We start from the raw sequence: 54,749 nt of genomic DNA on the forward strand, positions 1-54,749 counted from the left end.
ACCCTGTACACCTCGGCGTGGCTGGACCTGAAGAAGGAGCCGATCGTGCTCCATGTGCCGGACACCAAGGGCCGGTACTTCATGATGCCCATGCTCAGCGCCTGGACCGATGTCTTCGCCTCCCCGGGAACCCGCACCACCGGCAGCTCGGCCGGCGACTTCGCCATCACCGGCCCCGGCTGGCACGGCCGACTGCCCGCCGGAGTCAAGCAGATCAAGTCGCCGACCCAGACCGCGTGGATCATCGGCCGGACGCAGTTCGACGGCCCCTCCGACCTGCCCGCGGCCAAGGACCTGGTGCGCCACTACACCCTCGAACCGCTCCGCGACTACGGCCACCACCACACCCCGCCGCCAGGCCACGTCGACCCGGACGTCCCCGCCACATCGCCGGCCGCCCGCGTCGCCGGCATGGACGCGCAGACCTTCTTCTCCCAGCTCGCGTCGGCCATGGCCACCAATCCGCCCGGGAAGAAGGACGCTCGCATGGTGGCGACCCTGGCCCGCCTGGGCATCGTCCCCGGCCGGCCGTTCGACATCAATGCCAAGGGCCCTGCCACGGCACACGCACTGCACCGGTCCGTACCCGCGGCCCAGAAGCGGATCCAGGCCGCGCTCGCCACGTCCGGGAACGAGGTGAACGGCTGGCGTGTCTCGCTCAACCTGGGCGACTACGGCACCGATTACATGCTGCGCGCGACCACCGCCTGGCAAGGGCTCGGCGCCAACCTCCCCCAGGACGCCGTCTACCCGATCGTCCGCACCGACAGCCGCGGCAAGCCGCTCACCGGAGCCAAACGGTACGTCCTCCACTTCCCCCCGGGGCAGACCCCGCCGGTGAAAGCCTTCTGGTCCCTCACGATGTACGACCCCTCCGGCTTCCTGGTTCCCAACCCGATCCACCGCTACGAGGTCGGAGACGCCGTCAAGCCGACCCGCAACCCCGACGGTTCCACCGACATCTACATCCAGCACGACGCCCCGGCGGGAAAGCGGTCCAACTGGCTGCCCGCACCGAGCGGCCGGTTCTCCATGATCCTGCGCATGTACCGGCCCGAGCCGGCGTCCTCGACGGCAGCTGGTCCCCGCCCGCGGTCACCATGACCAACTGACGCAAGCCCCCCAGCGGCACACACACCTCCGTCATGCTGGAGACGTAGCACAACGGTCCGGCCCGGCCGGCCCGCCGCAGCCGACCGGCGGAGACTGCGACACCGGGCCTCCTGCTCAGCGTTCGGACTTCAGCAACCCCGAACCGGGCAGGAGGCCCCACCCCGGCCCATGGTCTACGGCGCACTGGCCGGCCGGTTCCCTTGCCGCCACCCGCCGTCAGCCCGGCACGACCCTGAGCGGCGCGATGTCCGGGATGGGGTGAGGCGCGGATCACACGCGGGTTGTCCCGGTCCGGGGGCGTTCCCGCGCGGCTTCTGTTTCGCTAGTGGCCTCGACGGTCATAGGGGGTCCACACGCATGGCGCTCACACACTGGGGATTCATCTACACGGCGGCCGGCAGCGCCACGGGCGGCGATGTCAACGTCGTGGACACCGGCACGTGCCGCACTGTCCTCGTAGGGGTGGAGAAGCCCGACCAGGGCCTTGAAGCCGCGCGTCGTCTGGTGAGCGAGGGCGTGCAGCTGATCGAACTGTGCGGAGGATTCGGTCCCGTTTGGGCCGGGCGCATCATCGAGGCGATCGACGGTGCGGTCCCCGTGGGCACGGTTGGCTACGGTCCGGAAGCGGTCGACCAGGTGCACGCAATCTTCTCCTGATCACTGGTGAAGGGGAGACCGCGTCGGCAGGTTCCGCACGACGGCCGCGCGACTCCCGGCCCGCACGAGCGCCTCGACCGGAGCCGTGCTCTTCCACTGGCCCCGAGGGCTCAAGCCGCCGGGGCCACCGTTGACCAGGCCGCGCCTCGACGGTGCGCGCCCGGGCCACGCACGTGCTCAGCGCCGGATTACCGGACTACTGACCGCGGCCGGTGACGTAGTCACGTACCCGGTCCACGAGCCCCACGCCTGGTGCGAGCAGCTTGTTGACCGGTGGCGTGGTCGGCGTATGCGGATGCGGGCGGGTGGGAGCGCTCTTCTTCGCGTGACGGATCTTTTTGCCCAGCTCCTCCAGGATGTACGGGTGGACACCGCTGCGGAGCCGGTCGAAGAGGTTGTTCTCCTCGTCGTCGACATGCGCCCGCACCTCGGTGCGCAGCTTCACCATCAGCCGGTCGAAGTCCTGGTCCGTGGCTTCACGGTGCTGGAGATCGTGGAGCAACTGCTCGACACGGGCGTGATCTGCGAGTTCCTTGTCGGCCAGTGCATCCCCCTCCTCCAGGTGCTCACGCACGGCTGGATACAGGTGCTCCTCCTCTGCCACGGAATGGCGTACCAGCTCGATCGTCAGTGCGTCCGCCAGCCGCTTGCGGTCCTCGCTCCCCGGAGGAGCGTCCTCGAACTGCTCGAAGAGGTCCTCGACCTCACGGTGATCGGTGGTCAGCTCGGCAATCACATCGCCGCCATGTCCCACGGCACGCCGCCTCTCAGTCGGAGCAGCCGGCTGCTCCGGCTGTCTGTCGCACCGAGGGGTTCCCGCACACGACGGGTGCCATGACACCGTGGTGGAGGGATTGCTCCGTGTGCCTGAGAAATGGGCGCGGCACCCACACACCGGGCCGGAATCCGGGACGATCACCACGGGCGCGGTGCGTGCTGCGCCCATCGTCCCGGCCACCCCTCACCGGCCGGGGCCCTGTGCCCGCCCCCGTTCCAGGGACGCCCGGCCGGGCACAGGGCCGACGACACCCCTTGAGCGCCGGCAGCGAAGCGTGACGACCACGATCAGTCGTGTTCACCGGCAACGAGGACGGAGCCCACCGTGACATCAGAGGGACATCCGGGGCCTGGCCGGGTTCACGGTCCCCGACCCGTTCCGGACGTACCGGCGGCGGGGGCCCGGGCCCGGGGCGGCGAGGGGTATGAGCCATGTCGGCAATGCACTTGATCACTTTCGGTCACAGCACTGCGGGGAGTGCAGAACTTCTCGCTCTCCTTCACAGGGCGGAGGTTGTGTCCGTCGTCGACGTTCGCATCGGACCGGGAAGCCGACGCAACCCGGACGTGTTCCGGGACCGCCTGGCGCAGTGGATGCCGCAGGCCGGTATCGCCTACCGGTGGGAGCCTGCGCTGGGGGGCCACCGGAAAGTCCCGGCCGAATCCCCGGACGTCGTCTGGCGCAATGCCTCGTTCAGAGGCTACGCGGCCCATACCCGTGCGCCGGAATTCGTCACAGCGATGGACAAGTTGCTCGACGACGCGGCCGCTGTTCGGACGGCGGTCATGTGCAGCGAGGCTGTGTGGTGGCGGTGTCATCGGCGCCTGATCGCGGACTTCTCCGTCGTCGCACGAAGCGTCCCGGTCCTGCACCTGATGCACGACGGGCGGCTCGTCTCCCACTCGCCAACACCCGGGTTGCGCCTGCGCTCTGACGGCCTCCTCGTCTATGACGACACCGGGCAGGGCTCGCACGGACAGCGGAGAGCAGCGGGTAGCTCGCCTTGACTCTCCGTGTGGGCCGGTCCACTGTCCGTGGCCCTGAAGGCGGCCCTGCCGATCCAGCGGGCCGTTCGAGGCTCCGGGTCCTAACCTGGTCATTCGGGGCGGCTTTGTGTCGTGGGCACAGGGAGGTTCCATGGCTGTGCGGCATCGGCTGGTCGAGAGGCCTCCCGGCGATGTGTGGGCGGCCCTGTCAGACCCCTCGCGCTACGGCGAGTGGGTGGTCGGCCCGTCGGAGTCCGCCGAGAGGTCCGGTCGCTGGCCGGAGTGCGGCGCCAGCCTCGAATACACCATTCGGCTGGGACCGTGGGCGGTGGCCGGGGAGACGATCGTCCGTCACCACGAACCGCCACGGCATCTTGAACTCGAAGTGGACAGCGGATGGCTCGGAACCGCCAGAATCGCCATCGAAGTCCGCCCCTGGGGGGAGGACACCTTGGTGATCTTCGATGAGCATCCGCTGCGAGGCCCCGGCGGTTTCCTGCACAACCCTGCCGTCGACACCGTGCTGCACCTGCGCAATCGCCGCATGCTCGGTCGTCTTGCCGACGTGGTCGAGAGCGAAACGAGGGCCGACGGCAGCTCTGGTGAGCCGGGAGGGCAGCAGCGCACCGGGTAGCGGCCCGGAGGCGGAGCGGAGGGAAGATGCCGGATGCGGTAGTGATCGGTGCGGGGCCCAACGGGCTGGTCGCGGCGAATCTTCTCGTCGACGCCGGCTGGTCGGTGGAAGTGCTCGAAGCGCAGGACGAACCCGGGGGAGCGGTCCGCAGCGACCGCGCCGTCCACCCCGACTACGTCAACGACCTCGGCAGCTCCTTCTACCCGCTCGCCGCCGCCTCGCCGGTCCTTGCCCGCCTCGATCTGCACGAGGAGGGGCTGCGGTGGAGCCATGCCCCACGCGTACTGGCGCACCCCTTGGCGGACGGCCGGTGCGCGGTGCTGGACCGTGACCGGGCGAAGACTGCCGCCGGCCTGGACTCCTTCGCGTACGGGGACGGAGCGGCCTGGCAGAACCTCTGCACGGTCTGGGAACGGGTCGGGCCCGACCTGCTGGGCGCGCTCTTCACGCCGTTCCCGCCGGTGCGGTACGCCGCGCGGCTTGCCGCCCGCTTGCGTGGCGCGGGCGGTCTGCGCCTCGCCCGTACGCTGCTGCTGCCGGTGCGGCGCCTGGGCGAGGAGGAATTCCGTGGCGAGGGAGGCAAACTCCTGCTTGCGGGCAACGCCCTGCACGCCGATCTCGCGCCGGAAGCCGCCGGCAGCGGGGGCTTCGGCTGGCTGATGACCATGCTCGGCCAGACCTACGGCTTTCCGGTGCCCGTGGGCGGGTCCGGGGCCCTGACGGCGGCGCTCGTCAGCAGGCTGCGGCGCCGCGGCGGGATGCTCCGGTGCCGTGCGCGCGTCGTGGAGGTCGTCGTCCGCGGGGGCCGGGCGGTGGCGGTACGCACCGCGGACGGTGAGAGTGTGGCAGCCGACCGCGCCGTAGTCGCGGACGTCTCGGTCCCCGCCCTGTACGGCGAGCTGGTGAACGACCGTCACCTGCCCGGCCACCTCGGGCAGGATCTGCGCCGCTTCCAGTGGGACTTCGCGACCTTCAAGGTCGACTGGGCCCTGGAGCGTCCTGTGCCCTGGGCCGCGGAGGCGGCATCGTCGGCAGGGACCGTGCATCTGGCGGACGGCGTCGACGCCCTCACCCGCTTTGCAGCACAGCTCGCCGTGGGAGACATACCCGACCGCCCCTTCGCCCTCTTCGGGCAAATGACCACCGCCGATCCCTCCCGCTCCCCGACGGGGACCGAATCGGCGTGGGCCTATACCCACGTGCCACAGGAGGTGCGAGGTGACGCAGGCACCGACGGCCTCACGGGTACGTGGGACCGTAAGGAACGGGAAGCCATGGCCGAGCGGCTGGAGCGACAGGTGGAACGCTTCGCACCCGGCTTCCGCACGCGCATCCTGGCGCGCCGCATCCTTGCCCCGCCCACACTCCAGGCCCTCGACGCAAACCTGTACCAGGGCGCGATCAACGGCGGCACCACAGCCCTGCACCAGCAGTTGGTGTTCCGTCCCGTGCCGGGTACGGGACGCCCGGAGACACCGGTGAAGGGCCTCTACCTGGCGTCGGCCGGGGCACACCCGGGTGGTGGTGTCCACGGCGCACCCGGCGCCAATGCCGCGCGGGCGGCGCTTCGCCGTTCCGCTTCGCCGACTGTCCTGTCGCTGGCCCAGCGGGCGTTGACTTCCCGAAAGGGACCGGCCGATCCGCGCCAGGGCCGTCACTAGGGTCGCCCGGGGCCCCCGGACTGCGCCATTTGCCCTCCGCAGCGCGCAGCGGGCCGGAACCCGTGACGTCATGGGTGGACGAGTCCGGCCGGAGCATGATCACGCAGCATCGAGGAGAACACATGGCAGCCTGCGACGTCTGCGGCAACGACTACGCGATGGCCTTCGAGGTCCACGTAGCCGGCGCCACCCACACCTTCGACAGCCTCGAATGCGCAGCGCACAAACTCGCGCCCATCTGCGACCACTGCGGTTGCCGCATCCTGGGCCACGGCCATCAAACCGACGGAAAGTTCTTCTGCTGCGCCCACTGCGCCCGCGCCAAGGGTCACACCGGCCTCACCGACAACGCCTGAGCGAGCACGGCACCCTTTCCAGCGCATGCCGGGCGCTCAGGCGCGGGATGCGTCGCTCTGAACCGTCTGGACCCACGAGCGCGAGCAGCGCGGCATCCGCGCCCGTCGGGTACCGCAGCCATGCGGCGACCGTTGCCGCCTGGTGCGCCTGGGCCTGGGTCAGGGCTGCGTCGAGGGCGCCGCCTGTTGTGGGGTAGGAGCGCAGTAGCCACTGTGTGGTGGAGCGATCACGGGGGAGAGGCCGGCGGACATCGGCACGGGGCGTGGCCTTTCTCGGCGTGGCCTGGGACTGCGGAGCGGGGCCGGGGAGGTGTCGCGGAGTGAAGAGCTTGGAGGAGCCTAGGTCCAGGACATTTCCGGCGAAATGATCCAGGTCACGTGGAGGGATGTCCCGGGGTGCCCCCCCGATTGCCGGGTGGGCGACCCGGGGCACCGTCGGACGCGCCGATGGGGTAGATGTGGCGAAACACGCCTTTAGGGCGTGAAGTGGTATATGCACCGCTGCGGCCTGTGGACTCCCGGGCCGCGAAGGTCAGAGACCCGGCAACCACTGTTGACGAGGAGCTGCATCATGCCGGCAGGTTCGAGCAAGAAACGTGAGCGGCAGTACGAGCACATCAAGGAACAGGCCGAGGAGCGCGGCACCTCGGAGAGGCGCGCGAAGGAGATCGCCGCGCGCACGGTGAACAAGGAACGCGCCCGATCCGGTGAAGCCAAGTCCGCCGGCAAGGTTTCCACCCGCGATCCAAAATCCGCCTCTCAGCGCGGCGGCGAGCGATCCCACAGCGGACCTCAGGGGCCCACTCGCGACCAGCTCTATGAAGAGGCCAAGAAAAAGAACATCGACGGCCGCTCCCACATGAACAAGGAACAGCTGCGCAAAGCCGTCGGCCGCTGACAGTGCGCCGGTCACCCGGCTCGCGGACGGTGACGCGGGCCGGACACTGCCGGTACGCAACCCCGCGTCGGCATTGAGATCGCGAGGTCGGCGCGCTGGTCGTAGACATGAGGTGTGAGCAATCAGGGATTGCACAGGCCGTGGGGCCCGGTGCTCTCCTGATCGGGCCCGCTCCGCGCATCGCTTGACCCGGTCGGAGCAATCCTCTCGGCGGGCGTGGGCGGCGGAACGGAACGCGTCAGGCAGGCCCGAGCACCGGCTTGCCATCTGTCATCAGAGAAGGGCACTGGCATGGGACACGGCGGAGACGTCATCGCGGGGGCTCCGGGCCTCGGGCTGGTCGACCGGGCCCGGGACTACGTCAGCGGCCGCCCGTAGGGGCCGGTGGGGCATCCTGCCCCTGCGCTCCGCACCCCTTGACGGTCTCCATCACGAACGGCGACCCCCGCTCCGCCGGTACCCGGGCACTCTTCCGCTGGCGCCAAGGGGCTCAAGAGAGTGCACCGGCGGGTGCAGGAGGTGACATCGATGGGCGCAGGTGCAGCTCCGGAAGCGGCAACCGACTACGACGCCACGCCCTTTCTGCCGCGCCGTGGTGGTCTCTCGGCGTATCGGCGTGCCGCGGCGCGCTGTCAGGGCTGTCCGCTCTTCGAGGACGCGTCCGGGACGGTCTTCGGGGCGGGCGAATCCGATGCACGGATCATGTTCGTCGGCGAACAGCCGGGAGACCAGGAGGACCGGGCGGGAGAGCCGTTCGTGGGACCTGCCGGCCGCCTGCTCCGGAAGGCGCTGGGTGAAGTGGGAATCGCCGAGGAGCATGCGTACTTCACCAATGCGGTCAAGCATTTCAAGTTCGGGACGGCGGGCCGGGGGAAGCGCCGGATTCACAAGCCGCCAAGTCTGCGGGAGATGCGGGCCTGTCGTCCTTGGCTGACTGCCGAACTGCGGCTCGTGCAACCTGAGGTCGTGGTGGCACTCGGCGCAACCGCGGGAAAGGCCCTGCTCGGCCCCTCGTTCCGCGTCACGAAGGACCGGGGCGCGCCCCTCCCGCTGCCCCCGGAGGAACCACGCACGGCCGACGACGGTACCGGGCAGGCACCCGGGCTGGTCGTCGCCACAGTTCATCCTTCGGCGGTCCTCCGGTCCCGCGAGCGAGAAATGGTCTACGCGGGGCTGGTGTCAGACCTCCGGGTGGCGGCCGGCGCATTGGGCTGAGGAGGGGGCGAGCCGCCCACTGCCAGGAGCGAAGGGCGAGGTGCGTCAGGAGGGAGGGTGCGTCAGAGGGCGAGGACTGTCAGCTTGGCGAGATCCGCCGGTGCGTGGAGCCGGACACACGGGTAGTCGGACACCAGGGGGCACACAGCTTGTCGGCGTAATCGATCAGAAGAGGAGCAGCCTCGATGAACAACGCCACCGCAACAATGGGCCCCGTGCTGGCGGGCGTCGAACAGGGCAGCCACCAGCAGGATGTCGTCCGGCACGCGGCACAACAAGCACAGCTGCACCACAGCCGCTTGCACATACTCCACGTCCGCCAGGCCCCAGGGGGTGGCGAAGACGGTGCAGACGACGAAAGCGGAGGCAGCCAGGAGGCCAGTGGCACATCCGTCGTGGAACCGCTCGCGGTCTTGGTGCGACGGGAATACCCCGATGTGGCGGTCACGGCGGAGACCGTCTCCGGCCGGCCTTCCGAAGTACTTTTGGAGCGTTCTTCCAAGGCGACCTGCCTCGTGCTCGGTCACCGCGGCAGTGGCGGCTTCCCGCGTCTGCCGCTGGGTTCGGTCAGCTGGCAGGTGGCCACCCACGCCGACTGCCCGGTCCTCGTCATCCGTCCCCACGAAGCCTCACTCGCCCCGGAACGGCGGGTAGCGGTCGGTGTGGACATCGCTGACATTTCTGAAGAAGCCTTGGACCAGGCATACGCCGAAGCCTCCGCGCGCGGAGCACGGCTGGTACTTCTCCATGCCAACTTCCACCTCAGCGAGATGCCCACCGGCCCGGGACTGGTCGCACCCGACTTCAAGGCCCTCGACGAGGCGGCACACCGTCTTCTGGAGGTGGCAGCGGCCCAACGGCGCGCACTCTTTCCCGAGGTCCGGACGGATATCCATGTCGAGCGGGTACGTCCCTCCACCCTCCTTTCGGAGGCCGCACAGCGCGCCGCTCTACTGGTGGTCGGCTCTCACGGCCGCACCGGCCTGCGCAGACTGATGCTCGGCTCGGTCAGCGCCGAAGCCCTGCACACCGCGGGTTGCCCCGTTCTGGTCGTCCCGTCAGCGAACCGCGCGTGACGGGTGCTTCGGACGGCCCAGAGGTACTCGACGCGGGCCGTCTTGACCGCGTAGCCAAGTCGCCGGAGGGCATCCAGGATCTCCCGAACCTGAACTCTCTCCGCCACGCCGACCAGGGTTCGCCGAACGCGCCGACCGGAAACGGGTGCCGATCGGCGCGTCGCGGACCGCAGGCGGCGTATCAGGCGAGGTGCCGGGAGAAGAACCTCAGCGTGCTGTCCAGCTCGAACGCCGGGATGTCCCCGTGTTTGCCGGGATTGGCGTGCAGCGTCTTCTCGGCTGAGGCCAAGGCGTCGAACAGCGCCAGGCTCTGGTCGCGCGGCACCCGCTCATCGTCCCACTGCACCAGGAATTCCACCGGAACGGTGATCCGCGCGGCGTCCTCGGCCGAGGCCAAGGCTCCTCCCAGGCCCAGCACCGCCGCGCGGATCCGGGGGTCGGCGGCAACAAACGGAACGCCGAGGCCGCACCCCAGCGAGACCCCCCAGTAGCCCACCGGACCGGCACCCACATGTTCCAGCTGCTGGACCGCGTCCAGAACTGCCTGCCATTCCGGGACGGTTCGGCGGGCAACGAGCGCCTGGAAAGCGGCGATCAGCGGAGCCAACTCTTCCCCGGTCTCCACGCGAGCCTGATTCTCGGTCGCGATCCGGTGGTACTCCGCTTCCTTCGGCCGGTCGCCGTGGCCGGGCACGTCGACCGCCACCACAGCGAAATCGCACTCGGCCACGAAACGGCGCGCACGGGCCAGAATGCCGGGGGCCTTCTTGTGCTGACCGCCGCCATGTCCCATCACGATGAGGGGACGAGTGCCAGTGGCGCCTTCCGGCGTCCACAGCACGCCGGAAATCTCACCGAGGGTGAAGAGCTGTTCGCAGACGCCGTCGGACGACGTCTCAGAGATGAAGCGCATAGCGTTTCAAGCCTTTCGGGATGCCTTCTGCGGGCGCTCCCTAGGCCATGCGGGAGAGGGAGGCCCGACCTGTTACAGCGTTGATCGGTCTCACCTCCTCAGTTCGCAGCAGCGCACGGCGGTGCCGAAAGTATCACGGAGGGCTTCATCTGCGCCTGGACAACCGGACGTTGCCGCGCGGTGACGTGTGGACGGCGGCCGACGTTCCCGTCGCCGAAGAGCGAGGCCGCTGCCTCCGTCTCGGCCACAGCAAGGCGCGGCGCAACCTCGATCACGCCGCCAAGAAGGCGACGGGCCGCGCTCACTCCCGGGGCAGCAGCGATCCCAGCGGTCCCAGATCGAGATTGAGGTCTTCCAGTCGCAGACCGTGCTGCTCGCACAGCTCGGTCATTCGCGCTTCGAGATGCATCAGGGTCTCCCCGATGTGTTCCACCTGCTCGTCGCTCAGATCGCCCTGCTCCACGCGGCGGATCGCCTGGCGTTCCATCAACTGCCGCAGCAGCTCCACCACGGTGAGCACCAACGAGACCAGATCGCGGCCCATTTGCTCACGGTCGAGGTCGAATCTGCTCACCGGCACACCCGGTTTCCCCGTCACAGCGGACCTCCGTCCGACCACGGCGCGGGCACCCGTTCGCTGACCGAGGACAACAGTGCGTGCAGCGAGAGCCGGACCAGCGGCACATCGGCGATGGCGATGACCAGATCGCCGCTGATGACGACCCCGGTGGACAGCACACGGTCCAGCAGGTCGACCAGTGGCACCCCGAGGGGCCCGGCGAGCGGGCCCGGGGTGTCCCAGGGGACGGGCTCATGAGCGGACACCGCTCACACCTCCCCGACGAAGGAGTACGGCACCCAGGGGCCCGATACCTCGACCTCGGCTCCCGTACGGCGCCGCAAGGTCTCCACCGCATCGAGCAGTTCCTTCTCGCGCACGGCCGTCACCAGGTATGCGGCGTTGAGGACCTGGAGGCGGCCCCGTTCCCCCGTCATCTCCTGGCTGTGCGGGCGAAGCCGGCGGGTGGCGGTGGCCAGGCGGCTCAGAGCGGCATCGATGTCTTCGGCGGCCTGCAGCGCACGGTCATGGTGCTGCTCCCGCGCCCGGTGCAGCCCGCGTTTCCGCTCCAGGTAGGCACGGCCCGCACCGCCGGACGGTCCACCGCCGCCCCGGGGAGGTGCTGGTGGTGCGCTCCGGGAGCCGGGAGCGGCCGCCGCGAGGCTGACCTTCACTCCCCATTCGGCGTGGCCCTCGATACGGGCCAGGGCCGCGGCGAAACGGTCCCGGTCCGCGCCGAGAGCCTGTTGTGCCCGCTCGTCCCCTCGGTAGAGGGTGGCGAGCGCCAGCGGCACCGTCGGCCCGCAGGCGGCGGCCGCGGTCACCACCTCGTGGTGTGCGCGGGCGCAGCGCTCCAGTTCCGCACGGTCCGACAGCCGCCGCTGCCAGGCGTCCTCGGTGAACTCGGCGGCCGGTACATGCTGAACGACCGCGGTGAGGGGACCGAGAGGCAGTGTGCGCACGGGGAAGCCTTCGGCGAGGCCCGCGAGCCCGGTGAGACCACTGAGGGCGGAAGGGGTCAGTCGGCGGCACACCGCATAGACATAGGTCGCCGTCCCGGCCGCAGTTCCGGTCGCGCTCTCCGGAGTGCCGGGCTGCTCCCTCGTCATGAGCCCGCCCTGCCTGTCCGGGCGGACGGCGCGTCGCCGTCATCCGCGGACTCCAGCGCCTCCAGCCGCTCGCGCAACCGGGCGTTCTCTTCCCGCAGTTCACTCCGTGCCGCCGTGGAACTGAGCGCGGGGTCGGTCTCCCACCAGTCGATCCCGGCCTTCCTGGCCGTCTCCACCGACGCGACGAACAGGCGCAGCCTGATGGTGAGCAGCTCGATGTCCAGCAGATCGATCTTGATGTCGCCGGCGATGACGATGCCCTTGTCGAGGACGCGTTCAAGGATGTCGGCGAGGTTCGCGGTGCTGGGACCGTTGGCTGGAGGAGCGGCCGGTCTGTAGTCGACATCGGTCACGTGGTCACTCATTCCTCTTTGTCGGGTACCCGGCGGGCCAGGGTTCCGGAGCGCCGGTCAGCGCTCGTACAGCAGGTCGAGCAGCTGCTCCTCTTCACGTTCGAACGCCGCTTGGCCGAGGTGCCCGGCTTCGTATTCCTGGTTCAGCGCGGCGAGCCGGGCGCGGATGACGGACGGGTCGTGCAGCTCGCGGTCGGCCGCTTGAGCGAGTTGATCGGCCACCCAGACCACGCCGCGCACCGGGGCGAGCGGCAGTGTGAGCACTCCACTGATCAGCCCCATCTCAGCCGCCGGCCCTTCCCGCGAGCATCTGCGGCTCCAGGAAGCTGTAGCAGGGCAGCGGTCCGGCAACCCGCAGTTCGACGCGCTCGCGCCGGTCCGAGGCGAGGCGCTCGGCCTCCGCGGCGAATGCGGGGCTCTCGCTCCGGTCCACCAGGAACGACATATTGACCTGGCACCCGGATACCTCCGGCCCGGGGCGGACCGAATGCGCCCAGGGCTTCAGCTCGCGCACGATTTCCCTACCCGCTTCGGTGGCCCGGCGCGACAGCGCGGTCGCGACCGCCTCTCCCAGCCGCACATTGGCCTCGTAACTCGGCCGCCGACGCACCGATTCGCGCAGCTCCCGGATGGCGGCGTCCTCTTCGACGAGCGCGGCGAGCGAGTCGTTGGCCGGCATCGCCTTGACATTGATCTCGACCCGGCCCGCGAGGCTTTCCAACGCCGCCAGATGACGCTCCTCGGCGTCGGCCAGCTGACGGCGGATCACCGTCTCGTCCGCCGCCACCATGCCGAACCGCATGGGCAGGACCGGACCATGCTCGGACAGGGCCATCAGCAGCTCCTGATGCGCCAGCAGGTCGCGACGGCGCGCACGCAGCTGCGGCGGCGCCTGGCTCACGACCGCGGCGACCCGCCCCTCCGCGATCTTCTCCACGACTCCCGGAGGATTCCCCACCCCGCCCACGTCCGAGGGCAACGGGCGATCGTTCCGGACGATGCCGTACACGTAGATGCCGTCGTCCGTCACGGGTCATTCCTCCTCTGCGCGCCGTCGGCGGGAAGCGGCCCCGGACCGGGCGGTACTGCGCCGCCGCCGCTGCGGCCGCGCTTCCTCTTCCGCCTCGTCATCCGAGTCATCGCCCTTGACCACCGCCGAACGGACGGTTTCGCCAACGGATTTGGCGGCGTCCTTCACCTTGCTCTTTCCGATGCTTTTGGCGGCCTGGCCGCTGAAGAGTTCGGGAACGGTGACGCTTCCCGAATCCCGCTCCAGGTCCAGCCGATTGCACGCCTCCGCGAAACGCAGATACGTATCGACGCTGGCCACCACGATGCGGGCATCGATCTTCAGAATCTCGATCCCGACCAGGGACACCCGTATGAACACATCGATGACCATCCCGCGGTCCAGGATGAGCTCCATCACGTCGTACAACGTGCCGGCCCTGGGCGGGCAGGGAATTACCTCTCCGGACAGGCCCGAGTAGGTCGTCGTGGTCATCTGGGGTGCCCTTTCAGCTGGTCGGGGCGGCGCTCACTGATCGGCCGCACCTCGTCTATAGCGATGGGTCCGGTAGTACTCGAGCAGTTCGCCCTCGTCGTCGAGCCGCACCTCGTACGTCGCGAGAAGGCTCGTGGTGTCCGGGATCCGCGCCAGCTCCAGCACATCCACCACGACACACCAGCCGTCGTCGGTCCGCCGTACCGCCGAGACCCCTTCCGTCCGGTGGCTGATCACGCTCTGCAGCAACTCGGCGGCGCGGTGCGCCACCTCCGCAGGGGTGTTCTCCGGCGCTGATTTCCGTTTACGGGCAGCCGAGGACGACCGGACCCGCGTGCGGGATTGCTCTGCCATACCCCAAGTCTCACGGTCTCCCTCACCTGCGCATCCTGAGCGGGACCAATCTTGTGCCGGGGCGGACGAGAGCCGGGCAACCGGGCGATGCCGGAACGTGACCCACCTGTCCCGCCACAAGGCGGAAGAGTCGTTTCTCGTGGCCGGCGTCGACACGCGCGCCGCCTCACTCGCCTGGCCGAGAAGTCCGCACATTTCTCAAGCCCCCGCCTCGGCGGACACGAGGCCGGACGGCGGCCGGGTGGCCCCGGACGGCTCTGTGCCCGAGACGGACCGCACCTGACGGGAACACCGTTCAGGACTGGCAGTGTGGACACCAGACGGTGCGGCGTCCGGCGGTGCGACCGGAGCTCAGGGACCGGCCGCAGCGGGGGCACAGCGGCTCGCTGTCGTCCCGTCGTCCCGTGAGCCAGGAACGCCGCGGTGGCACGCGTCCGGCGCGCACGGCGGTACGGAGCACCCGGCCCATCGCCGCGTGGAGGTCCCGGTACGCCGTCTCACCCAGGTCCCGTGCCGGGGCCCGCGGGGCGACGCGGGCCCGCCAGAGGATCTCGTCGCACAGCAGATTCCCCAGACCCGCGACGACGGACTGGTCCATCAGCGCACTCTTGACGGCACCTCGCCGTCCGGACAGCAGTTCCGTCAACTCCCCTCGGTCCACGGACAGGGCGTCGGGCCCGAGCCGGTCCAGAATCCGGTCGACGGCTGCCTCGTCGGCCAACTGCACGCCCTGCAGCTTTCGTTGATCGCGGTAGCGCAGGCTACGGGCCTCGCCGAGGGTCAGCACAAGGCGGTCATGCGCGGCGAACGGATCGTCGGGAGAACAGCACGACAGCGATCCCGTCATACCGAAATGAAAGACGAGGGTGGGCCCACCGTCCGTGGGCGCGAACAACCACTTGCCGTGCCGCCAGGCCTTCCCGAGCCGCCTTCCCACGCACTCCTTCCGCAGCCGCTTCTCGGTGACACCCCGCAGCACCCCTGCGTCGCGCACCTCGATGCCCGTGACACACCGCCGGCCACAGATGCTCAGCACCCGGCGGAATCCTTCGATATCCGGCAGTTCGGGCATCATCCCTCCGAGACTCTCCGCACCGCGTCGATCAAGCCGTTCAGCGTCAGGCCGGCGTCCTCCTCCCCAGCCTGCGGACCTGCGGGAGCTTCCGCATCACGGCCGACGTCGGCAGGTCAGGGCATGGGGGCAGAGGACGGACCGGCAGCCCGCCGAGGCCCTCCCGAAGAGGCCGTCCGGCACAGGACGGGACGGGCCCCGCCTTCCGAGTCACCGGGCCGACCGCAGGCCTGGGTTGCACACACCGTGTCACTGCCCCACGGTGTATTGATGGTGCACATCGGCTACACGATGATGACCGAGCAGGCCGCGCCCCGGGACCTCGTCGCGCACGTGGTGGGGGCCGAGCGAGCGGGCTTCGACTTCTCGGTGACCTCCGACCACTACTCTCCGTGGCTGGCGGCCCAGGGGCACTCGCCGTACGCCTGGAGCGTGCTGGGAGCCGCCGCGCAGGCGACCGCCCGCATCCCGCTGATGACCTATGTGACCTGCCCGACCACGCGCTACCACCCCGCCGTCGTCGCACAGCAGGCGGCCACGATGCAACTGCTGTCGGACGGCAGGTTCCGGCTGGGGCTGGGCTCCGGGGAGAACCTCAACGAGCACGTGGTCGGCCGGGGCTGGCCGCCGGCGCCGGTGCGGCTGGACAAACTGGCCGAGGCGATCGAGATCATCCGGGCACTCTTCGGTGGCGGTGAGGTCACTCACCACGGCACCCATTTCGACGCCGTGCACGCCAAGCTGTGGGATGTGCCCGAGGTGCTGCCTCCCATCGGTGTGGCCGTCTCGGGCGAGCGGTCCTGCCGGATCGCCGGCCGGCTGGCTGACCTGGTGATCGCCACGGAGCCCAGGGCGGAGCTGCTGGAGGCCTTCGACCGGCACGGCGGCCGGGGCAAGCCACGGACCGGCCAGCTGCCGGTCTGCTACGACCCGGACCGGGACGCGGCGATCGACCGGGCCCACGACCAGTTCCGCTGGCTGGTGGGCGGCTGGCAGGTCAACTCCGAACTGCCGGGGCCGGCCGGGTTCGAGGGCGCCACCCGGTATGTGCGCCCGGAGGACGTCGCCGAGGCCGTCCCGTGCGGTGACGACGTCGGCCGGTTCGTCGAGGCGGTACGGCCCTACGTGGACGCGGGTTTCACCGAGGTCGCACTGGTGCAGATCGGCGGTGATCGCCAGGAGTCGTACCTGCGGTGGGCCGAGAGCACACTGCTGCCCGCGCTCCGGGCGCTGTGACGCAGCAGCGGCTGAGGACGCCGGGGCCCCTGCGGCTCGGCCTCGCCCGCCCGCGCCGCCCGGCGCCGCAGGAGGAAGCGCGGTGTCGGCGGCAGCACAGGCAGCAACCCCCGACGGAGTACTCCGCGGCGCGCTGACCGGGTCCGCGGGGTCCCGCATGTGAGCCTGGGGGCCGGGTACCCGGTCGGCAGGAGGTGGTACACCGTGGTCCGACGGCTGTGGACGGGGTGCGAACTCCTCTTCTGGTGGTCGGTGTTGACCCTGTTGTGGATCGTGCTGGCCGGCTCCGTGGACACCCTGGAGTGGCTGGTCGGCGCCGGTGCCGGCGCGGTGTCGGCGGTCGCCGCCTGCGGGGCGCGGCGTGCGGCCGGTGACCGGTGAACGGCTGGACCGGCGCGGCCACCGCACTGCTGCTCTGCGGAGTGGCACCGGCCGCATGGGGCGCGGCCAGCGGCCGGGTCCGCCGCCGGGTGCCCGCACAGAATCTGACCTGCACGCTGCTGTGCCTGGTCTTCCTCCTGCTCGCCCAGGGGTTCCGCCGCCCGGCCTACACCGATACGGCGCTGGTGCTCTCGGTGCTGGGACCGGCCGGCACCCTGCTCTATGTCCGGCTGCTCGCCGACGAGTTGGCGGCCCACCCGCCGCGAACACGCGCGCTGCGTACGGTGACGACGCTGAGCTACGTGGCGGTGCCGGTGGCGCTGCTGCCCTTGTGCTTCGCCACCGGCCCCGGCCGTGCCATGGTGAAACTCCTGGTCATCGGCGCCTTGTTGCTGCTCGGCAGCTGGGGTGCGACCCGCGCGGTGGCCGCCCCCGGCACCATCGGGCACGCGCTCGGTACCCCTGAAGAGGGGACGGGAGATGTCTGACGAGCTTTCCCTGCTGCTCGGACTGTTGCTGGTGACCGCGGCGGGGACCGGCACCGTCCTGGTGCGCGATCCGGTGCGGCAGTCCTTTGTGATGTCGCTGTTCGGCCTGGCCCTCGCCACCCTGTTCCTGCTGCTCCAGGCACCCGACGTCGCCCTCTCCCAGCTCGCGGTCGGCTCCGCGCTGACACCGCTGATGGTGCTGCTGTCCGTGCGCAAGGTGCGCCGCCGGGGCCGCGGCAACCGCCGGGAGGAACGCCGGTGACCATGCGGATGCGCCTGTGGGTGCTGGCCGTCGGCGGCCTGGGCACCGCCGTGCTGTACCTGCTGGCCTGCAGCGACCTGCCCGCGTTCGGCGGACTGTGGCACCCCTACGGCGACCGGGCGGTGCACGCCGCGCTCGCCCGTCACACCGCCAACACCGTCTCCGCCGTCAACTTCGACCAGCGGGCGCTGGACACCCTCGGCGAGGAATCCATCCTCTTCGGCTCCGTCCTGGGCACCGTCGTGCTGCTCCGGCAGGCACGCGACGAGGACCGGCTGCCGCCGCAACCGGTCCGGGTGGCCCCACCGGTGCGCCGCTACGCCCTGCTCGTGCTGCCCGTCACCCTGCTGATCGGGCTGTATATCGTCTCCCACGGCCAGCTCAGTCCGGGCGGCGGCTTCCAGGGCGGTGTGGTGGTGGCGACCGCGCTGCACCTGCTCTACATCGCCGTGGACTACCGGGCGCTGGAGCGGATCCGTCCGATCGGGCTGTACGAGGTGGCGGACGCCGCGGGCGAGGCCGGATACCTGCTGCTGGGTGCAGCCGCGCTGCTGACCGGAGCGGCGTTCCTGACGAACTTCCTGCCCTACGGCACCTTCAACACCCTCGCGTCCGGCGGCACCGTGCCGCTGCTCAACGCCGCCATCGGCGTGGAGGTGGCGGCCGGCGTGGTGGTTCTGCTGGCCCGCTTTCTGGACCAGGCCGTGGAGATCGAGGGCGAACGGCCGGGCCCGGATGCGGAGGGCGAAGGATGAGCGTGCTGCCGTATGTGAGCGCGGGGTGGCTGTTCCTGGCCGGCTGTTACGGCCTGGCCACCAGCCGCAACCTCATCCACGCCGTGGGCTGCCTCTCGGTCTGCCAGGCCTCGACGTACGTCCTGCTGCTCGCCATCGGCTACCGCAGGGGCGGCACCGCCCCGGTCTTCTCCGACATCGCCCCCGGCTCGCGCCCGGTGGTCGATCCCGTGGTCCAGGCCCTCACCCTCACGGACATCGTCATCGGGGCCACGGTCACCGCACTGCTGCTCTCCCTGGTCGTTCAGATCGCCAAGCGCCACGGAACCGTGGACCCCGACCAGCTCTCGGAGCTTCGGGGATGACCGCCGCGCAGCTCCTGCCGCTGATCGTGGCCACTCCGCTGTTCGGTGCCGCGGTGCTGGTCGGAGCGGCCCGCCGGTTGCCGAGGTTCGCCGCCGAACTGCTGGCCTGCCTGTTCGCTGCGGGAACCGCGACGCTCGCCCTGGGCGCGGTCGCGGCCACCCCGTCGTCCGTCGACTGGCCCGTCGAGTGGGTGGGAGGCTGGCGCCCGCACCACGGGCAGAGCGTCGGCATCGTCCTGGTCGGGGACCGCATCGGCCTCGGGCTCGCCGCCCTGGTCTCGCTGCTGGTGCTGGCGTCCCTCGCCTACGCCTGGCGGTACTTCGACGAGCCGCCACGGCGCCGGGCCGGCTCCTTCCCGGCGCTCGTACTGCTCTTCCAGGCGGGCATGTGCGGCTTCGCCCTGACCGGCGACCTGTTCAACGCGTTCGTTTTCTTCGAGCTGATGAGCGTGGTCGCTTACGCGCTGACCGGCTACCGCGTCGAGGAGGCCCGCGCCGTGCACGGCGGCCTGGTGTTCGGGATCGTCAACTCCCTCGGTGCCTACGCCACGTTGTCGGGCATCGCCCTGCTCTACGCCCGCACCGGTGAACTGGGCCTCGCCCAGACCGGCCAGGCCCTCGGTGCGCGGGCCGACGGCGGTCCGGACGCACTGGTGATCGCCGCCTTCGTCCTCGTCGTCACCGGACTGCTCGTCAAGGCCGCCGCGGTGCCGTTCCACTTCTGGCTCGCCGACGCGCACGCCGTGGCACCGACCCCCGTCTGCATGCTGCTGTCCGGGGTGATGGTCGAGCTGGGCGTCTACGGGACGGCCCGGGTGTACTGGACGGTCTTCGCCGGCCCCGGAGGCATCCCGGCGCCCGACGCGCAGCAGGCCCTGCTGGCCCTGGGAGTGCTGACCGCCGTAGTGGGCTCGGTGATGTGCTGGCAGCAACGCCACCTCAAGCGGCTGCTCGCCTACTCCACGGTCGCGCACACCGGACTGTTCCTGGCCGGACTGGCGCAGCTCGACGCGGCCGGTGTCGGGGGAGTGGCCCTGTACGTCCTGGCCCACGCCGGAGTCAAGGCGGCACTGTTCGCCTGCGTGGGCATCCTGCTGGACCGCTACGGCAGCGTCGACGAGAGCGAGCTGCACGGCCGCGGACGGGAACTTCCCTGGGTGGGAACGATGTTCGGGCTCGGCGGCCTGGCCCTCGCCGGCCTGCCGCCCTTCGGCACCGCGTTGGGCAAGGCGGTCACCGAGGAGGCCGCGGGAGGCTGGGGGACCGCGCTGTTCGTGATGGCCTCGGCGGTCACCGGCGGCGCGGTGCTCCGGGCCGGCGGCCGGGTGTTCCTCGGACTCGGCTCCCGCCCGCCGGACGCGCCGGAAGAGACGACCGGGGAGGCGGAGGAGCCGGAGACCCGGGGCGGACCGCTGTCCCGCATTCCGGATTCGATGCTCGCGGTGCCCGCCGTACTGCTGGCCGGCGCGCTGGCCGTGGGGCTGGCTCCCGGCCTGCGCACCGCGGTCGGGCACGCCGCCGACGCCTTCACCGACCACCCCGGCTACCTCGCCGCCGTACTGTCCGGCCGGCAGCTGCGTCCGACGCCCACCGCCGCGCCGCACTGGACGACGGCCGGGGTGCTGTGGGGCCTGCTGGCCGCCGCCCTGGCGCCGGCGCTGGCCGCGCTGGCCATACGGCGTCCGGCCGTGGAACCGGCCCGCTGGTTCACCCCGCTGCGGCAACTGCACTCCGGCCATGTGGGCGACTACGTCGCCTGGTTCCTGGCGGGCGTCACGCTCTTGGGTGTCCTGGTGGTCTGACCCCCGTCCGATGGCCCTGCTGCCCGGGGGAGCACGCGTTCCGTACGTCTGCGGTGGCGGATGTGCCCTACCCGGGTGGAGCCGCCGTCGTTCGCCTGGCGGCGCGTTGCGGGACGATCGTGTACGCAGGGTCCTCGGCGGAGGCGATGCCGGCTGCGAAGACGCCGAAGCGCGTAGCGGCCGAGCCGGCGAGCAGGGCCAGTCCGGCGGCGACGGCGGCCGGCCGGGAGCGGACCGCACCGGCCGCGGTGGCCGCCGCGGCACCCCAGGTCAGGACTTGGGCGCGGCGCAGCAGTCGCCCTGCCCGCCCCTCCCGGTACGTCTCCGCCACCATCCCCAGGCGCCGCTTCAGCACCCGGGTCGCTGCCGTGTCGGCCGCCGCGGCCAGGAGGGCGGCGCAGCGGGCGGGTGCGGTCTCGTGGGGTGGCGCGAGGATCAGTGCCATACCGGAGGCGGCGGCGGTCGCGGACGCGGCGAAGAGGTACGGCAGTTCGCGGTGCGCGCCGTGCCACGCCGGTACCGCGGTGTCCGCGGCGAGCACGGCCGTGTACGTGGCCACGGCCGGCCCCAGGACCGCGGCGGTCGCAGTGGCGGCGGTGCCGGCCCGCGGCAGCCGTCCGGTGACCGCGCTCAGCGCCGCCGCACCGGCCGCCGGCCCGTACACGCTCAGCAGCCACGAGCCGATGCTCATCGGCGAGGTCGGCTTGAAGACGCGCAGCATGTGGGCGAACCGGGCGGGGCGTCCGAGGTCGTGGACGAGGGCGGCGGCGGAGAGCGAGACGGCCGCCAGTGAGGAGACCTTCATCGAGGTGGCCAGCGCGGGCCGCCCGGTCAGCTGGGCCCCGGCGGCGAGGACGGAGCCGGCGCCCGCCAGCCCGCCGAGGAAGAAGTACCCGGCGATGTCCCGCGCCGCCCAGGACGGGGCCTTGATCACCGGCCGTCCGTAATAGGAGGTGAACTCCGCGCCGGAAACCATGAGTTCCTCGCCCTTTCGGGACCGGCGTCGGCGCCGCTCGTGCCCCCTGCCCGGCCGGGGCGTCATCGTCCCGCCCTCGCGCCTCGGGCCGCGGGCAGCGCGAAAGCCAGCGCGAGGCCGCCCACCAGCGACAGCGCGGCGGCGCCGGCGTGCTTCCACATGGCCGGCAGATCCCGGGTGGTGACCACCGGGTCGGGCGGCAGGCCGTAGACCTCGGGCTCGTCGAGCAGGAGGAAGAACGCGCCGTCGCCGCCGACCCCGTCCGCCGGGTCGTGACCGTACAGCCGGGCCTCGCCCACCCCGGCGGCGTGCAGTTGGCTCACCCGCAGGGCGGCGCGCTCGCGCAGTTCGTCCAGCGGGCCGAACTGGATGGATTCGGTGGGGCACGCTTTGGCGCAGGCCGGCTCCTGCCCCGCGCCGAGGCGGTCATAGCAGAGGGTGCACTTGAACGCCCGTCCGTCGGAGGGCCGTTGCTCGATGACGCCGTACGGGCAGGCGGGCACGCAGTAGCCGCAGCCGTTGCAGATGTCCTCCTGGACGACCACGGTCCCGAACTCGGTGCGGAAGAGCGAGCCGGTCGGGCAGACGTCGAGGCAGGCGGCGTGGGTGCAGTGCTTGCACACGTCGGAGGACATCAGCCAGCGGAAGTCGCCGCCGGACGGCGGGGCGGAGTCCTGGACCAGCGGGAGTTCACGGCGCCCCTCGGGAGCCGGGGCCGGTGGTGCGGACTGCTCGATGAACGCCACGTGCCGCCAGGTCGAGGCCCCGAGGGCGCCGGTGTTGTCGTACGACATGCCGGTGAGGCAGAGCCCGTCCTCCGGGAGGGCGTTCCACTCCTTGCAGGCCACCTCGCACGCCTTGCAGCCGATGCAGACCGAGGTGTCGGTGAAGAACCCCATGCGGGGCGGGGGATCGGCGTGCCCGGCGTCACCGGCGAGGCCGGGCTCCGGGCCGCTGAAGAGGGGGTCGGTCATGGCCGTGGGTCCTTCCCGGTGTGGTCGCTGATGCCCGCCCGCCGCCGGTAGTCGGCCACCAGGCGGGGGAGGGCCGGGCCGCGGGGGCGGCGGCCGGGACGGATGTCGGCGGTGAGCGCCTTGTCCTCCTGGATATGGGAGTTGGGGTCCAGCGAGATGGCCGTCAGCTCATTGGCCGCGTCGCCGGTGACGACCCCGTTGGGGCCCCAGTGGAACGGCACGCCGATCTGGTGCACCTCGCGGCCGTGCACGGTCAGCGGCCGGATCCGGTCGGTGACGATCACTCGCGCCTCGACGGCGTTGCGCGCGGTGATCAGGGTGGCCCAGCCGTGGTGCTCCAGACCGCGCTCGGCGGCCAGCCGTGGCGACACCTCGCAGAACAACTCCGGTTGCAGCTCCGCCAGATAGGGCGACCAGCGGCTCATCCCGCCCGCGGTGAAGTGCTCGGTGAGCCGGTGGGTGGTCAGCACGTACGGATAGACTTCGGCGCCCGGCTCGTCGCCGCTGGGGTGGTAGCGGTTTCCCTCGCGGAAGTAGAGCTGCTTGGCGGGGGAGCGGGGCCGGTCCGGGTAGAGGGCGTTGCCGAACGGGGAGTCCTGCGGCTCGTAGTGAGTGGGCAGCGGCCCGTCGAGCAGCCCGGAGGGGGCATAGAGCCAGCCCTTGCCGTCCGCCTGCATGATGAACGGGTCGTCGCCGCGCAGCGCGTCCGGTCCGGTGGCGTCCTCGGGCGGCACATGGTCCGGTGCCCGGCCGGGGATGAAGTCCGGCACGTCGTGGCCGGTCCAGTGGCCGGCGTCGGCGTCCCACCACACATACGCCTTCCGGTCGCTCCACGGGGTGCCGTCGGGGGCGGCCGAGGCGCGGTTGTAGAGGATCCGGCGGTTGGCCGGCCAGGCCCACGCCCACTCGGCGGCGACCCAGTCCTGCGCGGTGTGCGGCGTGCGCCGGGCCGCCTGGTTGACGCCGTCCGCGAAGACCCCGCAGTAGATCCAGCAACCGCAGCGGGTGGAACCGTCGTCCCGGAGTTCGGTGTAGGTGCTCAGTGGCGCCCCGTCAGGGCCGTGGCCGTTGATCTCTGCCAGCACGGCCGCAGCGACCGGCTCCCGCAGAGCGCCCTCCACCGGGTAGTCCCAGGTCAGATCCTGGATCGCCCGGTCCATCGGGTCCTGCGAGGTGGCCAGCTTCTCCTTGATGCGCCGGCCGAGGTGGTACGTGAACCAGAGATCGCTGCGTGCGTCGCCCCGCGGCTCCACCGCGGCGTGGTGCCACTGGAGCCAGCGGTTGGTGTTGGTGAACGAGCCGGACTTTTCGGTGTGCGCGGCCGCGGGCAGGAAGAACACCTCCGTGCCGATGTCCTCGGTGCGCAGCTCACCGGTCGCGATCTCGGGCCCGTCCTGCCACCAGGTCGCCGACTCGATCAGCGAGAAGTCACGGACGACCAGCCAGTCCAGCTGGGCCATCCCCAGCCGCTGGAGACGGGTGTTGGCGGAACCGACCGCCGGATTCTCACCCATCAGGAAGTACCCGCGGCACACCCCGTCCAGCTGCGCCATGACGGTGTCGTAGGTGCTGTGTGAGCCGGTCAGCCGGGGCAGGTGGTCGAAGCAGAAGTCGTTGTCGGGTGTGGCCGCGGCGCCGTAATACGCCTTGAGCAGGCTGACGAAGTACGCCCGCATCTCACCCCAGAAGCCCTTGTCCGTACGGCTCGCCGCGACGAACGTGTCGAGGTCCTCGTGGGTGTGCGCATGCGGCATCGGCAGGTAGCCGGGCAGCAGGTTGAAGAGGGTGGGGATGTCGCTGGAGCCCTGGATGGAGGCGTGGCCGCGCAGCGCCTGGATGCCCCCGCCGGGGCGGCCGATGTTCCCCAGCAGTAGCTGGAGGACACTGGCGGCCCGGATGTACTGCGAGCCGACCGAGTGCTGGGTCCAGCCCACCGCGTAGACGAACGCGCTGGTGCGCTCGCGGCCGGAGTTCTCGGTGAGCGCGTCGCAGACCCGCAGGAAGGTCTCGCGCGGCACCCCGCAGGTCCGCTCGACCATCTCGGGCGTGTAGCGGGCGTAGTGCCGCTTGAGGATCTGGTACACGCAGCGCGGGTGCCGCAGGGTCTCGTCACGCGGCGCCCGGGAGGCGGCCGGCGCGCCGCCCGCACCATGCGTCTCTGCATGCCCCGGCACCCGGTGGGACGCGCCCTGTGCCTGCCGGAGCCGCTGGTCGTGCTGTTGCTCGACGTCCCCGGCCGGAGCCTGGATCTCGGTGCCTTCGTACTGCCAGCTCTCCGGGTCGTAGCGGCGCTGCTCCTCGTCGAAACCGGAGAAGACACCGCCGAGATCCTCGGTGTCGCGGAAGTCCTCGCCGACGATCGTGGCGGCATTGGTGTAGGCGAGCACATACTCGCGGAAGTCCTTCTCCTCGGTGAGGACGTGGTTGATCAGACCGCCGAGGAAGGCGATGTCGCTGCCGGCCCGGATGGACACATGCAGGTCGCACAGGGCGCTGGTGCGGGTGAAGCGCGGATCGACATGGATGATCCGGGCCCCGCGGGCCTTGGCCTCCATCACCCACTGGAAGCCCACCGGGTGCGCCTCGGCGAAGTTGGAGCCCTCGATGACGATGCAGTCCGCGTGCTGGAGGTCCTGCATGAACGTGGTCGCCCCGCCGCGCCCGAACGAGGTACCGAGGCCGGCGACCGTCGAGCTGTGGCACACCCGCGCCTGGTTCTCCACCTGCACCACGCCCAGACCCGTCATCAACTTCTTGATGAGGTAGTTCTCCTCGTTGTCGAGGGTCGCCCCGCCCAGGCTCGCGATGCCGAGCGTACGAGCGAGCCGCCGGCCGTCCCGTTCCCCCTCCCAGGTGTCGCGGCGCAGCTCGACCACCCGGTCCGCGATCATGTCCATCGCCGTTTCGAGGTCCAGCCGCTGCCACTCGGTGCCGTAGGGGCGCCGGTAGAGGACCTCGTGACGCCGCGCCTCCCCGGTCGTCAGCTGGAGGGTGGCCGCGCCCTTGGGGCACAGGCGTCCCCTGCTGACCGGTGAGCCGGGGTCGCCCTCGATCTGCACGACCTGCTCGTCCTTGACGTACACCTGCTGTCCGCAGCCCACCGCGCAGTATGGACAGACCGACGCCACCACCCGGTCCGCCGTGGCGGTGCGCGGTCTGAGCGCCTCGGTACGGGCGGACATCGCGGCGCGCCCCCGGCCCAGCGGGTCCGCCTCGGTGAGCTGCCGGAACGCCGGCCAGCCGCGCAGCCGCTTCCCCAGACCCATGTCTCCTCCAGCATCGACTCGGGGAAGGAACGCTTCGGGCCCCGGCTCCTGAATGCTGGGCCGGGTGGTCAAAGCCGTCGCGCCCGCGGGTTCTCGTGCGGGAAATGGCATCGCCGGGTGCCGCGGCGCCACGCGCTGCTCCCCGTCGACGCTACCCGGCGGTGTCCCGGTACGCATGCGCGTGGGGCCATCCGCCCGTCGTCAGCGCGGTCTCGGGGGCCGCAGGAGTACGCGAGTGTGGAGCGGCTGCGGGTCGGGGTGCCTGGCTCCCGGCCGGTGCACATCCGGGTGCTGCGGCGTTGCGGCAAGGAGGGCGTGAGGGCTGACCGGCATCCGGTCTGTGACCGCTGGTGGACTTCGCCCCCCGTGACTCGACCGCCGGCACCATCAGCGGCTCACCGAACACCTTCACGCGGTGGCTGGAATAGGTGCCCAATGGCTCCCGTCGTGGGGTCGATGGGCCCTGGCTCGTCGTCGCCTCCACGGGCGGACACTGGAAATGAGGATGAGAACTCGCCGGTGAAGGCGGTGAGGGCAGTGATGTACTGGGATGGCGGCGGCTGGGCCTGGATGGCCTTTATGCCCCTGGTGTGGATCGCGCTGATCGGACTGGTGGTCTGGGCGGTGATCCGGCTGGCGCACGGGTCCTCCGGCACAGGCGCAGGAGCGGGAGTACGCGAGGGCGAGCGGCGGGAATCCTCGCAGGAGATCTTGGACCGTCGTTTCGCCTCGGGTGAGATCGACGCGGACGCCTACTTGGAGGCCAAGAAGCGGCTGGCCGAGCATCAGCCGGGGTCGCGGTGAGCGTGCTGCAGGGCCGCTGGCTGCCGTTGGTGGTGCTCGTCGTATCGGTGGCCGCGCTGCTTGCCTCGGTCGTGGGGGTGGCAGGCGGTCTTGTCAGCCGGTCCGGTCCCGCGACGATGATGGGGACAGCTGTCAGCAGTGGGGAGCGTGTGCGCGGTATGGCGGACGCGGAGCGTGCGGCTGCCCGCTTCGCCGGCCGGTGGCATCTGCATGTCGGGGAGACCATGCGGTTCACCGACAACTACTACGTCACCCTCATCGACTCCGTCGGCAAACCCGCTACCGAAGTGCTCGTCGAACCTGGCAGCGGCACCGTCCATGTGGAGTGGGGACCGGCCATGATGTGGAACACCGCCTTCGGCATGATGCCCGGCCGTACGCCGTCCGGTTCCGCAGCAATCGGGCCCGGCCAGGCGGTAGGGATCGCGGACGGCTGGCTGCACCGGCACAAACCCGGCCTGCGCGCGGCCGACCCCGAACGGTTCCCCGGCTACTACACCCTTCACACGCTGCGCGGCGACCGGATCGTCGGCATGCTCTCCGTGCGTGCCGCAGACGGCGCGGTCTGGTGCCACACCTGGCACGGCCGCTTCCTCCAGATGGAAGAACGCCCTGGTGCGGGCGTGCGTTGAGGAACACGGTGCAGGGGTGTATGCGTCGACAGCGCCCTCACGGGTGGCCGAGGGCGGGTTGTTACTCAGGTCTGCGCGCACCGGGATCACTGGCTGCTCCGCACGAGCCACGAACCCCGGCTCAGCTGCCGTGCCCCACGACGGGGCGACCATCCGCACCGAATGATGCGTGGGGAATGCCAGGGGCGGTCCCGTGGCCGCCCAGCTCCTCTCCGAGAAGCGCGGTCACGGCGTTGGGGCGAGGGGCGGGTGCCGCGTACAGGGTATGGCCGCCCAGACTCCGCGACACACCGGTGGCCGATGGGGGTGGGCTTGGCACCGAACCTCAGGGGCGGCTGGGGGGCGACTCGGGGCCGCCCGGAAGGTTCGTTCGTCCTTTCGGTCCAGGGCCGACGCCGGCCTGCGCGGCTTTCCTGCGGCGGGGCCACAGGAAGAAGACGGCCACCGTCGCGGCGAGGGCGAGAACGGCCGTCACCGCCATCGTGTCGGCGACACCGGACGAGAACGCCGAGGTGGCTGCTCGGACCACGCTGCGCCGGAGGTCGGGCGGCAGTGAGGCGATCGCTTCATGGAACGACGAGGAGTTCACCAGCGCCTGCCGGGCCTGGGTGATGTCCGCCGGAGTCAGCCCCGAGGCCTCGATGACGGAGGCCGCTTCTCTCGTCGTGAGTTCTCTGGCGATCGCGGTGAGGACGGCCACCCCGAGAGCACCGCCAAGCATGCTGGACATCTTGAACACACCGGCCGCGGTGCCCGCGAGTTCGATCGGGACCTCTCCGACGGCCGTATCGGCCACCGGGGTGCTCACCAGCCCGAGACCGAGCCCGATGGTGACGAGCGCGACGGTGAGGTACTCCGTCGAACTGCGTGTACCGAGGGAACCGAGCAGGCCCAGGCCGGCGCTGGCCAAGACAAGCCCCAGCACAGAGGGCAGACGGCCGCCCCGCCGGTTTTCGAGCCTGCCGCCGAGCGGAATGCACAGGAAGACCCCGACCGTGGCGGGCAGCATCAGCAGTCCGGCTTCCACCGCGCTGTAGCCGCGGGCGTTCTCCAACCAGAGCACGAGGAGGAAGCTCATCCCGGCGAAGGTGAAGTTCATCGTGAGGTTGGCCGTGAGCGCGCCGTTGTAGGCCCGGATCCTGAACAGATTCAGGTTCACGAGCGGGTGGCGCGCACGCCGTTCGATGATCCACCACACGACCGACAGCGCCACGCTCGCGACGAACAGGGCCACGATCAGAGGGCTTCCCCAGCCCACGCTCGGCCCTTCGGTGAGCGCGTACAACAGCGCGAAGACCGCGAGAACGACTGATGTCAGCCCCAGCCAGTCGATCGTGCGCTCGGCCTCCTCGTCGCGGGACTCCGGAGTCGTGGCCCGGACGACCACGAGAGTGACCGCAGCGAGCGGCAGGTTGATCCAGAACAGCCAGCGCCAGCCGAGGCCGTCGGTGATGACCCCGCTGAGGGCGGGCCCGACGGACAGCCCGCCCCAGGCCACCGCCTGCCAGATGCCGAACGCCGTGGTCTCCGCCTTTCCGGAGAACGCGGGCGGAATGAGCGCGAGCGAGGCCGGCAGAATCAGCGCGGCGCCGATGCCCATGAGACCGCGGCCGAGAACCAGCCATCCGATATGGGGCGCGAGCGCGGCCGGCACCGAGGAGACAGCCATCAGCACGATGCCCGCTTCCAGCATCCGCCGACGGCCGAAGAGATCACCGAACTTGCCGGCGGCGATCACCAGCGCACCGGTGACCAGACTGAATGCGTTGTTCGCCCACTGCAGACTCGACAGGTTCCCGCTGAATTCGTTGGCGATCTGGGGCATCGCCACCCCGAGGTCACCGAACGTGAGCCAGACCATCCCGGCGGCCGTGCAGGTCGCGGCCAGCGAAATCCAACGGTGCGTAGTGGTGAGGTCGTTGGAGGATCGTTCGGTCGTCACGAGGCTCCCGTTCCATGCTGTCCCCGTAGGCGGTCAGCGCTACTCGGATGCCTACGGAGCGTAACGGGCCACTGGGCAGTAGTTCATCTGCCGCGCCCGGCGGACCCGTGCGTCCCTGGGCGCCGTGGCCGGCACTCTCGACCTGGTCCAGCGCGGCTTGACCGGTCTGGAAACGGGCGAGGCCGCCCTGTGACTGGACCCGGTCCCGCTGCCGGAGCTGTCCGAGCACGGCTTCTCTGTGAGGAGTATCAGCCTCGTCGCTGACCGGCCCCGGGCAGGCCGGGTGGCTGCAAGTCCGTGTCTTTCGGGCCGAGGTCAGTCGTGTGGGACGACCGCGACCGGGGCCGGGCAGTGGTGCATGACGGCGTGGGCGATGTGCCCGATGCGGGCCGGCCCGGCCGAGAGGCGGTTGGCGCGCCTGCCGATGACGACGAGCCCGGCGTCGGACCCGGCATCCACCAGGTGGTGCGCGGGCTGTCCGATCACGGATTGCTCGATCACGTCAATGCCGGGGTATTTCTCCTGCCATCGCCGCAGCGCGATCCGCAGCGCATCGGTTTCCTGGGCCGCCATGTCGGCCCGCAGCCCCGGGTCCACGCCGACGCCATAGGCGAAGAAGGCCGGTGGGTTCCAGCCGTGAATCACCCGCAGCGGGGCCGCCCGCAGCGAGGCGGCCTCGAAGGCGAACCGGATCACGTCAAGGCAGGGCCGGCTGAGATCCAGGCCGAGGACCACCGGGCGGTACGGCATCGCCGGGAGCGGCCGCCCGTCGGTGGCCAGCCTGCGCTCGTCGACGGCGGTCGTTCCGGCCCGTACGAGGCATACCGGCCGCTCGATGTGCGCGACGGTGGACATCGCGACGGAACCGATGAAAAACCCGGCCAGCCTGCCCAGGCCCTCGCTGCCGATGGCCAGCAGTTCGGATTCCTTCGCCACATCGCACAGCACCTCCGGGGGCGGGCCCGTGAGATGGTCCGCGGCGATCTCCAGGTCCGGGTAGCGATTGCGCAATTCCGCGGCGGCCTCATGGGGTATGCGCTCCGAACACAGCCGGGGTGCGTCGGTTCCCACGAGCGGTGCGTGGGTGTCGGGCTGCCACTCCAAGGCGTGGACGAGCCGTAGCGGCAGGTCCCTGCGCAGTGCCTCACGGGCACCCCAGTCCGCGGCGGCGAGACTGGCGGGTGAGCCGTCCAGACCGACGGCCACGGGGTAGGTCATGGTGCGCCTCCAGCGGGAGCCGTTCAACGGTCCGCTTCCACGGTGGCCTGACGGGGGTGGTCGCGGCGATGGGCTGCAGGGCCTTTTCGCGGGCCGACCGGCCCCTGTCCCGGGGCGTGGGGAGAAAATCCGTTGATAGCCGGGCGCGTCCCCCCCCGTGTGGTGGCACGAAGCCCGGCGCACGGGGCCGGTCGGTCCCCACGCGGGTCATATCGGCCCCATCTGCCCGGCTGCCTCGGCTGCCACCGTATGAGGCAAGGCGGCACCGCGTGCCTCAGTGGTTCTCCATCGCAGCAGAGAAGTCGAAGGGTCGTTCACCGGTGGGGAGTCGTACCGCATCGAGGACGGACCGTGAACGCATGTGCCGGGATGCCTTCGCCCCGTGCTCGTGAGGTACGCGAGTGCGCACGGTCCACTGGGGAGGTCGTTGCCGCAACCGGGAGAGGAGCCGGCCGATGAATATCTCGAAGGTGATGAGTGCCCCGGCGGTGGCCGTCCCGATCGGGACGCAACTGCGGGAGGTGGCCCGCCGGATGGAGGAGTACGGGGTCGGCTGCGTGGTGGTCACGGACAGCGGGGCGCTGCGAGGCATCGTTACCGACCGCGACCTCGCGATGCGCATGCTGGCCGGGGGCCTGGACGCGGAGGACCGGGTGGATGCGGTGATGACCCGGACCGTGATCACGGTGGATGTGACCGACGACATCCATGTGGCTTACCGGACCTTCCGTAACTCCGGGGTTCGCCGCCTGCCCGTGCTGGACGGGCACCGACCCGTGGGCATGCTGGCCGTGGACGACCTGCTTCTCGATGTCTTCCAGCGGCTGGGCGACCTGCTGGGCCCGGTTTCCTGGAGCATGCTGGAGGGATCGTCCGGGCCGTGCACCACGGATCAGGGCTGAGCGGCCGTCACCGGATGCGGCAGCCGGGCTCCGGATCCCTCCGCCCTTCCCCTGCGAGCCGAGCCAAGGCGACGGCGGTGGTTGGCGGCCTGTAGTCCCGGGCACCTCGGGGAGGCTTGCCCTGCCGACGCTGTCCTAGTACGTCACCGGAGCAGGCCAGGCGATACGGCCGCCTCGTCACCCCGCGTCGGCCGGGAGCTGATCGGGAGGGGCCGCCGACCACGCGACGGCGCCGTCGAGTTCGTCGTACCCGAACCGTCGCACTTCGGCCTGGACGAAGTGGTTCGCAAGATGGGGTACCAGACCGGCAAGCTTGCTGTCGGCTGCCAGCGCTACCCTTCTGACCTTCCGGTGGTGGTCGCGGACGAAACGTACATGCCGGAGCAGACTGCCGACGTTCTCCCAGCCGGGAAACTCTCGCGCATGGACCACGACGCCGGCCAACTCCTCATGCGCTTCGAGCCAGCTGTCGACGGCCAGCGCCAGGGCGTCGAAGTCCTGTGTCCGCAAGGGCCGTTCGATCTCGGCCACGAGAACCTGGGTCTCCGGCAGGAGCCGGTGGGAAATTGCGGGCCCCTCAGGCAGCGAACTCAACCAGCGGAGGGCGTCGTCACGCTCCTGGTTGCCGAAGACGTGTACCGGGCAGGGCATCAGAAAGCTCGTGAGCCGGGTCGACTCACGGATCCAACCGATGTCGCTGACGACCGCGCAGCCCTCGAACAGCCGCAGGGAAGACATCCCGATCTTGAGGTCCTCCCAGCCGGCCCCTGGGGTGAACGACCGGAACTCCGGACCGAACTCATACAGGAACCGGATGCGGCGGCCTTCGCTGCGCGCGCCACTGACGAGAGGCTCGATCACCCTCTCGTAGTCGGTCTTCGATACGGTTCCGGCCGCCTTCACAGCATCGACTCCGGCCGGCACATCCTTGAGCCTCTCCAGCATGTCGCCCTTCTCTCAGCACCTGGTGCGACGTGCAGCGCGAACCGACGCTCGGCGCCCATCACGGCGCATCCAGCTTCCCTATTCCTTAGTCATTTTACGTCCAAATCTCCCCCAATCAGTCATTAGTGGCGAATTAGTGGTAATTGCCAGAAGGTCGTCGCTGTGCCCAGGTCTTCGGGGATGTGCTCACCGCGTCGGTGGACCTTCGCTCGCTCGCCGTTCCAGGAGCGGAAGACGGCATGCACGGCGCGTTGCGGTTGCCTGGCCGGCTCCTGGGGGAAGTCCTCGTTGCTCGCTTCTTGGTGATTTCCTCGAAGTGGTAGCCAACGAGAGGGAGTTCGGGTGCTTCCGGGTGGCTGTGCAGTGCGGAGGCGAGGAGGCCCGGGTCCCCATCCAGCCCGGTGACGCCGTACATCTGCAGCAGACGACGGTAGGAGTCCCACGCGAAGTCGGCGTTGCTCGATACCTCGGCCAAGGCGCGCACGGTCGTGTCGTTGAGGAACCCGGGGGCACGGGCAGGCCCAGGCGGGGCATCTCGGCAAAGGGCCGCCCTTGCACGCTGCGCGACTGGCATCCAGAGGCGGTCAGAGGGCCGGCCGGTCGCTCGGCGCGGCACCGGACGGCCCTCGGGCCGAAGGCGCACGACGACAGGTCGTAAGAGGCAGAGACCGTGAGGAAGGGCATCGCCACGACGGACATCGTCTCCGGTGGACGAGAGGTCTGCGCACTGCTGTCCGACGGAAGCACGGTTCGGCTCCGTCCCGCGAGGGATTCGTGTCCGCGATGCCACCGTGGGCCGCCGTCGCTGTCGGCAGGAAGGGGCTGACTCTCCCCCGGGAGGGATCGACCGGCCCCGTTGAGAAGTCCGAGGTCAGGGCTTCCAGCCGACAGGCCCTCCGATCACTGCCTGGTCGGGGCGCAGTGCAGGATGTCCTCCTCAATGCGTTGGGTGAGCGGTCCGATCGTGGCTGCGACCTGCGGTGACAGTCCAGGGCCGAGGCTGATGTCGGCGGCTTCGACGACGTAGACAAGCAGCTCCCCCGGCAGCCGATCCAGTGCGTGGGCGAGACGGACGGTGTCCTGAAGCGCGAAGCCGTGTGAGCCCGTCTCACCATGCAGGGACCGTGGCATACCGTCCCCACGTCGTAGCCGTAGCCGGTGCACGCGGCCGGGCCGGGCCGGACGAGCGCGCGCGGCGTCCACAATGATGGCCAGGCGGACGTGCTCCCAGGCGCTGATCAGCCGCGCCGGTTCTCCATCCGTGCAGGTGAAACTGATGTCGTGCGGGAACGGGCGCTGCTTGCTGCGTTGCGCCAAGCCGGCCACCACGGCCCAGCCCACGCCGTCGTCGTGGCGGTAGGCATTGCCGACACCAATGACAGCGATCCGTGCCGCGGCGGTTGAAGTCTCCACGGCGCGATGACTTCCCCGCCTTGGCCTGGAAGCACGGCCGGGGGTGTGTCGGACCGCTGTCCGGGCCCGTCCGGGTGGTGGGCGGGGGCCGTATGGGCCACAGGAAGAGCCGTCGGGCCATGCCATGGATCTGTGCGGATACACACTGACCGGGTTGGCATGGTGCATGCCGGAAGGCGGGCGATGACGGGCGACAAAACCACCGCGGTGATCGGCACGGACGGGCTTGACGCGCTGATCAAGGCGTTGGCCGCGCGTGGCCGTACGGTCATCGGGCCGACCGTGCGGGACGGGGCGATCGTGCTGGCCGAGATCATCGGTGGTGAGGAGCTTCCGTACGGCTGGGGCGTCGACCTGGAGGCCGGGCGCTACCGGCTGTGCCCGCGCGAGGACGGCGCGGCGTTCGCGCACAGTGCTGGGCCGCAGTCGTGGAAGACGTTTCTGCACCCGCAGAGAGAGCGGGAGTGGACGGCCGACCGCGGGGCCGACGGCACGCTGACGGTGACTCAGGACGACGCCGCCCAGCCGTCGTACGCGTTCCTTGGAGTGCGTCCTTGTGATCTACGGGCCATCGCCGTGCAGGACCGTGTGCTGTCCGGCGGCCGGCACACCGACAGCCGTTACCGGACTCGCCGGGAACAGGCCTTTCTGGTGGCCGTGGAGTGCACCGAGCCGGGAGCTACCTGCTTCTGCACGTCCATGGGCTCCGGGCCCGCCGTCGATGGCGGCTACGACCTGGCGCTGACGGAGGTGGTGGACAGCAGCGGCCACCGGTTCTGGGTACGGGCCGGCAGCGACGAAGGCGAATCCGTGCTGGCCGGGCTTCCGCGCCGGCCGGCCGACAGCACGACCGAGTCCGTGGCTCGGGAGACGGTCGCGGAGGCGGCCGATCGTATGGGACGCAGCATGCCGCCCGTGGACCTACAGATGCTGATGCGCGACACTTTGCACGCCGAGCGCTGGAACGATGTTGCCTCGCGGTGTTTGACCTGCGGCAACTGCACCATGGTGTGCCCGACGTGCTTCTGCACCACCGCTGAGGACGTGACCGACCTGAACGGGGACCACGCCGAGCGGTGGCGGCGCTGGGAGTCCTGCTTCGACCTGGAGTTCTCGCATCTCCCGGGCGGGCCGGTACGGGCGTCCGGCCACAGCCGCTACCGGCAGTGGGCCACGCACAAACTCGGTACCTGGTACGACCAGTTCGGAAGTTCGGGCTGTGTCGGCTGCGGGCGGTGCATCGTGTGGTGCCCGGTCGGCATCGACATCACCGAGGAGGCCCATGCCCTGCACCGGGAGCGCCAGGCCGCCGGCGGACCGGAGGGGGCCGCTCCATGACGGCCGGCGGGCACGGCTTCCTGAGCGCACTACCCCCCGGTGCTCGTGACCAACTGCTCGGCTTCGCCCACGACGCGCCCTTCCCCGCGGGCCGGCGCCTCTTCGACGAGGGCGGAGCGGCCGATCGGTTCTGGATCATCCGCTCCGGGCGCGTCGCCCTCGACGTGCAGGAACCGGGCCGTGGCGAGACGGTGGTCGAGACCTTGGGTGAGGGGGAACTGCTGGGCTGGTCCTGGCTTTTCGCTCCCTACCGCTGGCACCTGGGCGCACAGACCCGGAGTGCGGTCGAGACGTACGAATTCGACGCGCGGCAGGTCCGGGACGAGATCGACGAGGACCCCGTCTTCGGCCTTGCGATCACGCGGTGCGTCGCCGCGGTGGCCATCGGCCGACGGCTGCGTGCCGCCCGTACCCGCCTTCTGGATCTGTACGGCCCGCCCGGAGGAAGGGCCGTGGCGGCCGGCGGGGAAGCACCGTGACGACCGCCCGCCCGGACCTGGTGCCGGTCCCGTATCGGGTGGTGGGGCGCACGGAGGAGACACCTGACACCGCCGAGATCGTCCTGGAACCCGTGGCATCGGCCCTGCCTCCGTTCGGTCCGGGGCAGTTCGCGATGGTGTACGCCTTCGGCGTCGGCGATATCCCGCTGTCGCTCAGCGCCATCGATGGGCAGCGGCTGACCCACACCGTCCGTGCCGTCGGTGCGGTCTCCCAGGCGTTGCATGGCCTTCGGCTCGGGGAGACCGCTGGAGTGCGGGGCCCGTTGGGGACCGGCTGGGAGCTGCCCACCGAAGCCGGGCGTGATCTGCTGATCGTCGCCGGCGGCCTCGGACTCGCGCCGCTGCGGCCCCTGGTGCGCGACGTGCTCGCCGCACCGCAGCGATTCGGACGTCTCAACATCCTGATCGGTGCCCGAACCCCCGGCGACCTGGTCTGCGCACACGACATTGACGTATGGCAGGAGGCCGGAGCCTGCATCCAGGTCACCGTTGACCGCCCCGACGGCACATGGCAAGGGGATGTGGGTGTGGTGACCGCCCTCCTCGACCGCGCCGACTTCGACCCGGACAACGCGACCGCCTTCGTCTGTGGGCCCGAGGTGATGATCCGGGCCACCGCCCGCGAACTTGCCCACCGTGGCCTCAACCCGGACCGGATCCGGATCTCCCTGGAACGCACCATGCACTGCGGCACGGGCCACTGCGGCCACTGTCAGCTCGGCCCGCTGCTGCTGTGCGTCGATGGACCGGTGGTCACCTGGAGCCGAAGCGAACCGCTCCTTGCCGTACGGGAGTTGTGAGATGGCGACGACGCCGGAGAGGCGCCCGCAGTTGGCCGTGTGGAAGTTCGCCTCCTGCGACGGCTGCCAGCTCACTCTCCTCGACTGCGAGGACGAACTCCTCGGCATCGCCGAGCAGGCCGAGATCACCCACTTCCTGGAGGCATCCAGCGCGCCTCGGCCGGGCCCTTACGACCTGTCGCTGGTCGAGGGCTCGGTCACCACCGAGCAGGACGCCGAACGCATCCGGGACATCCGCGCAGCTTCCCGCCGTCTCGTCACCATCGGCGCCTGCGCCACCGCCGGTGGCGTCCAGGCACTGCGCAATTACGCCGATGTCGCCGAGTTCCAAGCCGCCGTCTATGCCCGCCCGGACTACATCGACACCCTCGCCACCTCCACCCCCGTCAGCGCCCACGTGCCGGTCGATTTCGAACTGCGCGGCTGCCCCATCGACCGGGGTCAGCTCATCGAGGTCATCACCGCCTACCTGGCGGGCCGCACACCCGATGTGCCTGCCCACAGCGTGTGCTTCGAATGCAAGCGGCGCGGCACCGTCTGCGTGACGGTCGCGCACGGCACCCCCTGCCTGGGACCGGTCACCCACGCCGGCTGCGGCGCGCTGTGTCCCGCGTACAACCGGGGCTGCTACGGCTGCTTCGGCCCGTCGAACTCCACCAACTTCCCCTCGTTCATCCCGTTGTTGCGCCGTGACGGCATGGAGACCCTGGACGTGGTGCCGGTGCTGCGTACGTTCAACACCGCCGCGCCGGAGTTCGAGGCGGCCGTACGGAAGGAACTCCCGGGGTGACCCGACGCGAATCGAAGGTGCTGCGGGTGGAATCGCTCGCCCGCGTCGAAGGGGAGGGCGCGCTGCACCTGCGCCTCGACGACGGCGAGGTCGCCGCGGCTCAGCTGAAGATCTACGAACCCCCGCGCTTCTTCGAGGCTTTCCTGCGCGGCCGCTCCTACACCGAGCCGCCCGACATCACCTCGCGGGTGTGCGGCATCTGCCCGGTGGCCTACCAGATGAGCGCCTGCCGCGCGGTCGAGGACGCCTGCGGCATCGTCGTGGACGGGCAACTGGCAGCGCTGCGCCGACTGCTCTACTGCGGCGAGTGGATCGAAAGCCAGACCTTGCACATCTATCTGCTGCATGCTCCCGATTTCCTCGGCGGCGACAGCGTCATCGGCCTCGCGCGTACCCACCGCACGGACGTGGAGCGGGGCCTCGGTCTCAAACAGACCGGCAACGCCCTCATGGAACTGCTCGGCGGCCGCGCCATCCACCCGGTCAACGTACGTCTCGGCGGCTTCCACCGAGTACCGACGAAGTCGGAACTGCGGCCCCTCGAAGAGCGGTTGAAGCGTGCCCGGGACGACGCGGAGGCGACCGTGCGCTGGGTGGCCGGCTTCGACTTCCCCGATGCCGGCATCGACACCGAGCTGTTCGCGCTCGCCCAACCCGGCACCTACGCCATCGAATCCGGGACCCCCACTGCGATGGCCGCCCCGGCCTCCGCGGGCCTGCCCGCGGACAGCGACCATGCACTGCCCACCCGCACCTTCCCCCTCCACACGTTCCCCGAGCATGTCGTCGAGACCCAGGTGCCGCACTCCACCGCCCTGCACTCCTTGCTCGACGGGCGCCGCCACCTCACCGGATCGCTCGCCCGCTACGCCATCAGCGGCCGCTGGCTGCCGCCCGAGGTACGTCAGCTCGCGAAGGAAGCCGGATTGGGCGACCCGGGCGAGGGGACGGTGTGCCGCAACCCGTTCCGCAGCATCGTCGTCCGTGCCGTCGAGGTGCTGTACGCGGTCGGTGAGGCCCTGCGCCTGATCGATGCCTACGAACCCCCGCCCAGCCCTTACGTCGAGGTCCCGGCCCGGCCGGGGATCGGCCATGGCGCGACGGAGGCACCCCGTGGCCTCCTCTACCACCGCTACGCCCTCGGCCTCGACGGCATCATCACCGAGGCCACCCTGGTCCCGCCGACCGCCCAGAACCAGGCCGCGATCGAACAGGACCTGCTCCGCTCGGTGCAAGACCGCCTCCGTGCCGGTGACCGTCCGACCGATGACGACCTGACCGCCCTGTGCGAACGAGTCATCCGCAACCACGATCCGTGCATCTCCTGTTCCACACACTTCCTCGACCTGACTGTCGAGCGCGAGTCCTGACAGGGCCACCAGGCCCGGCGAACCCGACCCGGGGCACGCGCACCGTGCCCGAGCGTTGCCGTTCCGCACCCGGAGGCGCGTCCCGGGCGCTGTGACGCGTCGAAACTCAGCCCCGCGGTACGACCGCCACCGGGCAGAGCGAATGGTGCAGAACGGCGAAGACGACGGGGCCGAGAAGCATCGGTGTGCGTTGCATTCGACGCCCGACGACCAGCAGACTCGCCTGTGAGCAGGCCCCCAGCAGCACCGCTGCCACTCTGCCCCGTTGCACGTGTTCGATGACGTGAACAGCGGGGAACTGCGCCCGCCACGGCGCCAGGGTGCCGGCAAGGCTCTTCGCTTCGTGAGCTGCGGGCTCGTCTTCATCCGGTGACGGGGTGAGGGGGGCAGGCGCAAAACTGGCGAGTGCAGGGGGCTCCCACGCCCGCACGGCGCGCACACCGGCGTGATGGGCCTCGGCGGCGGCGAACGCAAAATCCAGCACTGCCTCCCCGGGTGTCCCGGCCTCCTGGACGCCGACCACAATCTCCGGACTCCCGTAGGCGGTGCTCTCCTCCTCCCGCACGATGACGACCGGGCATCTCGCGCGTCCCAGAACGTGCAGGCTGACCGAGCCGAGCAGGAAGCCGGAGATGGCGCCGTGCCCACGCGATCCGAGCACGATCATCGTGGCTCGCCCGCTGCGGTCCACCAACGCGTCCACCGCCTGCTCAGAGACCTGTTCGGTAGTGACCGAGATTCCCGGATGCAGTTCGAGCGCCATGGCTTCGGCTGAGCCGAGCACCTCGGCTCCGTAACGCTGCTTGTTCGCGGCCTCCTGGGCGATGGGGAGATTCAGGGGCTGGGAGACCCAGGAATGCAAGAGGTGAAGCGAGAGGCCCCGGCCTGCTGCCTCCTCGGCCCCCCAGCGCACCGCGGGCACGCTGTTGCCCGTTCCGTCCAGCCCTACGACGACACAACCACCCATGACGCACCTCCGCCGCAGTCAGGCCTGCGGGTGCAACCTTCCTCGTTGCCGGCCTCGCGGCGGCGCTGACGCATACCCCTGGGGCGATCGGGGCCTACCGGGGGGCACACGGCGCGCCGGGTGCCGCGGACTCGGCTGTTCTCGTCACGGCGCTACCGGGCGGAGGAGTCCTTGGAATGGGGCTCAAGACGCCGGATGTGCGCATCGGGGCCGGGAAAGATGACCGATACCTCGTCGGTGTCCGACCAGAGTACGTCGTAGGGCGGAGTCCCGTCCTCATGGTGGAGTCCGACGATCTCCCCGTCCCGCCGGATGCCGCCCGTGATCGGGCTCTCGACCACGAGCTGATCGCCGATGTGTGCCTTCACGGCTCTCACTCCCTTGCACATGCGTGTGCCGTGTTTCGACAGTGCCACGGCGTGGCGCGCGCGAGTATGAGACGAAGAGCCCGAAGAGGGGAGGCCTGATGGCCTGGGTTGAAATCGGGGCCGGTCGGCCCCGTGGCAGAGTCCGAGTGGATCTCCTCCGAGGAACCCCCCGTGCGCTTTACTGAAGGCGACGAGGAGGACATGGAGGCGCGGAGCAGCGGAGCGAAACCGCGCACCGCGCAATCAGGGCCCGCGAGAAGTGGGCGGTCCTCCTCGCCTCTGTGCGCTTCCCGCCGGCCGATGACGGTCAGCCATCGCATCGACCAATGCGTAGACCGGGTCCTCGTCGCACTCGCCGGCGGTCACGGCTACGTCCGGGGCCCGCAAACGTGCCCGCTCTTCAGCGATGCCGACAACGGTCCTTTCGGCCTCGGACCGTGAGGCAGCTGCTGTGGCCCTGCGTACCCATGCGGGGTGCCCCCGCGGATCGGAAGCTGGTGGGAGAGCACGAGGGTGCACGGCGGTGCCGGGAGCGCCGGCCGGATGTCGCATCGCGGAGGTAGCCATGAGCAGCCAGCCGAAGGAAAGCGGCCGCATCGTCGTCGGGGTCGACGGATCGCCCTCGTCCAAGGAGGCATTGCGCTGGGCAGTACGGCAGGCGGGCCTGACCCACGACAGCGTCCACGCGGTGATCGCGTGGGAGTACCCGCCCCTTTATGGTTCGATCGGCTGGCTCGATGCGCCGCAGTCACTGGCGAGGGACATAAAGGTGTGGGCGGAGCAGACCCTCGACGACGCCATCAAAGAGGTCGTGAAGAAGGGCGACCCTTCGAGGGTCGAGCCGACGGTGGCGTACGGAACGGCCGCGACCGTGCTGCTGGAGGCGGCACGCGGCGCCTCACTCCTGGTCGTGGGCAGCCGTGGACTCGGCGGCTTCAGCCGGGCGCTCCTGGGATCGGTCAGCCAGCACTGCACCCAGCACGCCCCCTGCCCCGTCGTCGTCATACGGGGCCAGTGAGCCGGGCGGGGGGCCCGGCTGCCGCCGGCCTCTGGCGCGCGCCCAGTCGGCGAGAAATGTCCCGTGTGCGTCATGGCCCGACCGTGGGGCCCATCGGCCCACCGCACCGCGACGAACAGCCCTTGCGCCGTATCTCGGCCGCGTGCGCACTCTGTTGGTGACCGGCGAGCCAAGGCCTGCCGGCACATCGTCGGCCTGCAACCGGGAGAGCGTCATGACCACCGCACCATTGCTCCATGTGCTGCCGCCGGAGGGACGCGCACGCCTGATGCAATTCGCTCACGAGGTGACCTTCCCGTCAGGGACGCGGATCTTCGAAGAAGGCAAGCCCGCCGACCGCTTCTGGATCGTCCGCACAGGTTCGGTCAATCTCGATATTCAGGCATCAGGCCGACGACCGACGGTCGTCGACTCGCTGGGACATGGCGACCTGCTGGGATGGTCATGGCTCCTGCCGCCGTACGCCTGGCGGATGGGTGCGGAGGCATTCACCCCCGTGCGGGCCTACGAGTTCGACGCGACGGCGGTGCGCGCTTTGTGCGAAGCGGACGCGGCCCTCGGCCTGGCTGTGACCCGTTGCGTCCTCGACGTCGTCGCCCGCCGCCTTCAGTCCACGCGGCATCGTCTGCTCGACCTCTATGGCCCCGGGGCGAGCACCATGCCGGCCCCGCCGTGAAGCGGCACGTACGCCGACAGGGCCAGTGCGGCCTCCCGTTGGGACGGGTGGCTCACGCCGCTTTGCATCACGCCGCGTGTCCGGTAGCGGTCGTGCCTCAGCCGGCTTGCGGGCTCGGTACCGGAACGCCCCGGTCGGCGCGGTCTCTGGGAGCGCGGGGGCGCTTCTCTGCCTCTTCCGGCAGACGGAGCCGCGGCGCCGGGCGGCGCCGGGGACACCGAATGCTCAGCCTCGCGACGTCGCCTCCGAGGGCGCATGGGCGCCCATGACACGAATCCGGCGGCCGGTGATCCGATGCGGATGGATCGCGATCCACTGGTGGCGTCCGTCTCCTACCCATGGGCCGGTGTGTGCGCATTCCTCCAGCCGGCGGATCTCGTAGGGGCTGGTGACCACATGGGCGTGCCCCGCGACCAGGACGCTCCAGCCCTGGCTGAAGGCGTCATCGATGTGATCGACCTCCAGAGCGACATCCTGGCCGGCTGCTGCCGCCGGGCCGGCGTCCGGTGCGGTGCGGTAGGCGATCAATTCGTCCGCGACGGTGTAGTTCACGGGGAAGATGGCCGGTGCGTCATCGATGGTCACTGCAATTCTGCCGACGCCGTGGGTGGAGAGCCGCTCGCGGCACTCCACCTGGCTCAGAACCAGTACCTCGGGATGCGCCGCGGCCCTGCCGAAGCCCGCGGGCAGTTCCCTCGTCCCTCCGGCAAGTTCAGCCACCGTCGTCTCCAGGGCACTGGCGAGGCTCAGCATGAATCCGATGCCCGGGTCCGCAGCACCTTCTTCCACGTACTGGAGGTACCCCGGTGACGCAGCTGCCCGGGCTGCGACCTCCTCGCGTGTCAGGCCCAACTGCTGCCTGCGCAGCGTGGCCCGCCGCCCCAGGTCACTGCGCGGCCGGGAGACCTCTGAGCCGGAGCCTGTCGGGGGGTTTGTCATCGTGGACACATCCCTTTGCCGTCCCGGATGCCCGGGGTCGTGGGCCTCGTCCCAGGCGGTGGGCGCCCATGTCCGTGGCGGACGCATGCGTTCAAGGCGCCTGTCGCTGCGCCCCCAATGGACGAGGTGACTTCATGCCCAGGGTCGGTCCGCGCGGCGACCCGGCACATGGGCCGGTCGGCCCTTGCCCGAGGTGCACCGGCCCCATCTGCCCGGACACCGCTCGCCCGGTTTCCGACGGTCCTGGTGCGTGTGATGACGTTGTTCATGACCGGGCTCGGCCCCCTCCGACGGACTGGGGAGGGCCGGCAGCCCTGGCCGGCTTCAGGTCTTCGGTGACCGCGATGACACCATCGACACTGGCGCACATGCGTACGAGGACCGGAATGAGGAGGGTGTTCTCCACCGAACCGTGCAGTGCCACCTGCCCCCGCTCGACCTCAGCGGTCACACCAGCGGCCCCGAGACGCGCTGTGCGCCCGATGACCTCCCGCGTGATCTCCTCCTGAATCGACCGGTCCTTGCGCAGGAAGACGCGCAGCAGGTCGCTCCGGCTGACGATGCCCAGCAGGGCATCCGTCTCATCGACCACCGGGAGGCGCTTCACGTGTTGTACCTCCATGAGGCGTGCCGCCTCGACGACGGTCCACTCCGGATGGGCGCACACCGCAGGAGCCGACATGAGCTCGGAGGCGGTGCGCCCCTCCGCTCGTGCCCGTTCCCACGCCTCAAGGTGCGGCAACGGCGTCCTGCCGGAGAGATCGGACCGGTCCGCTGCCTTCCGCAGCAGATCGGCCTCCGAGACGACCCCGGCCGGTCTGCCGAGGCTGTCGAGTACCGGGACAGCGCTCACGGCGCTGTCGGCGAGTTTCTGCACGATGTCCTTGAACGGTGTATCGAGTTGAACGCTCGCGACCTTCCTGGTCATGAGCTCGCTTATCGTGCGGTGCTCCATCTCCGGCTCCTTTCGCCAGGACGCCCGGCGCCTTGCTCCCGCACCTCAAGGGTGATCGCAGGGCCGGCTGTCCCGGCATGAGCCACTCGGCCCCATCGGACGGCCGGCAGGCCCGGAGAGGGCCCGGTAGGCCCGCGTATCAGGGACCTCTGGCCCCTGACCCAGGAAGAAGCGCTCCCACCAAGCTGAAGGCGTCCATCGATACGCTTCTGCCCGCCCGGGAGGCTCCCGGTGTTCATCCGGACCCTCGATGACACGTTGGTCAAGAGCCTGGTCGCCGACGCCGTCACCGCGCCCTCCATGCACAATGCCCAGCCTTGGCGCTTCAGCTACGCCCGGCACAGCCGCGCCTTCACACTCTCCGCAGACCTCGAACGCGCCATGCCGCACGCCGACCCCACGACCCGGGGCATGCACTTGGGCTGTGGAGCCGCACTGTTGAACCTGCGCGTCGCCGCTGCACATGCCGGGCATCGGACGAGGACGGCCCTCCTGCCCGACCCCCATGCCCCGGCGCTCCTGGCCGTCATGCGGCTGGATGATTCTCACGAGCCCACGGACGAGCCGCTCCCCGGTCTCCATCCCGCCATCCACGACCGGCACACCAGCCGTTTCCCCTTCTCGGAGCGCCAGATCCCGGACAACGTCCGCGCGGCCCTGACCGCGGCCGCCGCCGGAGAAGGAGCACAGCTGACCTTTCTCACCACCCCGCACCGCGAGACCGTGCTCGACCTGATCTCGCATGCCGAGGGCTACAACCGCATGGACGCCGACCGAGAGGAAGAACAGCGCCGCTGGACCCATGGCACAGCGTCCGAGGAACTCACCGTCGGTATCCCCGAGTACGCCTTCGGTCCCGTGAAGCGCAGCGGATCGGCTCCCACCCGGGATTTCGCCGGCCGGCGCACCGTAGCCGGTCGTGCGTCCGCGGACTTCGAACGCTGCCCCCAGCTGGCGTCACTCAGCACCACGAGCGACGGACCGGCCGACTGGCTCCGCGCGGGCCAGGCATTGGAACGCGTCCTGCTCCTGGCCACGCTCCAGGGGCTTGCGAGCTCCTTCGCGACTCAGGCCGTCGAATGGCCGGACCTGCGCTGGATCCTGCGCGACCCGGTCTCCGGGACCGGTCATGTGCACATGATCCTTCGCTTGGGCTACGGCCCGCGGGGACCTCGCACCCCGCGTCGGCCAGTTGACCAGGTGCTGACGATCAAGCCGTGAATCGAGGGCCCGGGCTCGCGGCCCCGACCGGCCGTCCATGTTCCGCGGGAGATCACTTCCGGCCAGGACTTCACCAAGACCCGCAGCGGCAAGGCCATGCGCCGTCTGCCGCGCGCCCGCGAACTCGGATTGCCCGTCGGTGACCTGCCCACCTTGGAGGGATCGGCATGAGCCCCGCCCACGCTCACCGCAGGCGAAAGACCGCAACAGCCGCACACGGGGCCGCAACGGCGAAGACCGGCCCGACCACCGTGACGTCGGCCGCGGCCGCGTCCGACGGGGTGGCTGTCGCCGCACGGCTGAGGGAAGAGCACCGCCGCGAGCTGCTGCACGCCATGCTGCGCATCGCACCGTCATCGAACGTCATGAAGCGCAGACGGACCTGGCCCTGCGTGCCGCCTCGTACGGCATGGCGGCATGGGCGGTGGACGGCATGGATGTCGAAGCCGTGGAGCGTGCTGCCGCGGGGCTGCTGAGCGCATCCGGGGTGGCGGGGGACCGCGCTGCCTGGAACGCGGGCACTCCCTGGGCCATGCTGCGGAGGCAGCCCCGAGCTGTCACAGCGTTGATCGGTCTCACCTCCTCGGTTCGCAGCAGCGCACGGCGACGCCGAAGGTGTCACGAAGGACTTCAGCTACGCCTGGTCAAGGAAATGGCCGGGGCGATGGCTCCCTCGTACACGGTTCCGGGGAAGTTGCGGGTGCGCCAGGCCTCGCCGGTGCCCGCGACCGCGAATCCCTCGTGACCGTTGAGCCCCTCCAGCCAGTGGCGGGCCCCCGCGCCCATGGCGAAGGCCGCTGTGGCGTAGGCGTCGGTCATGGTGAGGGTGCGCCCGACGACGGTGACCGAGGCCGCGCGGGCCACGGGGCGGCCGGTATGGGGATCGATGATGTGGGCACCGCGTTCGGCGGTGCCGGAGGTGGCGATGGCCAGGTCGCGTCCGGTGACGACGGCGCACAGGCGGCCCGGATGCCGGGGGTGGGCGATGCCGATGCGCCAGGGCTCACCGGGGGCCGCCTCCCCGGTGAGCTGGAGGTCGCCGCCGCCGTTCACACAGGTGTGGTGGGCGCCGGCAGCCTCCAGGATCCGTGCGGCGCGCTCGACGGCCCAGCCCTTGACGATTCCGCTCGGGTCGAGACCGCCGCCGGCGGCGGCACTGAACCAGCCGCCGGTGGCCTCTCGCGCTCGCTCGCAGAGGTCGAGGACCTGGCGGACTTCCGCGGGGCAGTCGTCCGGCTCCAGCTCTCCACGCCCGAGTCGGCTGATGACGCTGCCGGAGCGATAGGTCGAGAAGACCGCGTCGACGTGGTGGAGCAGCGCGACCGCGTCCTGGAGCGCGGACTTGATCGCGGGGGTGCGGGGGTCGCGGATGTCGAAGGAGAACACCGTGCCCATCGCCCGCTCGATATGGCGCAGTCCACGCCGGGGCTCAGCCACCGGCCCGGTCCAGCGCGCTCTGGAGCGACCGGATGTAGCCCGCGCTGGTGTAACTGGCCCCGGACACGGCGTCGATGGCGGCGCTGTGCGCGCTCAGCGCTTCCTGAGTGAGGCGCGGCAGGGCGTAGGCGGCCACCTCACGGTCCCGGCCGTTCCCGGACGGCGCCCGCAGGACCTTGACGGCTGTCAGCCGGCCGCCCGTGAGGGTGGCCGCCACCCGGACGGTGCCGTATCGGGTGGTGATCGGGGCGCCGGTGTAGGTGCCGTCGGCGGGGTGCCCTCCCTTGGGGGAGTGGCCGGCGGGCGAAGGAGCCGGGACGGCACCGGCGGGGCCGCTGGTCGGCGCCACGGGCTGGTGCGGCTTGAGGCTGAGCAGCACGACGATCAGCGCGCTGGTCGACGCTGCGGACAGAACGGCTCGGCGCACGGGGGCTCCTCAGAACTCGAACGACTCGTGATGGATGCGGTGCCCCGGCACACCGGCGCCACGGAGCGCGCGACGGGCCGCGCGGGTCATACCGGGCGGACCGCACAGGTACACGTCGTGGGAGGCCAGGTCCGGGAGCAGGGACTTGAGCGCGCGGGCGGTCAACGGCAGTGCGTACCCGGCCGGTTCGTCGACGACGTAGTGGACGGTCGTGCCGCGGGCCGCCGCGATCGCGTCGAGCTCGGCCCGCAGGGCGAGGTCCTGCGGGCGCCGGGCCCGGTAGATGAGCGTGATCTCGCCGGGGAGGGTCTCGAACAGCGCCCGCAGCGGGGTGATGCCGACGCCGCCGGCGAGCAGCAGCACCTTCGGCGAACGGCGGCGTGCCTCGGTGAAGGCACCGTAAGGGCCTTCGGCCCACACGCGGGTGCCGGGGCGCAGCCGGGCCAGGGCCGCGCTGTGCCCGCCCGCTTCCTTCACCGTGATGCGCAGGTGGTGGGGGAGCGGGGGAGCGGAGAGGGAGTAGGGGTTGGCGGTCCACCACAGGCCCGGGGCCAGGAAGCGCCAGCGGAAGAACTGGCCCGGCCGGGCGCCGAGTTCGGTCAGCCGCTCGCCGGCCAGATGCACCGACACCACGCCCGGTGCCTCCGGGCGGACCTCGACGACCCGGAGCCGGTGACGCAGCGCCCTCCGTACCGGAACGACGCAGCGGTACCAGAGGAACAGCGCGGCCACCCCCGCGTAGAGGGCGTACCAGGCGAGCTGGGCGGGGCGGCGGCCCACGAAGTCGGCGCCGTCGGAGAGCTGGTGACCGAAGGCGAGGAAGACGGCGAGATAGGTGCCGAGGTGGAGGTAGTGCCAGGTCTCGTAGCTCATGCGGCGCCGGGCGGCACGCGCCGAGAGGACGCCGGTGGCGACCAGCAGGCCGAGGGCGGCGGTGGCCTTGAGCATGTCCGGATAGCCGAGGACGAGCGTGGTCGTCTCGTGCAGCACTCCGCCGCCCGAGGTCAGGGCGTAGCCCCAGATGATCAGCAGGGTGTGCGCCGGCACCAGCGCGATCGTGTAGCGCCCGCCCGCGGCGTGCCAGCGCGCGAGACGGTCGCTGCCCAGACTGTGGTCGAGCAGGGGAACGCGGGCCATCAGCGCGACCAGGACCGCGCACGAGTAACCGGCCAGCAGCCCGGTGATCCGGCCCGCGCCCGTGAGCCAGCCCTCCGGGCCCGCCACGGACGACGTACCGCTCCACCACAGGAGCAGGACACCGCAGGCCCCCGCCCCGATGACGCCCCGCAGCAGCAGCGGGGCCGGGGACGGCCGGCGGCGCGGTGCGGCGCCGCCGGGGGCAGCGGGCCGGGCATGTGGGATCGCGCTCATGATCTTCCCTTCAGCGGTCCGCGCCAGCGTCGCAGCGCAACCTCTGAGGAACCTCTGAGAAGAGGCACACCGGACGATTCAGAGGAAACTCAGAGGTGGCTCATACCCGCGCTGACGTGATGCCGGGGCATGCTGGAGACACCATGCACACTCACCGCACCCCCGTCCCGCTGCACAGCGCCGACGGCTCGCCGGTGCGCGTCCTCGTGATCGACGACGAGCCGGACCTCGCCGAGGTGCTGACCGGCGCCCTCAGGGCTGAGGGCTGGGAGGTGCGCAGCGCGGGCGACGGTGGCTCCGCACTCGCCGTCGCCCGGGCCTTCCGGCCGCACGCCGTCGTCCTGGACTGGATGCTGCCCGACACCGACGGCCTGCGGGTGCTGCACCTGCTGCGCGAGGAGTTGAGAACAGTCTGCGTACTGTTCCTGACCGCGCGTGACGCCGTCGAGGACCGCATCGCCGGGATCACCGCGGGCGGCGACGACTACGTGACCAAACCGTTCAGTCTGGAAGAGGTGCTGGCGCGGCTGCGCGGCCTGCTGCGCCGGGCCGGCATGGCGTACGAACCGGAAGGCGACCGCCTGGTCGTCGGTGATCTCGTCATGGACGAGGAGGCGCGTGAGGTCGTCCGTGGCGATGCGCCGGTCGAGCTGTCCCGTACCGAGTTCGAACTCCTCCGGTTCCTGATGCGCAACCCCCGGCGGGTGCTGTCCAAGGCGCAGATCCTCGACCGGGTCTGGTCCTACGACTTCGGCGGCCGTTCACACGTCGTCGAGCTCTACATCAGCTATCTGCGCAAGAAGATCGATGCCGGCCGGACCCCGATGATCCATACGGTGCGCGGTGTCGGGTACGTCCTCAAGCCGGAGTCCGCGTGATCCGGCTCGTGCCGCGGACCCTGCGCGGCCAGCTCACCGCCGGTATGGTCGCGCTCCTGGCGCTGGCCTGCCTGGCGGTCGGCGTCACCACCGTCGTGGCGCTCGAAGGCTTCCTGGTGCGCCGCCTGGACCAGCAGCTCTCCGCCTCCGCCGGGCGCTTCGCGGTGAGCCTGGAGCACGAGACCCGGCCGGATGCCGACAACCGGCCGGACACCCGCGGACAGTCCGAGGGCACCTTCGGCGCCCGGCTGTCGGCCGGGGCGCCAACCCGGGCGGCCGTCGTGCGGGACCGGACGGACGCCGCGGTGTCACTGTCCGCCGACGACCGGCGGGCGCTGGCCGCCCTCCCCACGGACGGCTCCGGCCACGGCATCCGGCTGTCCGCCCTGGGGCGCTACCGCGTCAACGCGGTGGTGGGCGACGACCGCGACGTGCTGATCACCGGGCTGCCCCTCCGCCCGGTCGAGGAGACGGTGCACCGGCTGGTGGCGGTCGAGGCGGGGGTCTTCGGCGGGGCCCTCCTGGTGTCCGGCGTCCTGGGTGCCTTGTGGGTGAGGCTCTCGCTCCGTCCGCTGCGCCGCGTCACGACCACCGCCGCGAGCGTGGCCGAACTGCCCCTGGCGAGCGGCGAGGTGGCCATGCCGGCGCCGGTTCCGGTGGCCGACCCGCGCACCGAGGTCGGTCAGGTCGGCACCGCGCTCAACCTGATGCTGGGCCACGTCGGCGACGCCCTGGAGCGCCGTCACGCGAGCGAGGAACGTCTGCGGCACTTCGCCGCCGACGCCAGCCACGAGCTGCGCACCCCGGTGGCCAACGTCCGCGGCCATGCGGAACTCGCCCTGCGGCACCGGGGGCCGGTGCCCGGAGAGATCAGGCGTTCCCTGGAACGGATTCAGGCGGAGTCCGAGCGGATGAGCCGCCTCGTGGACGATCTGCTGCTGCTGGCGCGTCTCGACGCGGGCCACGCCCTGGAGCGCGGGCGGGTGGACCTGACGCGGCTCGTCCTCGATGCGACCGACGATGCCAGAGCAGCCGGTCCGGACCATCGGTGGCGGCTCGACCTCCCGGAGACGGCGGTGACCGTGACCGGCGACGAGCACCGCCTGCACCAGGTGGTCGGCAACCTGCTCGCCAACGCCCGGACGCACACCCCGCCGCGGACCGCCGTGACGGTGCGGCTGACCTGCGACGACCGGGAGACCCGGCTGACGGTCTCCGACGAGGGCCCCGGCGTACCCGAGGAGGTCCGGCGTGAAGTCTTCGGCCGCTTCGTGCGGGTCGACCACAGCCGCTCGCGCGCGGCCGGCGGCACCGGGCTGGGACTGGCCATCGTGGAAGCCGTGGTCACCGCGCACGGTGGACGGATCACGATGACCAGCCGCCCCGGCCACACCGCATTCACCGTGGTCCTGCCGTCGGCCCCGCACGGTCAGGGGGAGGGGTGAGCCGTCCCGTCGTTCCCCGCCGGGCCTCCGGAAGACGCCGGCCGGGCGGCGGGGGACCTGCTCACCACCGGGCGCTCGTGTCGGCGGGAATGTCCTGCTCCGTCCAGATGATCTTGCCGGTCGTCGTGTAACGGGTTCCCCATCGCCGGGCGAGTTGGGCCACGATCAGCAGCCCTCGTCCTCCCTCGTCGGTGGTCCGGGCATGGCGCAGGCGTGGCGAGGTGCTGCTGGTGTCGGAGACCTCGCAGATCAGGCCGCGGTCCCGGATCAGGCGCAGACTTACCGGTCCGGTCGCATGGCGAATGGCGTTGGTGGCCAGTTCGCTGACGATGAGTTCCGTGGTGAACGTCAGGTCGTCCATGTCCCATTCCGCCAGCTGCCGGCCGGCGAGCGCGCGGGCGTCAGCCACGGCCGCCGGGTCGCTGGGCAGGTCCCATGACACGACCCGGTCCGGAGCCAGGGCGCGGGTCCGGGCGAGGAGCAGAGCGGCGTCGTCGGACGGCGGACCGGTCAGCAGGGCGTCGACCGCACCCAGGCCGATCTCCTCCAGCGTCGGCCTGGGGACCAGCAGGGCGTCGCCCAGTCGGGAGAGCCCGATGTCGAGATCCCGGTCGAAGGTCTCGATGAGGCCATCGGTGTAGAGGGCGATGAGGCTGCCTTCGTCCAGTTCACGTTCGACGGACTCGAAGGGGAGGTACCCGAGGCCGAGTGGCGGTCCGGCGGGCAGGTCGAGGACGTTCGCGGTGCCGTCGGGGCTGACGACCACGGGTGGGAGGTGACCGGCCCGGGCCAGTGTGAACCGTCTGCTGACCGGGTCGTACACGGCGTAGAGACAGGTGGCACCCATGAACGCGGCACCCGCGGTCTCGTCCTCGGCTTCCGCCGGCCCCATGAGGCCGATCACCAGGTCGTCCAGATGAGCCAGTAGTTCGTCCGGGGGGAGGTCCAGATTGGCGAGCGTGCGTACCGCGGTGCGCAGACGCCCCATGGTCGCTGCCGCGTTCATGCCGTGTCCGACGACGTCCCCGACGACCAGTGCGACCCGGGCGCCGGAGAGCGGAATCACGTCGAACCAGTCGCCGCCCACACCGCTGGGGGCATCCGCCGGGAGATACCACGACGCCACCTCCAGAGCGGACCCTCCCGTGAGTTCCTGCGGCAGAAGGTAGCGCTGCATGGAGCGGGCCGCGGTGCGCTCGCGGGTGAAGCGGCGCGCGTTGTCGATGCACACCGCCGCGCGGGAGACGAGTTCCTCGGCGAGACGCACGTCGTCGTCCTCGAAGGGACCCTGACGCCGGGAGCGGGCGAACGTCGCCACGCCAAGGGTGACGCCGCGCGCCCGCACCGGGACCACCATCAGCGAGCGGAAGCCGAAATCGCGGATGGAGGCGCCCAGTGACTCGTCTTCGGTCACCCACGCGCTGGTGGAGCGGTCCAGGGTCCGTTCGACGAGAGTCCTGCTTTCCAGCAGGCAGCGGGTCACGGGGGACGAGGAAGCACGCCGGACCGTTTCGCCCACGGCCAGAGAGGCCTCCGGACAGCCCTCGCGCACCGACTGCTGTCCCGCCCGGCGGATGACGGGTGTCATGCCGACCGGTCCGGGAGCCGGCTCCTCGCCCCTCATGACCGAGTCCAGCAGGTCGACGGCAACGAACTCGGCGACGGACGGTACGACCTCGTCGGCCAGTTCCTGCGCGGTCCGTGTCACTTCCAGTGTGCTGCCGATACGGGCACCGGCGTCGTTCAGCAGGGCCAGGCGTTCCTGGGCCCGCCGGCGCTCGCTGACGTCGATGACCATGTACCAGATGCCCACGTACCGGCCTTGACGGTCCTTCATGGCGAAGAAGGAGGCGGAGAACGCGCGCGTGCGGTCGGGATCGGCGTAGCTGGGGCCGCGGAACTCGTAGTCCAGCACCGGGTTCCCGGTCTCAAGAACCCTGTGCATCCGCTCCTCGAAGGCTTCCGCCTCGAGCCTCGGCAGGACCTCCCCCACTTGCCGCCCCAGTCGTTGTTCGAGGGGGATCAGGCGGCTCAGCGGCTCGTTCACCCAGACGTAGCGCAGATCCGTGTCCAGAACGGCCATGCCGACGGGTGCGTGGGTGAGGAAGGGTGTGAGCATCAGCTGGCTCACCCCGCCTCCCGGCATCCGCCAGAAGGCCCGCTTGGGCGGCTGGCCGACGAACCGGCCGAAGACCAGTGCGGCGACCGTGGCGACCAGTACACCCGGGACCATCTCGTAGATGCCCGATTCGAGTGGCCCGAGCAGCGGATTGATCTTTTTCCAGAGAAGCACCGTGGTCGCGCCCGACACGATCCCGGCCATGGCTCCCGCCCAGGTCATACGCGGCCAGTACAGCGAGAGGAGGATGACCGGCCCGAAGGCTGCGCCGAAGCCCGCCCAGGCGTAGGCGACGATGCCCAGCAGCCCGCCGCCGTTGAGCGCGATCACGAAGGCCACAAGGATCACCGCGACGATGGCGCCGCGGCCGACTCGCACCAGCACCCTGTCCGGGGCGCGCCGGTTGAGGAACGCGCGGAAGAAGTCCTCCGTGAGCGCGACGGACGACACGAGAAGCTGGCTGTCCGCGGTCGACATGATCGCGGCCAGTACGGCGATCAGCATCACCCCGGCGATCCACGGATTGAGCAGGATGCGGCCGAGGACGATGTAGACCGTCTCGGGATCGTGGAGCGGCGTGCCGAGCTGCCCGATTCCCACGAGGCCGACGAGTGTGGCGCCGGCGAGTACGACGATGACCCACCCCGTTTCCATACGGCGGGCCGCGGGGATGGCCCGGATGCTGCGGATGCCCATGAAGCGGGCGAGGATGTGCGGCTGACCGAAGTAGCCGAGGCCCCAGGCGAGCAGCGAAATGATCGCGACGGCGCCGAGCGACCCGCCTGCCGACCACTGCCCGTCCGCATAGTTGACCTCTGCCCCCATGTCCAGCAGGCCCGGCGCCTTCTTGTGGAGGGCATCGACCAGTTCACGGAAGCCTCCGAGGGCCCAGATACCGGTCAGGGGGACCACGAGCAGGGCGAGGAACATCAGCGTCGCCTGCATCACGTGCGTCAGGCTCACGGCGAGGAAGCCGCCCAGGCCCGAGTAGATGACCATCACCAGGGCCATCAGGATCACGCCGAGCCCGAAACGGACGTCGAAGACATGCTCGAACAGCAACCCGCCGGCCACCAGACCGCTGGCAACGTAGACGGTGAAGAACACGAGGGTGACCACCGCCGAGACCATCCTGAGCATCCGGGTGCGGTCCTCGAACCGCTCCTCCAGGTAGGCCGACAGGCTCAAGGCGTTCTCGGCACGCTCGGTGTAGGTGCGCAGCCTGGGCGCGACGAACCGCCAGTTGAGGTAGGTGCCGACCGCCAGGCCGACGGCGATCCAACTGGCGCCGATGCCGGCCGCGTACACCGCTCCGGGAAACGCGAGAAACAGCCAGCCGGACATGTCACTGGCCCCTGCGGACAGGGCGGCGACCAACGCGCTGAGCCTGCGGCTCCCCAGGGCGAAGTCGGCGAAGGTGTGAGTGCGGGTATATGCCCAGACACCTACTCCGATCATGGCGACCGCATACACGAGGAACGTGGTCACGATCGGCGCACTCAAATCGAACATATTCTCCTCGCCCGCGAGGTTCATGACCGCCGGGCGCGACCAACGGCGCGCCTGGAGCCCGGTCCACCCTGGCGAGTAAATGTAACGATTTGCGCCGCCGGGCGGCGGCCGCCACCTCCAAGCCGGTGCCGAACGGCCTATCCGTGCCACAACCGCGCGCAACGCCGCGCAAGGTGGCTTGCCCAACAGCCGCAGGCTGTACGTCGCCCGGACGCGGTCCACCGTCGGCGCCGTGACGGCGGGGTCGACGAGTTCGGGCGCCTCGCCCTCCAGCACCGGGACAACGGCCTGCACACTGCCGTGGCCGTGCCCGGTGGCGCCCAGTGAGCCGAACAGCTCGACGTGGACGCGGCTCGTTACCTCCAGCAGGCCGTCCTGCTCCAGGTCATCCGGTGCCTTCCCGGTATTCCGTGCAGGCGTCGACGAGCCAGGTGGCCATGTAGGGCGCGAACGAGGAGCGGACCAGCAGCCATACGCTGGAGGCTGCTTCGCCTCGCACCACAAGGGTGACCGGGGCTTGAGCCAGCACCGTTGTCAGACACGAGCCGACGGGTGTCACCCGCGGATCCAGATCAATGGCACAGCCCTGGGCCAGCACCGTGCGTACGAGGTGCCCGGAGAGGGCAAGGGTGGTGCGCTGCGCCGACACATCGGTGACGGTGGCGAACTCGTCACCGATCGCCGACCGCAGCTGCGCCAGGAGCTCGTGCTGTCGGCCGTCGGGGGCCACCAGCAGCCATTCGTCCGGGCCCATCCACAGCACCTTGACGTCTCCGGAGATCTCGGCGCGCAGGGGGTCCGGCAGCGTGATCCCCAAGGAAGCCTCCACGGCCCGTGCCGCGGGACTGCCCGGCTGCATCCGCACGGTGAGCTGGGTCAGGAAGGGCAGTTCCCGCACCTGTAGTCCGTTGGGCAGCTGTGCCAGGGTCTCCTGCCAGGCGGAGAGCGGGCTGAAGCGAGTGGGCGTCTCAACCGTCACGGCGAGTTCCCTCCTTGTCGAAGAGCACAGGGTCGGTCACGGTCACGGGGACGGTCCGGCC

The 54,749-nt window shown here is 70.6% G+C and carries 56 protein-coding genes and 5 pseudogenes (1 of these 61 running past the window's edge); 30 read left to right on the forward strand and 31 right to left on the reverse strand.

Annotation, left to right across the window (positions count from 1 at the left end; translation table 11 throughout):
* Both ACFW5B_RS27425 and ACFW5B_RS27430 read left to right on the forward strand, forming a co-directional pair.
* Positions 1-1,104: DUF1254 domain-containing protein (locus tag ACFW5B_RS27425; protein WP_386444951.1), on the forward strand; the 1,104-nt coding region annotated here is incomplete at its 5' end.
* A gap of 366 nt (positions 1,105-1,470) precedes the next feature.
* The gene (locus ACFW5B_RS27430) at positions 1,471-1,770 is read left to right on the forward strand and encodes a DUF6506 family protein (RefSeq protein ID WP_386444954.1); all 300 of its coding nucleotides are present in this window, start codon (positions 1,471-1,473) and stop codon (positions 1,768-1,770) included.
* Positions 1,771-1,966: 196 nt separating this feature from the next.
* Here the strand turns inward: ACFW5B_RS27430 and ACFW5B_RS27435 are convergent, their stop codons facing one another.
* Complete coding sequence (locus tag ACFW5B_RS27435) at positions 1,967-2,524, reverse strand: hemerythrin domain-containing protein (RefSeq protein ID WP_386444957.1); 558 nt, start codon at positions 2,522-2,524, stop codon at positions 1,967-1,969.
* Between the two features lie 455 nt (positions 2,525-2,979).
* Here ACFW5B_RS27435 and ACFW5B_RS27440 point away from each other — a divergent pair, with 455 nt between their 5' ends.
* The 4 genes from ACFW5B_RS27440 to ACFW5B_RS27455 all read left to right on the forward strand — a co-directional run bounded on the left by ACFW5B_RS27440 (position 2,980) and on the right by ACFW5B_RS27455 (position 6,185).
* Positions 2,980-3,555, forward strand: coding sequence for a DUF488 family protein (locus ACFW5B_RS27440; protein WP_386444960.1), 576 nt, complete (start codon positions 2,980-2,982; stop codon positions 3,553-3,555).
* A gap of 130 nt (positions 3,556-3,685) precedes the next feature.
* Positions 3,686-4,168 (forward strand): SRPBCC family protein, encoded by a 483-nt coding sequence (locus tag ACFW5B_RS27445; RefSeq protein WP_386444963.1) that lies wholly within the window; start codon positions 3,686-3,688, stop codon positions 4,166-4,168.
* Between the two features lie 26 nt (positions 4,169-4,194).
* The gene (locus ACFW5B_RS27450) at positions 4,195-5,829 is read left to right on the forward strand and encodes a phytoene desaturase family protein (RefSeq protein WP_386444966.1); all 1,635 of its coding nucleotides are present in this window, start codon (positions 4,195-4,197) and stop codon (positions 5,827-5,829) included.
* Positions 5,830-5,951: 122 nt separating this feature from the next.
* Positions 5,952-6,185 carry a hypothetical protein gene (locus ACFW5B_RS27455; RefSeq protein ID WP_386444969.1) on the forward strand — a complete coding sequence of 78 codons (234 nt, stop codon included), beginning with the start codon at positions 5,952-5,954 and terminating at the stop codon, positions 6,183-6,185.
* A 52-nt stretch (positions 6,186-6,237) separates the two neighbouring features.
* Here the strand turns inward: ACFW5B_RS27455 and ACFW5B_RS27460 are convergent.
* Positions 6,238-6,437: pseudogene (locus ACFW5B_RS27460) on the reverse strand (hypothetical protein); the annotation flags it as partial.
* Between the two features lie 319 nt (positions 6,438-6,756).
* On the opposite strand from ACFW5B_RS27460, the gene ACFW5B_RS27465 reads away from it, so the two are divergent.
* From ACFW5B_RS27465 to ACFW5B_RS27475, 3 genes are all read left to right on the forward strand, one after another.
* A complete protein-coding gene (locus tag ACFW5B_RS27465) occupies positions 6,757-7,083 on the forward strand; it encodes a plasmid stabilization protein (RefSeq protein WP_386444972.1) in 327 nt (108 codons plus the stop codon).
* Positions 7,084-7,611: 528 nt separating this feature from the next.
* Complete coding sequence (locus ACFW5B_RS27470; RefSeq protein ID WP_386445114.1) at positions 7,612-8,298, forward strand: UdgX family uracil-DNA binding protein; 687 nt, start codon at positions 7,612-7,614, stop codon at positions 8,296-8,298.
* Between the two features lie 185 nt (positions 8,299-8,483).
* On the forward strand, positions 8,484-9,374 hold the full coding sequence (locus ACFW5B_RS27475) for a universal stress protein (RefSeq protein ID WP_386444975.1): 891 nt from the start codon (positions 8,484-8,486) through the stop codon (positions 9,372-9,374).
* Between the two features lie 181 nt (positions 9,375-9,555).
* Here ACFW5B_RS27475 and ACFW5B_RS27480 read toward each other — a convergent pair whose 3' ends face one another.
* From ACFW5B_RS27480 to ACFW5B_RS27525, 10 genes are all read right to left on the reverse strand, one after another.
* Entirely contained in the window at positions 9,556-10,287 is a 732-nt protein-coding gene (locus ACFW5B_RS27480; RefSeq protein ID WP_386444978.1) for an alpha/beta hydrolase, read from the reverse strand.
* A 301-nt stretch (positions 10,288-10,588) separates the two neighbouring features.
* Positions 10,589-10,867 (reverse strand): gas vesicle protein K, encoded by a 279-nt coding sequence (locus ACFW5B_RS27485; protein WP_386444981.1) that lies wholly within the window; start codon positions 10,865-10,867, stop codon positions 10,589-10,591.
* A gap of 14 nt (positions 10,868-10,881) precedes the next feature.
* Positions 10,882-11,112, reverse strand: coding sequence for a gas vesicle protein (locus ACFW5B_RS27490; protein ID WP_386444983.1), 231 nt, complete (start codon positions 11,110-11,112; stop codon positions 10,882-10,884).
* Positions 11,113-11,115: 3 nt separating this feature from the next.
* Positions 11,116-11,955, reverse strand: coding sequence for a GvpL/GvpF family gas vesicle protein (locus ACFW5B_RS27495; protein ID WP_386444986.1), 840 nt, complete (start codon positions 11,953-11,955; stop codon positions 11,116-11,118).
* Positions 11,952-12,308 carry a gas vesicle protein gene (locus ACFW5B_RS27500; protein ID WP_386445117.1) on the reverse strand — a complete coding sequence of 119 codons (357 nt, stop codon included), beginning with the start codon at positions 12,306-12,308 and terminating at the stop codon, positions 11,952-11,954. The genes ACFW5B_RS27495 and ACFW5B_RS27500 overlap by 4 nt, the downstream gene beginning before the upstream one ends.
* A gap of 57 nt (positions 12,309-12,365) precedes the next feature.
* Positions 12,366-12,590 (reverse strand): gas vesicle protein GvpG, encoded by a 225-nt coding sequence (locus ACFW5B_RS27505; RefSeq protein WP_386444989.1) that lies wholly within the window; start codon positions 12,588-12,590, stop codon positions 12,366-12,368.
* Between the two features lies 1 nt (position 12,591).
* The gene (locus ACFW5B_RS27510; protein WP_386444992.1) at positions 12,592-13,338 is read right to left on the reverse strand and encodes a GvpL/GvpF family gas vesicle protein; all 747 of its coding nucleotides are present in this window, start codon (positions 13,336-13,338) and stop codon (positions 12,592-12,594) included.
* A gap of 3 nt (positions 13,339-13,341) precedes the next feature.
* Positions 13,342-13,812 carry a gas vesicle protein GvpJ gene (gene gvpJ / locus ACFW5B_RS27515; protein ID WP_386444994.1) on the reverse strand — a complete coding sequence of 157 codons (471 nt, stop codon included), beginning with the start codon at positions 13,810-13,812 and terminating at the stop codon, positions 13,342-13,344.
* Positions 13,813-13,845: 33 nt separating this feature from the next.
* A complete protein-coding gene (locus ACFW5B_RS27520) occupies positions 13,846-14,166 on the reverse strand; it encodes a gas vesicle protein (protein ID WP_386444997.1) in 321 nt (106 codons plus the stop codon).
* 295 nt (positions 14,167-14,461) lie between these two features.
* Entirely contained in the window at positions 14,462-15,238 is a 777-nt protein-coding gene (locus tag ACFW5B_RS27525; RefSeq protein WP_386445000.1) for an Fpg/Nei family DNA glycosylase, read from the reverse strand.
* 270 nt (positions 15,239-15,508) lie between these two features.
* Here ACFW5B_RS27525 and ACFW5B_RS27530 point away from each other — a divergent pair, with 270 nt between their 5' ends.
* The 7 genes from ACFW5B_RS27530 (at position 15,509) to ACFW5B_RS27560 (ending at position 20,506) form a co-directional block, all read left to right on the forward strand.
* Positions 15,509-16,474: an LLM class F420-dependent oxidoreductase gene (locus ACFW5B_RS27530; RefSeq protein ID WP_386445003.1), complete on the forward strand. Its 966-nt coding sequence runs from the start codon at positions 15,509-15,511 to the stop codon at positions 16,472-16,474.
* 204 nt (positions 16,475-16,678) lie between these two features.
* Positions 16,679-16,855, forward strand: a complete 177-nt coding sequence (locus ACFW5B_RS27535; RefSeq protein WP_386445006.1) for a hypothetical protein — start codon at positions 16,679-16,681, stop codon at positions 16,853-16,855.
* Positions 16,852-17,343 carry a monovalent cation/H+ antiporter complex subunit F gene (locus ACFW5B_RS27540; RefSeq protein ID WP_386445009.1) on the forward strand — a complete coding sequence of 164 codons (492 nt, stop codon included), beginning with the start codon at positions 16,852-16,854 and terminating at the stop codon, positions 17,341-17,343. Before ACFW5B_RS27535 ends, ACFW5B_RS27540 begins: the two co-directional genes overlap by 4 nt.
* Positions 17,336-17,605 (forward strand): hydrogenase subunit MbhD domain-containing protein, encoded by a 270-nt coding sequence (locus ACFW5B_RS27545; RefSeq protein ID WP_386445012.1) that lies wholly within the window; start codon positions 17,336-17,338, stop codon positions 17,603-17,605. The genes ACFW5B_RS27540 and ACFW5B_RS27545 overlap by 8 nt, the downstream gene beginning before the upstream one ends.
* Before the next feature lie 2 nt (positions 17,606-17,607).
* Positions 17,608-18,360 carry an MnhB domain-containing protein gene (locus ACFW5B_RS27550; RefSeq protein ID WP_386445120.1) on the forward strand — a complete coding sequence of 251 codons (753 nt, stop codon included), beginning with the start codon at positions 17,608-17,610 and terminating at the stop codon, positions 18,358-18,360.
* A complete protein-coding gene (locus ACFW5B_RS27555) occupies positions 18,357-18,704 on the forward strand; it encodes a sodium:proton antiporter (protein ID WP_386445015.1) in 348 nt (115 codons plus the stop codon). The genes ACFW5B_RS27550 and ACFW5B_RS27555 overlap by 4 nt, the downstream gene beginning before the upstream one ends.
* Complete coding sequence (locus tag ACFW5B_RS27560) at positions 18,701-20,506, forward strand: complex I subunit 5 family protein (RefSeq protein ID WP_386445018.1); 1,806 nt, start codon at positions 18,701-18,703, stop codon at positions 20,504-20,506. The genes ACFW5B_RS27555 and ACFW5B_RS27560 overlap by 4 nt, the downstream gene beginning before the upstream one ends.
* 67 nt (positions 20,507-20,573) lie before the next feature.
* On the opposite strand, the gene nrfD is transcribed toward ACFW5B_RS27560, so the two are convergent.
* The 3 genes from nrfD to fdh form a co-directional block, all read right to left on the reverse strand.
* Entirely contained in the window at positions 20,574-21,482 is a 909-nt protein-coding gene (gene nrfD, locus ACFW5B_RS27565) for an NrfD/PsrC family molybdoenzyme membrane anchor subunit (RefSeq protein ID WP_386445021.1), read from the reverse strand.
* A gap of 62 nt (positions 21,483-21,544) precedes the next feature.
* Positions 21,545-22,456, reverse strand: a complete 912-nt coding sequence (locus tag ACFW5B_RS27570) for a 4Fe-4S dicluster domain-containing protein (RefSeq protein ID WP_386445024.1) — start codon at positions 22,454-22,456, stop codon at positions 21,545-21,547.
* The gene (gene fdh / locus ACFW5B_RS27575; RefSeq protein WP_386445026.1) at positions 22,453-25,722 is read right to left on the reverse strand and encodes a formate dehydrogenase; all 3,270 of its coding nucleotides are present in this window, start codon (positions 25,720-25,722) and stop codon (positions 22,453-22,455) included. The genes ACFW5B_RS27570 and fdh overlap by 4 nt, the downstream gene beginning before the upstream one ends.
* Positions 25,723-26,259: 537 nt before the next feature.
* Between fdh and ACFW5B_RS27580 the strand changes: the two genes are divergently transcribed.
* Complete coding sequence (locus tag ACFW5B_RS27580; protein WP_386445029.1) at positions 26,260-26,526, forward strand: SHOCT domain-containing protein; 267 nt, start codon at positions 26,260-26,262, stop codon at positions 26,524-26,526.
* A complete protein-coding gene (locus ACFW5B_RS27585; protein ID WP_386445031.1) occupies positions 26,523-27,158 on the forward strand; it encodes a hypothetical protein in 636 nt (211 codons plus the stop codon). Before ACFW5B_RS27580 ends, ACFW5B_RS27585 begins: the two co-directional genes overlap by 4 nt.
* Positions 27,159-27,483: 325 nt before the next feature.
* On the opposite strand, the gene ACFW5B_RS27590 is transcribed toward ACFW5B_RS27585, so the two are convergent.
* Entirely contained in the window at positions 27,484-29,100 is a 1,617-nt protein-coding gene (locus tag ACFW5B_RS27590; RefSeq protein WP_386445034.1) for an MFS transporter, read from the reverse strand.
* Positions 29,101-29,415: 315 nt separating this feature from the next.
* Positions 29,416-30,318 carry a universal stress protein gene (locus ACFW5B_RS27595; RefSeq protein WP_386445037.1) on the reverse strand — a complete coding sequence of 301 codons (903 nt, stop codon included), beginning with the start codon at positions 30,316-30,318 and terminating at the stop codon, positions 29,416-29,418.
* 455 nt (positions 30,319-30,773) lie between these two features.
* On the opposite strand from ACFW5B_RS27595, the gene ACFW5B_RS27600 reads away from it, so the two are divergent.
* Positions 30,774-31,220, forward strand: coding sequence for a CBS domain-containing protein (locus tag ACFW5B_RS27600; protein ID WP_386445040.1), 447 nt, complete (start codon positions 30,774-30,776; stop codon positions 31,218-31,220).
* A 177-nt stretch (positions 31,221-31,397) separates the two neighbouring features.
* Here ACFW5B_RS27600 and ACFW5B_RS27605 read toward each other — a convergent pair whose 3' ends face one another.
* The 3 genes and pseudogenes from ACFW5B_RS27605 to ACFW5B_RS27615 form a co-directional block, all read right to left on the reverse strand.
* Positions 31,398-32,165, reverse strand: coding sequence for an STAS/SEC14 domain-containing protein (locus ACFW5B_RS27605; RefSeq protein ID WP_386445043.1), 768 nt, complete (start codon positions 32,163-32,165; stop codon positions 31,398-31,400).
* Positions 32,166-32,317: 152 nt separating this feature from the next.
* Positions 32,318-32,455, reverse strand: a pseudogene (locus ACFW5B_RS27610) (pyruvate, phosphate dikinase); the annotation flags it as partial.
* A 610-nt stretch (positions 32,456-33,065) separates the two neighbouring features.
* On the reverse strand, positions 33,066-33,578 hold the full coding sequence (locus ACFW5B_RS27615) for a hydrogenase maturation protease (protein WP_386445046.1): 513 nt from the start codon (positions 33,576-33,578) through the stop codon (positions 33,066-33,068).
* A 183-nt stretch (positions 33,579-33,761) separates the two neighbouring features.
* Here ACFW5B_RS27615 and ACFW5B_RS27620 point away from each other — a divergent pair, with 183 nt between their 5' ends.
* Genes ACFW5B_RS27620 through ACFW5B_RS27640 form a run of 5 tightly spaced genes read left to right on the forward strand, consistent with a single transcriptional unit; the run spans position 33,762 to position 38,376 of the window.
* On the forward strand, positions 33,762-34,916 hold the full coding sequence (locus ACFW5B_RS27620) for a 4Fe-4S dicluster domain-containing protein (protein WP_386445048.1): 1,155 nt from the start codon (positions 33,762-33,764) through the stop codon (positions 34,914-34,916).
* Positions 34,913-35,395 (forward strand): cyclic nucleotide-binding domain-containing protein, encoded by a 483-nt coding sequence (locus ACFW5B_RS27625; protein WP_386445051.1) that lies wholly within the window; start codon positions 34,913-34,915, stop codon positions 35,393-35,395. Before ACFW5B_RS27620 ends, ACFW5B_RS27625 begins: the two co-directional genes overlap by 4 nt.
* Positions 35,392-36,216, forward strand: coding sequence for an FAD/NAD(P)-binding protein (locus ACFW5B_RS27630; RefSeq protein ID WP_386445054.1), 825 nt, complete (start codon positions 35,392-35,394; stop codon positions 36,214-36,216). Before ACFW5B_RS27625 ends, ACFW5B_RS27630 begins: the two co-directional genes overlap by 4 nt.
* 1 nt (position 36,217) lies before the next feature.
* Positions 36,218-37,006: an oxidoreductase gene (locus tag ACFW5B_RS27635; RefSeq protein ID WP_386445057.1), complete on the forward strand. Its 789-nt coding sequence runs from the start codon at positions 36,218-36,220 to the stop codon at positions 37,004-37,006.
* Positions 37,003-38,376: a Ni/Fe hydrogenase subunit alpha gene (locus ACFW5B_RS27640; RefSeq protein ID WP_386445060.1), complete on the forward strand. Its 1,374-nt coding sequence runs from the start codon at positions 37,003-37,005 to the stop codon at positions 38,374-38,376. Before ACFW5B_RS27635 ends, ACFW5B_RS27640 begins: the two co-directional genes overlap by 4 nt.
* Before the next feature lie 106 nt (positions 38,377-38,482).
* Here ACFW5B_RS27640 and ACFW5B_RS27645 read toward each other — a convergent pair whose 3' ends face one another.
* Positions 38,483-39,343, reverse strand: a complete 861-nt coding sequence (locus ACFW5B_RS27645) for a universal stress protein (RefSeq protein ID WP_386445063.1) — start codon at positions 39,341-39,343, stop codon at positions 38,483-38,485.
* A gap of 152 nt (positions 39,344-39,495) precedes the next feature.
* Positions 39,496-39,711 (reverse strand): DUF1918 domain-containing protein, encoded by a 216-nt coding sequence (locus tag ACFW5B_RS27650; RefSeq protein WP_386445066.1) that lies wholly within the window; start codon positions 39,709-39,711, stop codon positions 39,496-39,498.
* Positions 39,712-40,276: 565 nt separating this feature from the next.
* Between ACFW5B_RS27650 and ACFW5B_RS27655 the strand changes: the two genes are divergently transcribed.
* The 3 genes and pseudogenes from ACFW5B_RS27655 to ACFW5B_RS27665 all read left to right on the forward strand — a co-directional run.
* A complete protein-coding gene (locus tag ACFW5B_RS27655; RefSeq protein ID WP_386445069.1) occupies positions 40,277-40,729 on the forward strand; it encodes a universal stress protein in 453 nt (150 codons plus the stop codon).
* Positions 40,730-40,943: 214 nt separating this feature from the next.
* Positions 40,944-41,405, forward strand: coding sequence for a Crp/Fnr family transcriptional regulator (locus tag ACFW5B_RS27660; protein ID WP_386445072.1), 462 nt, complete (start codon positions 40,944-40,946; stop codon positions 41,403-41,405).
* A gap of 11 nt (positions 41,406-41,416) precedes the next feature.
* Positions 41,417-41,506 (forward strand): annotated as a pseudogene (locus ACFW5B_RS27665) (universal stress protein); the annotation flags it as partial.
* Positions 41,507-41,630: 124 nt separating this feature from the next.
* Here the strand turns inward: ACFW5B_RS27665 and ACFW5B_RS27670 are convergent.
* Positions 41,631-42,344 carry a helix-turn-helix domain-containing protein gene (locus ACFW5B_RS27670; protein ID WP_386445075.1) on the reverse strand — a complete coding sequence of 238 codons (714 nt, stop codon included), beginning with the start codon at positions 42,342-42,344 and terminating at the stop codon, positions 41,631-41,633.
* Positions 42,345-42,609: 265 nt separating this feature from the next.
* The gene (locus ACFW5B_RS27675) at positions 42,610-43,299 is read right to left on the reverse strand and encodes a CBS domain-containing protein (protein WP_386445078.1); all 690 of its coding nucleotides are present in this window, start codon (positions 43,297-43,299) and stop codon (positions 42,610-42,612) included.
* A 231-nt stretch (positions 43,300-43,530) separates the two neighbouring features.
* On the opposite strand from ACFW5B_RS27675, the gene ACFW5B_RS27680 reads away from it, so the two are divergent.
* Complete coding sequence (locus ACFW5B_RS27680) at positions 43,531-44,520, forward strand: Acg family FMN-binding oxidoreductase (protein ID WP_386445081.1); 990 nt, start codon at positions 43,531-43,533, stop codon at positions 44,518-44,520.
* Positions 44,521-45,150: 630 nt separating this feature from the next.
* Here the strand turns inward: ACFW5B_RS27680 and ACFW5B_RS27685 are convergent.
* From ACFW5B_RS27685 to ACFW5B_RS27695, 3 genes are read right to left on the reverse strand one after another with little or no spacing between them, the layout of a single operon-like run.
* Positions 45,151-45,957 (reverse strand): FAD:protein FMN transferase, encoded by an 807-nt coding sequence (locus ACFW5B_RS27685; protein WP_386445084.1) that lies wholly within the window; start codon positions 45,955-45,957, stop codon positions 45,151-45,153.
* Positions 45,950-46,384, reverse strand: coding sequence for an FMN-binding protein (locus ACFW5B_RS27690; RefSeq protein WP_386445087.1), 435 nt, complete (start codon positions 46,382-46,384; stop codon positions 45,950-45,952). Before ACFW5B_RS27690 ends, ACFW5B_RS27685 begins: the two co-directional genes overlap by 8 nt.
* Before the next feature lie 9 nt (positions 46,385-46,393).
* Positions 46,394-47,755, reverse strand: a complete 1,362-nt coding sequence (locus tag ACFW5B_RS27695; protein ID WP_386445090.1) for a ferric reductase-like transmembrane domain-containing protein — start codon at positions 47,753-47,755, stop codon at positions 46,394-46,396.
* Between the two features lie 143 nt (positions 47,756-47,898).
* Between ACFW5B_RS27695 and ACFW5B_RS27700 the strand changes: the two genes are divergently transcribed.
* Both ACFW5B_RS27700 and ACFW5B_RS27705 read left to right on the forward strand, forming a co-directional pair.
* Positions 47,899-48,633 (forward strand): response regulator transcription factor, encoded by a 735-nt coding sequence (locus tag ACFW5B_RS27700; protein ID WP_386445093.1) that lies wholly within the window; start codon positions 47,899-47,901, stop codon positions 48,631-48,633.
* Positions 48,630-50,078: a sensor histidine kinase gene (locus tag ACFW5B_RS27705; RefSeq protein WP_386445096.1), complete on the forward strand. Its 1,449-nt coding sequence runs from the start codon at positions 48,630-48,632 to the stop codon at positions 50,076-50,078. The genes ACFW5B_RS27700 and ACFW5B_RS27705 overlap by 4 nt, the downstream gene beginning before the upstream one ends.
* 61 nt (positions 50,079-50,139) lie before the next feature.
* On the opposite strand, the gene putP is transcribed toward ACFW5B_RS27705, so the two are convergent.
* The 4 genes and pseudogenes from putP to ACFW5B_RS27725 form a co-directional block, all read right to left on the reverse strand.
* Entirely contained in the window at positions 50,140-53,709 is a 3,570-nt protein-coding gene (putP, locus tag ACFW5B_RS27710) for a sodium/proline symporter PutP (protein ID WP_386445123.1), read from the reverse strand.
* Positions 53,710-53,946: 237 nt separating this feature from the next.
* Positions 53,947-54,213 (reverse strand): annotated as a pseudogene (locus ACFW5B_RS27715) (serine dehydratase beta chain); the annotation flags it as partial.
* A complete protein-coding gene (locus ACFW5B_RS27720; RefSeq protein ID WP_386445099.1) occupies positions 54,095-54,688 on the reverse strand; it encodes a sarcosine oxidase subunit gamma in 594 nt (197 codons plus the stop codon). The gene ACFW5B_RS27720 and the pseudogene ACFW5B_RS27715, both read right to left, overlap by 119 nt.
* A pseudogene (locus ACFW5B_RS27725) lies at positions 54,678-54,749 on the reverse strand (sarcosine oxidase subunit delta family protein); it runs 3,152 nt beyond the window's last position. Before ACFW5B_RS27725 ends, ACFW5B_RS27720 begins: the two are co-directional and overlap by 11 nt.

It is taken from the genome of Streptomyces sp. NPDC058773 (assembly GCF_042746015.1).
Lineage (GTDB): Bacteria > Actinomycetota > Actinomycetes > Streptomycetales > Streptomycetaceae > Streptomyces.

Bases quoted from the DNA above. Each gene is read 5' to 3' on its own strand.
- ACFW5B_RS27520 (WP_386444997.1), bottom strand. From the start codon at position 14,166: ATGGCAGAGCAATCCCGCACGCGGGTCCGGTCGTCCTCGGCTGCCCGT.
- ACFW5B_RS27670 (WP_386445075.1), bottom strand. From the start codon at position 42,344: ATGACAAACCCCCCGACAGGCTCCGGCTCAGAGGTCTCCCGGCCGCGC.
- ACFW5B_RS27530 (WP_386445003.1), top strand. From the start codon at position 15,509: ATGGTGCACATCGGCTACACGATGATGACCGAGCAGGCCGCGCCCCGG.
- ACFW5B_RS27545 (WP_386445012.1), top strand. From the start codon at position 17,336: ATGTCTGACGAGCTTTCCCTGCTGCTCGGACTGTTGCTGGTGACCGCG.
- ACFW5B_RS27440 (WP_386444960.1), top strand. From the start codon at position 2,980: ATGTCGGCAATGCACTTGATCACTTTCGGTCACAGCACTGCGGGGAGT.
- ACFW5B_RS27495 (WP_386444986.1), bottom strand. From the start codon at position 11,955: ATGACGAGGGAGCAGCCCGGCACTCCGGAGAGCGCGACCGGAACTGCG.
- gvpJ (WP_386444994.1), bottom strand. From the start codon at position 13,812: ATGACCACGACGACCTACTCGGGCCTGTCCGGAGAGGTAATTCCCTGC.
- ACFW5B_RS27465 (WP_386444972.1), top strand. From the start codon at position 6,757: ATGCCGGCAGGTTCGAGCAAGAAACGTGAGCGGCAGTACGAGCACATC.
- ACFW5B_RS27625 (WP_386445051.1), top strand. From the start codon at position 34,913: ATGACGGCCGGCGGGCACGGCTTCCTGAGCGCACTACCCCCCGGTGCT.
- ACFW5B_RS27475 (WP_386444975.1), top strand. From the start codon at position 8,484: ATGAACAACGCCACCGCAACAATGGGCCCCGTGCTGGCGGGCGTCGAA.
- ACFW5B_RS27600 (WP_386445040.1), top strand. From the start codon at position 30,774: ATGAATATCTCGAAGGTGATGAGTGCCCCGGCGGTGGCCGTCCCGATC.
- ACFW5B_RS27660 (WP_386445072.1), top strand. From the start codon at position 40,944: ATGACCACCGCACCATTGCTCCATGTGCTGCCGCCGGAGGGACGCGCA.
- nrfD (WP_386445021.1), bottom strand. From the start codon at position 21,482: ATGGTTTCCGGCGCGGAGTTCACCTCCTATTACGGACGGCCGGTGATC.
- ACFW5B_RS27595 (WP_386445037.1), bottom strand. From the start codon at position 30,318: ATGACCTACCCCGTGGCCGTCGGTCTGGACGGCTCACCCGCCAGTCTC.
- ACFW5B_RS27605 (WP_386445043.1), bottom strand. From the start codon at position 32,165: ATGCTGGAGAGGCTCAAGGATGTGCCGGCCGGAGTCGATGCTGTGAAG.
- ACFW5B_RS27430 (WP_386444954.1), top strand. From the start codon at position 1,471: ATGGCGCTCACACACTGGGGATTCATCTACACGGCGGCCGGCAGCGCC.
- ACFW5B_RS27570 (WP_386445024.1), bottom strand. From the start codon at position 22,456: ATGACCGACCCCCTCTTCAGCGGCCCGGAGCCCGGCCTCGCCGGTGAC.
- ACFW5B_RS27525 (WP_386445000.1), bottom strand. From the start codon at position 15,238: ATGCCCGAACTGCCGGATATCGAAGGATTCCGCCGGGTGCTGAGCATC.
- ACFW5B_RS27675 (WP_386445078.1), bottom strand. From the start codon at position 43,299: ATGGAGCACCGCACGATAAGCGAGCTCATGACCAGGAAGGTCGCGAGC.
- ACFW5B_RS27505 (WP_386444989.1), bottom strand. From the start codon at position 12,590: ATGGGGCTGATCAGTGGAGTGCTCACACTGCCGCTCGCCCCGGTGCGC.
- ACFW5B_RS27455 (WP_386444969.1), top strand. From the start codon at position 5,952: ATGGCAGCCTGCGACGTCTGCGGCAACGACTACGCGATGGCCTTCGAG.
- ACFW5B_RS27470 (WP_386445114.1), top strand. From the start codon at position 7,612: ATGGGCGCAGGTGCAGCTCCGGAAGCGGCAACCGACTACGACGCCACG.
- ACFW5B_RS27700 (WP_386445093.1), top strand. From the start codon at position 47,899: ATGCACACTCACCGCACCCCCGTCCCGCTGCACAGCGCCGACGGCTCG.
- ACFW5B_RS27620 (WP_386445048.1), top strand. From the start codon at position 33,762: ATGACGGGCGACAAAACCACCGCGGTGATCGGCACGGACGGGCTTGAC.
- ACFW5B_RS27635 (WP_386445057.1), top strand. From the start codon at position 36,218: ATGGCGACGACGCCGGAGAGGCGCCCGCAGTTGGCCGTGTGGAAGTTC.
- ACFW5B_RS27695 (WP_386445090.1), bottom strand. From the start codon at position 47,755: ATGAGCGCGATCCCACATGCCCGGCCCGCTGCCCCCGGCGGCGCCGCA.
- fdh (WP_386445026.1), bottom strand. From the start codon at position 25,722: ATGGGTCTGGGGAAGCGGCTGCGCGGCTGGCCGGCGTTCCGGCAGCTC.
- ACFW5B_RS27550 (WP_386445120.1), top strand. From the start codon at position 17,608: ATGCGGATGCGCCTGTGGGTGCTGGCCGTCGGCGGCCTGGGCACCGCC.
- ACFW5B_RS27445 (WP_386444963.1), top strand. From the start codon at position 3,686: ATGGCTGTGCGGCATCGGCTGGTCGAGAGGCCTCCCGGCGATGTGTGG.
- ACFW5B_RS27555 (WP_386445015.1), top strand. From the start codon at position 18,357: ATGAGCGTGCTGCCGTATGTGAGCGCGGGGTGGCTGTTCCTGGCCGGC.
- ACFW5B_RS27480 (WP_386444978.1), bottom strand. From the start codon at position 10,287: ATGCGCTTCATCTCTGAGACGTCGTCCGACGGCGTCTGCGAACAGCTC.
- putP (WP_386445123.1), bottom strand. From the start codon at position 53,709: ATGTTCGATTTGAGTGCGCCGATCGTGACCACGTTCCTCGTGTATGCG.
- ACFW5B_RS27560 (WP_386445018.1), top strand. From the start codon at position 18,701: ATGACCGCCGCGCAGCTCCTGCCGCTGATCGTGGCCACTCCGCTGTTC.
- ACFW5B_RS27655 (WP_386445069.1), top strand. From the start codon at position 40,277: ATGAGCAGCCAGCCGAAGGAAAGCGGCCGCATCGTCGTCGGGGTCGAC.
- ACFW5B_RS27450 (WP_386444966.1), top strand. From the start codon at position 4,195: ATGCCGGATGCGGTAGTGATCGGTGCGGGGCCCAACGGGCTGGTCGCG.
- ACFW5B_RS27645 (WP_386445063.1), bottom strand. From the start codon at position 39,343: ATGGGTGGTTGTGTCGTCGTAGGGCTGGACGGAACGGGCAACAGCGTG.